The organism is Amycolatopsis oliviviridis (assembly GCF_014654365.1).
In the GTDB taxonomy this organism is placed as follows: Bacteria; Actinomycetota; Actinomycetes; order Mycobacteriales; family Pseudonocardiaceae; genus Amycolatopsis; species Amycolatopsis oliviviridis.
The window spans coordinates 112,651-164,930 of the sequence record NZ_BNAY01000013.1 but is presented as its reverse complement, the minus strand read 5'-3'; the positions used below and the strand labels follow the sequence as shown (position 1 = coordinate 164,930).

The 52,280-nt window shown below is 69.2% G+C and carries 36 protein-coding genes and 2 pseudogenes (1 of these 38 running past the window's edge); 24 read left to right on the top strand and 14 right to left on the bottom strand.

Annotated elements, in window-relative coordinates; translation table 11 throughout:
* The 4 genes and pseudogenes from IE302_RS39455 to IE302_RS39440 all read right to left on the bottom strand — a co-directional run.
* A pseudogene (locus IE302_RS39455) lies at window positions 1-328 on the bottom strand (HNH endonuclease); the annotation flags it as partial.
* 147 nt (window positions 329-475) lie between these two features.
* On the bottom strand, window positions 476-5,362 hold the full coding sequence (locus tag IE302_RS39450; RefSeq protein ID WP_191259561.1) for a DNA repair ATPase: 4,887 nt from the start codon (window positions 5,360-5,362) through the stop codon (window positions 476-478).
* A complete protein-coding gene (locus tag IE302_RS39445) occupies window positions 5,359-7,368 on the bottom strand; it encodes a flotillin family protein (RefSeq protein WP_191259560.1) in 2,010 nt (669 codons plus the stop codon). Before IE302_RS39445 ends, IE302_RS39450 begins: the two co-directional genes overlap by 4 nt.
* A 17-nt stretch (window positions 7,369-7,385) precedes the next feature.
* The gene (locus IE302_RS39440; protein ID WP_191259559.1) at window positions 7,386-7,973 is read right to left on the bottom strand and encodes a hypothetical protein; all 588 of its coding nucleotides are present in this window, start codon (window positions 7,971-7,973) and stop codon (window positions 7,386-7,388) included.
* An 869-nt stretch (window positions 7,974-8,842) separates the two neighbouring features.
* Between IE302_RS39440 and IE302_RS39435 the strand changes: the two genes are divergently transcribed.
* From IE302_RS39435 to IE302_RS39405, 7 genes are all read left to right on the top strand, one after another.
* Complete coding sequence (locus tag IE302_RS39435) at window positions 8,843-10,942, top strand: (Fe-S)-binding protein (protein ID WP_191259558.1); 2,100 nt, start codon at window positions 8,843-8,845, stop codon at window positions 10,940-10,942.
* A gap of 48 nt (window positions 10,943-10,990) precedes the next feature.
* On the top strand, window positions 10,991-11,914 hold the full coding sequence (locus tag IE302_RS39430) for a metal ABC transporter substrate-binding protein (RefSeq protein ID WP_191259557.1): 924 nt from the start codon (window positions 10,991-10,993) through the stop codon (window positions 11,912-11,914).
* The gene (locus IE302_RS39425; protein WP_191259556.1) at window positions 11,911-12,654 is read left to right on the top strand and encodes a metal ABC transporter ATP-binding protein; all 744 of its coding nucleotides are present in this window, start codon (window positions 11,911-11,913) and stop codon (window positions 12,652-12,654) included. The genes IE302_RS39430 and IE302_RS39425 overlap by 4 nt, the downstream gene beginning before the upstream one ends.
* Complete coding sequence (locus tag IE302_RS39420; RefSeq protein WP_191259555.1) at window positions 12,651-13,520, top strand: metal ABC transporter permease; 870 nt, start codon at window positions 12,651-12,653, stop codon at window positions 13,518-13,520. Before IE302_RS39425 ends, IE302_RS39420 begins: the two co-directional genes overlap by 4 nt.
* 72 nt (window positions 13,521-13,592) lie before the next feature.
* Window positions 13,593-14,408, top strand: coding sequence for an ABC transporter ATP-binding protein (locus IE302_RS39415; RefSeq protein ID WP_191259554.1), 816 nt, complete (start codon window positions 13,593-13,595; stop codon window positions 14,406-14,408).
* Between the two features lie 18 nt (window positions 14,409-14,426).
* Complete coding sequence (locus tag IE302_RS39410; RefSeq protein WP_191259553.1) at window positions 14,427-15,404, top strand: ABC transporter substrate-binding protein; 978 nt, start codon at window positions 14,427-14,429, stop codon at window positions 15,402-15,404.
* Complete coding sequence (locus IE302_RS39405) at window positions 15,404-17,482, top strand: iron ABC transporter permease (protein WP_191259552.1); 2,079 nt, start codon at window positions 15,404-15,406, stop codon at window positions 17,480-17,482. Before IE302_RS39410 ends, IE302_RS39405 begins: the two co-directional genes overlap by 1 nt.
* A gap of 107 nt (window positions 17,483-17,589) precedes the next feature.
* Here the strand turns inward: IE302_RS39405 and htpG are convergent, their stop codons facing one another.
* From htpG to IE302_RS39385, 4 genes and pseudogenes are all read right to left on the bottom strand, one after another.
* A complete protein-coding gene (gene htpG, locus IE302_RS39400) occupies window positions 17,590-19,455 on the bottom strand; it encodes a molecular chaperone HtpG (RefSeq protein ID WP_191259551.1) in 1,866 nt (621 codons plus the stop codon).
* Between the two features lie 29 nt (window positions 19,456-19,484).
* Window positions 19,485-21,070, bottom strand: a pseudogene (locus tag IE302_RS39395) (alkaline phosphatase D family protein).
* A 50-nt stretch (window positions 21,071-21,120) separates the two neighbouring features.
* Complete coding sequence (locus IE302_RS39390; protein WP_191259550.1) at window positions 21,121-21,738, bottom strand: hypothetical protein; 618 nt, start codon at window positions 21,736-21,738, stop codon at window positions 21,121-21,123.
* A 9-nt stretch (window positions 21,739-21,747) separates the two neighbouring features.
* Complete coding sequence (locus tag IE302_RS39385; protein ID WP_191259549.1) at window positions 21,748-22,983, bottom strand: YncE family protein; 1,236 nt, start codon at window positions 22,981-22,983, stop codon at window positions 21,748-21,750.
* 144 nt (window positions 22,984-23,127) lie between these two features.
* Between IE302_RS39385 and IE302_RS39380 the strand changes: the two genes are divergently transcribed.
* Both IE302_RS39380 and IE302_RS39375 read left to right on the top strand, forming a co-directional pair.
* Window positions 23,128-24,273, top strand: coding sequence for a PucR family transcriptional regulator (locus tag IE302_RS39380; protein WP_191259548.1), 1,146 nt, complete (start codon window positions 23,128-23,130; stop codon window positions 24,271-24,273).
* Window positions 24,274-24,359: 86 nt separating this feature from the next.
* Window positions 24,360-26,021: a sulfatase-like hydrolase/transferase gene (locus IE302_RS39375; RefSeq protein WP_191259547.1), complete on the top strand. Its 1,662-nt coding sequence runs from the start codon at window positions 24,360-24,362 to the stop codon at window positions 26,019-26,021.
* Window positions 26,022-26,054: 33 nt separating this feature from the next.
* Here IE302_RS39375 and IE302_RS39370 read toward each other — a convergent pair whose 3' ends face one another.
* The gene (locus IE302_RS39370; RefSeq protein WP_191259546.1) at window positions 26,055-27,011 is read right to left on the bottom strand and encodes a helix-turn-helix transcriptional regulator; all 957 of its coding nucleotides are present in this window, start codon (window positions 27,009-27,011) and stop codon (window positions 26,055-26,057) included.
* A gap of 61 nt (window positions 27,012-27,072) precedes the next feature.
* On the opposite strand from IE302_RS39370, the gene IE302_RS39365 reads away from it, so the two are divergent.
* Complete coding sequence (locus tag IE302_RS39365; protein WP_191259545.1) at window positions 27,073-28,230, top strand: epoxide hydrolase family protein; 1,158 nt, start codon at window positions 27,073-27,075, stop codon at window positions 28,228-28,230.
* Between the two features lie 116 nt (window positions 28,231-28,346).
* Here IE302_RS39365 and IE302_RS39360 read toward each other — a convergent pair whose 3' ends face one another.
* The gene (locus tag IE302_RS39360) at window positions 28,347-29,351 is read right to left on the bottom strand and encodes an aldo/keto reductase (protein ID WP_191259544.1); all 1,005 of its coding nucleotides are present in this window, start codon (window positions 29,349-29,351) and stop codon (window positions 28,347-28,349) included.
* A 47-nt stretch (window positions 29,352-29,398) separates the two neighbouring features.
* On the opposite strand from IE302_RS39360, the gene pdxR reads away from it, so the two are divergent.
* Window positions 29,399-30,799 carry a MocR-like pyridoxine biosynthesis transcription factor PdxR gene (gene pdxR, locus IE302_RS39355; RefSeq protein WP_191259543.1) on the top strand — a complete coding sequence of 467 codons (1,401 nt, stop codon included), beginning with the start codon at window positions 29,399-29,401 and terminating at the stop codon, window positions 30,797-30,799.
* 47 nt (window positions 30,800-30,846) lie between these two features.
* Entirely contained in the window at window positions 30,847-33,888 is a 3,042-nt protein-coding gene (locus tag IE302_RS39350) for an AfsR/SARP family transcriptional regulator (RefSeq protein WP_191259542.1), read from the top strand.
* 164 nt (window positions 33,889-34,052) lie between these two features.
* On the opposite strand, the gene IE302_RS39345 is transcribed toward IE302_RS39350, so the two are convergent.
* Complete coding sequence (locus tag IE302_RS39345; protein WP_191259541.1) at window positions 34,053-34,412, bottom strand: arsenate reductase family protein; 360 nt, start codon at window positions 34,410-34,412, stop codon at window positions 34,053-34,055.
* Window positions 34,413-34,501: 89 nt separating this feature from the next.
* Here IE302_RS39345 and IE302_RS39340 point away from each other — a divergent pair, with 89 nt between their 5' ends.
* Complete coding sequence (locus IE302_RS39340) at window positions 34,502-34,864, top strand: YdeI/OmpD-associated family protein (protein ID WP_191259540.1); 363 nt, start codon at window positions 34,502-34,504, stop codon at window positions 34,862-34,864.
* A gap of 1 nt (window position 34,865) precedes the next feature.
* On the opposite strand, the gene IE302_RS39335 is transcribed toward IE302_RS39340, so the two are convergent.
* Together IE302_RS39335 and IE302_RS39330 are read right to left on the bottom strand one after the other, a co-directional pair.
* Window positions 34,866-36,071 carry a PP2C family protein-serine/threonine phosphatase gene (locus tag IE302_RS39335; protein ID WP_191259539.1) on the bottom strand — a complete coding sequence of 402 codons (1,206 nt, stop codon included), beginning with the start codon at window positions 36,069-36,071 and terminating at the stop codon, window positions 34,866-34,868.
* 10 nt (window positions 36,072-36,081) lie between these two features.
* Complete coding sequence (locus IE302_RS39330) at window positions 36,082-36,777, bottom strand: TetR/AcrR family transcriptional regulator (RefSeq protein WP_191259538.1); 696 nt, start codon at window positions 36,775-36,777, stop codon at window positions 36,082-36,084.
* Between the two features lie 58 nt (window positions 36,778-36,835).
* Between IE302_RS39330 and IE302_RS39325 the strand changes: the two genes are divergently transcribed.
* The 11 genes from IE302_RS39325 (at window position 36,836) to IE302_RS39275 (ending at window position 51,769) form a co-directional block, all read left to right on the top strand.
* On the top strand, window positions 36,836-37,633 hold the full coding sequence (locus IE302_RS39325) for a thioesterase family protein (RefSeq protein ID WP_191259537.1): 798 nt from the start codon (window positions 36,836-36,838) through the stop codon (window positions 37,631-37,633).
* A 78-nt stretch (window positions 37,634-37,711) separates the two neighbouring features.
* The gene (locus IE302_RS39320) at window positions 37,712-39,766 is read left to right on the top strand and encodes an ATP-binding protein (protein WP_191259536.1); all 2,055 of its coding nucleotides are present in this window, start codon (window positions 37,712-37,714) and stop codon (window positions 39,764-39,766) included.
* 117 nt (window positions 39,767-39,883) lie between these two features.
* Window positions 39,884-41,080, top strand: coding sequence for a ricin-type beta-trefoil lectin domain protein (locus IE302_RS39315; protein ID WP_191259535.1), 1,197 nt, complete (start codon window positions 39,884-39,886; stop codon window positions 41,078-41,080).
* Window positions 41,081-41,542: 462 nt separating this feature from the next.
* Window positions 41,543-41,965 (top strand): DoxX family protein, encoded by a 423-nt coding sequence (locus tag IE302_RS39310; RefSeq protein ID WP_191259534.1) that lies wholly within the window; start codon window positions 41,543-41,545, stop codon window positions 41,963-41,965.
* A 308-nt stretch (window positions 41,966-42,273) separates the two neighbouring features.
* Window positions 42,274-43,566: an extracellular solute-binding protein gene (locus IE302_RS39305; RefSeq protein WP_191259533.1), complete on the top strand. Its 1,293-nt coding sequence runs from the start codon at window positions 42,274-42,276 to the stop codon at window positions 43,564-43,566.
* The gene (locus tag IE302_RS39300) at window positions 43,563-44,549 is read left to right on the top strand and encodes a carbohydrate ABC transporter permease (protein ID WP_191259532.1); all 987 of its coding nucleotides are present in this window, start codon (window positions 43,563-43,565) and stop codon (window positions 44,547-44,549) included. The genes IE302_RS39305 and IE302_RS39300 overlap by 4 nt, the downstream gene beginning before the upstream one ends.
* Window positions 44,546-45,376 carry a carbohydrate ABC transporter permease gene (locus IE302_RS39295; RefSeq protein ID WP_191259531.1) on the top strand — a complete coding sequence of 277 codons (831 nt, stop codon included), beginning with the start codon at window positions 44,546-44,548 and terminating at the stop codon, window positions 45,374-45,376. The genes IE302_RS39300 and IE302_RS39295 overlap by 4 nt, the downstream gene beginning before the upstream one ends.
* Window positions 45,377-45,379: 3 nt before the next feature.
* A complete protein-coding gene (locus IE302_RS39290) occupies window positions 45,380-46,822 on the top strand; it encodes a glycoside hydrolase family 3 protein (RefSeq protein WP_191259530.1) in 1,443 nt (480 codons plus the stop codon).
* A gap of 216 nt (window positions 46,823-47,038) precedes the next feature.
* Window positions 47,039-48,961: an elongation factor G gene (locus IE302_RS39285; RefSeq protein WP_191259529.1), complete on the top strand. Its 1,923-nt coding sequence runs from the start codon at window positions 47,039-47,041 to the stop codon at window positions 48,959-48,961.
* 15 nt (window positions 48,962-48,976) lie between these two features.
* Window positions 48,977-49,942 carry an LLM class flavin-dependent oxidoreductase gene (locus tag IE302_RS39280; RefSeq protein ID WP_191259528.1) on the top strand — a complete coding sequence of 322 codons (966 nt, stop codon included), beginning with the start codon at window positions 48,977-48,979 and terminating at the stop codon, window positions 49,940-49,942.
* A gap of 156 nt (window positions 49,943-50,098) precedes the next feature.
* Window positions 50,099-51,769, top strand: a complete 1,671-nt coding sequence (locus IE302_RS39275; RefSeq protein WP_191259527.1) for a M14 family zinc carboxypeptidase — start codon at window positions 50,099-50,101, stop codon at window positions 51,767-51,769.
* A gap of 93 nt (window positions 51,770-51,862) precedes the next feature.
* On the opposite strand, the gene IE302_RS39270 is transcribed toward IE302_RS39275, so the two are convergent.
* On the bottom strand, window positions 51,863-52,280 hold the 3' portion of the coding sequence (locus IE302_RS39270; RefSeq protein WP_191259526.1) for a GNAT family protein. Its footprint extends 320 nt past the window's final position; the window shows 418 of its 738 coding nt (coding positions 321-738); its start codon lies beyond the right edge, outside the window; its stop codon occupies window positions 51,863-51,865.

Below are 52,280 nucleotides of genomic sequence, written 5' to 3'. Positions count from 1 at the left end.
CGTCCGACAGCCAGGCGGTGGCCGCGGCGACTTTCATCGCGCTGAACCCGGCCAGCTTTCCCTGGTCCATCAGTCCCAGGGTGCGGGGCAGACGGGTGGTCAACACGTCGGCGGCGGCGACCATCGCACCCGCGTGATTGTCCACAAGAGACAATTCGAGCGCGACCTCCTGTGTCACACTCCGCGCACTGTCGCGGTGCCGGTTCAGCTGAGCGATCGCCCGGAACCGGACCGCCTCCAGCTGCGCGATCCCCGCCGACGCCGCCTGCGCAACAGCAACACAATCGGCGTCGTCCAAAGAGAAGACGGCAGCGTTGACCGGCTCCAGACTTCCGGGTTCAGTGAGTTTTTCGAGTAATGCCACAGGTGTGGCTTCGCGTGTGTCCACCCGAGCAACATACGACCGACCACCGACAGTTTCCGATCACGCAGACACCGCGAGGCGTCGCCGTTTTCCGGCAACGCCTCGCGGCCCCTACATCACATCCCGGACGACCATCCGCTCCGAAGCACGTTCGATGGCCGCTTCCACCGCACCGACCCGGTCCGCCAGCAGCCCCATGGCGCCGACCGCCCGGCTCATCGGGTCCTCGTCGTCCCCGCCGAGCGCCTGCGCACGAAGGTAAGCGGCCTTGACGTCCGCCCACCGCTGCTCCTCCGAGGCGCTCAGCCGTCCGCGCAATTCGGCCAGCTTCAGCAGGTTCGCCTCCGCGCCCGAGGTGAGCGTTTGCGCCTCACCGGCGTAGTGGTCGTCGATCAGCGCTTCCAGTTCGGCGTCGTTCATCGCGGGCACGATCCGGCCGGCGAGCTTGTTCATGTTCCGGTACGAACCCTGCAGCTGGAACGGCGGTTCGACCCGCGACGCGTCCGCCTGCGCGGCAGAAGCGATGTACGCCTGATTGTTCTTCAGGACGATCCGCTGCACCTGGATCAGTTTCCGGAGCACGGCGAGGATCTGCTCCAGTTCGGTCGCCGAGTACGCGTGCTTCAGCTGGTCCGCCCGGACGGCGCCGTCGCCGCGGGCGAGCCGCACGAGAACGTCCACATCGGACCGTTCCCGCGAGACCAGCGGGGCCAGTACGGTGTTCGCGGTGAGCGAGTTCTCGATGTAGCTCAGCGCGAACAGCTCTTCCTTACCGGACAGCACATCGCCGAGGTTCCACACGTCCGCGCGGTTGGCGAGCATGTCCGGGATCCGGAACCGCTTCCCCTGCTCGGTGTACGGGTTACCGGCCATGCAGACGGCGAACCGCTTGCCACGCAGGTCATAGGTCCGCGTCTGGCCTTCCCACACGCCTTCCATCCGCCGTTGCGCGTCGCACAGCGAAATGAACTTCTGCAGCAGTTCCGGCGAGGTGTGCTGGATGTCGTCCAGATACAGCAGCACGTTGTTGCCCTGCTCCAGCGCGAACGAGATCTTCTCGACCTCCTGCCGCGCGGTCGCGTTGGGCGCGTCCGCCGGATCCACCGACGTGACCTCATGCCCGAGCGCCGGCCCGTTCACCTTGACGAACACCAGCCCGAGGCGGCTCGCGACGTACTCCATGAGTGTCGTCTTGCCGTAGCCGGGCGGCGAGATCAACAACAGCAGACCGGACTGGTCGGTGCGCCGGGCGTCGCCGGTCGCGCCGAGCTGCTTGGCGAGGTTGTCGCCGATCAGCGGCAAGTAGACCTCGTCGAGCAGCCTGTTGCGCACGAAGGCACTCATCACCTTCGGCTTGTACTCGGCCAGCCGCAGCCTGTCCCGTTCGGCGGCCACCAGTTCGTTGCGCTGCCGTTGATACGCCCGGAAACCCGGCACCCGGTCACGCCGGAACCGCCGCGTCCTGGCCAGCGTCTCGTCGAGCCGCAGGGTCAGGGACCGGTTGACGATTCGCGGATGCGAGCCGAGCAGACCGTCCACAGTGGCCGAAAGCTCCGCCGACGACTCGTAGCGCGGCAGATCGGTGAGTTCCATCGCGACGGCCTCCGCCAGCTCGTCGCCCGGAATCCCGGCCGAGTCCACAAAGGACGAAAGCCAGGCTTCGGCGAGCTGGTGGCGATCGGCGAGGTCTTCCAGCGCTCGCAGGTCTTCGGCGAAGCTCCGGCGGTCGAGCCGGAACTTGTCGAGCAGCGTCCGCGCGCCACCACTGGTGACGAACCCCGGTGACGCGTCGGCGAGTTCCTCGAACAGGTACTCACCGGCGAATTCGAGGTCCAGCGTCAGCCCGGACGACGCGGTGAACGCGGCCATCGCCTCGGCGAACTCGCCTGCCAACGAGTCGATCGCCGTGGTGTGGCCGAACGCTTCCCGCACCCGCGCGAGCGACGCGGCGCGCGTCGTCCACGCGGACTTCGCCGCTTCTTCGACGCCGAAAGCCCAGAACAACTGAGCGGCGGCCCTCGCCGCGGGCGGGTACCGCAGCAATCCGGCGGCGGACCGCAACCGCAGCAGCGCCGACAGGATCGCCGCCGCGTCGTGGTCGTGCACGCCGCGCGCGTAACCCTCGTCGTAGCGGTCCCCCGCGACGCGCCGGACGACTTCCAGCAGGTCGGCCTCTTGCAGATCCGGCCGTTCGTCGAGGATCGACGTCGCCAGATACTCGGCGCGATAGACCTCGGGCGACTCCGAGACCAGCAGCTGATCCCAGTACGGCCGTGTCGCCTCGAACGACTCGTCGCGGACGGGCGAGCGGTAGTCGGTCCCGGTGATCGCGAACTTCATCCCGCCGTCGTGCGGCACCAGGGTGAGGTCGATGTCCTGGGTGTTGACCGCGAAAGTGTTGCGGCCCAGGCGGATCGTCTCCCCGCCCTCGCCGTAGAGGTCGAGCCTGTCCCGCAGCGCGCGGCCGGCTTCCTGGCGAGCCGCCTTGACTCGGCCTTCGAGCTCTTCGGCGCGCACCTGGTCGCCGAGTTCACGCAGCTCGGTGACGACGCTGCGCAGCTTCGCGACCATCGGGTCGGAGGCGAAGTAGGTGTTGATCTCGTCGACCGAGCCGAGCGTGCCGACGCGCCTGGTCACGCTCGCGAGGATCCGTTCGGCCGAATCGACCAGCCGGTCGGCGCGACGCGCCCGTTCGTCGAGCAGTGCCTGCTTGCGCGAGGAGAACGCCTCGTAGACGTCGGTGCGCTTCTCCCCCAGCGACACCAGGAAGTCGTCGAACTCGCCGAACCGCGATTCGAGGTTTTCCAGCTGCAGCAGCAATCTGCCGAGCTGCTCGTCGCAGCGGTCCGGGGTGTCCGCGACCGCGAGCCCGCCGGTGATGGCCTGCGCGAGCAGCGCGAACTCGGCGGCGAACTCCGCCCGGCCCTCGGTCTCCAGCAGCTCCTTGCGCCGCGCGTCGAGGGTGGCCCGAGCCCGGTTGACCGCGCCGATGACCTCGCCGACGCGTTCGAGGATCTTCGTCCGCACCACGGCGTCCGCGATCTCCAGCCCGCCGACGACGTCGGTCAGCACTTCGAGCCCGCCGGACTGTTCGTCCAGCTGTTCGGCGACCGGAACCGCTTCCGCGACGGTGGAGATCGAGCCCGCGGCCTCGATCAGCCTGTCGACCTTGGCGTGGTAACCCGTGAACGCGTCCTCGCCCTGGAGGAACCGGACGGCCCGCTGCGCGGCCTCGCCGAATTCCGTGTCCAGGTCGGCGATCAGCTTGTCGACGCGCTCGGTGTCGACGTACCGCAGTTCCCGGACGGTGACGAGATGTCCGCGCGCACGGTGCATTTCGGCGAGCCTGCGCACCCAGGCGTCGGCCGCGTTCAGCGCCTCGCCGCGCACCCTCCGCACGAGCGACGCGGTTTCCGCGGCCGCCTCTTCGACGGCCTCGGCCGCCTGCGCGGTGAGCGAGGTGACCGTCTCGAACTCGTCGAGCACCTGCTCCGCGGTGACCCGGACGTCCGAAAGCGGCGACCGCAGATCACCGAGCTCGGCCTCGCCCAGCCAGTGGTAGTGATCGAAAACCCGTGCGCACGCGGCGATCAGGGCTTCGAACACCGCCGCCGACGGCGCCATCTCGCCGACCATCCGGCCGATCGAAAGACAGTCGGAGATCCCGCGGACCAGATCGGCGTTGCCGACCCGCTCCAGCGGCCCCGTCCCGGCCGGCTGCGACGCGGCGTAGGTGTCCGACTGGAACGGCGTCCGCCACACCTGCATCGGGTGCACGCGGCTCGGCTCGTCGGACAGCGCGCGGAACAGCACCATCGTGCCGTCGTCGAACAGCGAGTACCCGTGGCACGGGATCGGGTTCGAGACCTCTTTGCGGATCACGTTGTACGGCAGGAGAAGCGAGCGTCCCTCGGCCCGCGCGTGGAAGACGTAGAGCACGTCCTCCCCGTTGGGCGAGCGGATCACGCGCTCGAATTCGAGCTCGTCCACCGTGGTGTCGAACGTCTTGCTGACACCCGTGTCGAGGTAGTACCCGCCTGGGAAGATGATGCCGTGGTCCTCGGGCAGCCGCTGGCACGCCTGCCCGATCCCGTCGAGGCGCACCACGTCCCGGGTGCGGGTGTTGAACACCAGATACCGGTGCTCGGTCTCCTTGTACGGCAGCATCCGCAGCAGGATCAGCGGCCCGATCCGGGCGTACGACACCTCGGCGTCCGCCAGGCTCTGCAGCGGCTCGTCGACCGGCTCGGAGTAGACACCCTCACCGGTCTCGGTGTTGTTCTCGATCTTGATCGTCAGGTTGCCGCCGACGGTCTCGACGAACACCTCGTCCTCGATCGAGATGTGCGGATGCCGCCCGAGGACGTGTTGTTCGCGGCTGGTCTCGATCCATTCGAAGTCGTGCGACGGCGGGAAGACGTGATCGCGTTCGCCCCGGCTGTCCACATAGGACACGGTGCCGTCGGCGGCGATACCCCAGCGCAGCACGCGGATGTCCTCGGTCCGCGGGCCGATCTGGAAGACCGCGAGCAGTTTGCCCTCGACCCGGCGCAACTGCAGGAGCTTCGCCTGCCGGTAGTACCGGTACAGCTCGGCGAAGTCGCGGACGAACTGCTCGTCGCGCAACAGTCCCGGCAGCTCTTCGGCGGGCACGTCGTCGAAGCGAAAAGCTTCTTCGTCATGACTGAAGCCGTGCAGCGAGAAGACGTCGTCGACCGTCGTCTCGGGTTTGAGCCCGATGAAGACGTTGTAGCCGAACAACATCCGCCCGCCGACCGACACGACGTCGCGGGGCACGCAGTTGTTCGCGGTGCGGATCCGCTCCGTGCCGATCAGCGCGAGCTGCGCGCTGCCGAAGACCCCGAGCCGCGCGGTGTTGAGTTCGTCCGCGCGTTTGGCCAGTTCGGCGGCCTGTGCGGCGAGCCGGGCGCGGAGCACCTCGTAGGTGCCCGCGTCCAGCTGCTGCTCCGCTCCCGCCGCCGGTTCGGTCGCCGTCACTGCTTCGCGGGGGCGAGGGCGGCGACGGACTTGTCGGCGAGGCCGAGCCGCTGCGCCATGGCGAGCAGTTCCTGCACCTTGCCGCTGTCCGGGCCGCCCGCCTGCAGCTGCTTGGCCAGGAAGGCCGACAGCGTCAGGTTCTTCACGTCCTCCGTGCTCACCGAGCCGAGCAGCTTGCCGATGTCGTCGGTGAAGCTGCCCGAACCGTCGAGCCACGACTTCCCGAGCGTCTGGACGACGTCCGAGTGCTCGACGAATCCGTCGACGCTCTTGCCCAGCCCGATCGAGCCGATGACCTTCTCGAAGAACATCGTCTCGCCGCCGACGATGTCGATGTCGGCCTTCTCCAGCCCGATGCCGAGCACCGTGGCCTGCGCCTCGGCGACCTCGCGCTGCACTTTGAGCGCGGCGAGCCGGATCTCCTTCTCCGCCTCCAGGCGCAGGCGGTACTCCTCGTGGTCGCGGCTGGCGCTGTCGAGCGCGGCCATCGCGGCGGCCTTCTCGGTGAGACCTTCGGCCTCGCCCTTGAGCTTGTCGCGCATCGCGTCGGCGAGCACGACCGCCTTCTCGCGTTCGACGATCGCCTCGGCACGGCCGACCTTCTCCAGCGCGTCGGCGTCGCGTTCCTTGACCTGCGCCGCGGCGAGGCCGACGGCGGCCTCCTCGGCCTGGATGCCCTCGGCCAGGCGGATCTTCGCGCGGGTCTCCAGCTCGGCGGCCTGCTGCCGCGCCTCGGCCAGCGTCAGTTCCTCGCGGGCCTTGTGCTTGGCGGCCGCCTCGGCGGCTTCCGCGGCCTTGATGTCCTTGACGAGGTTCTCCTGCGCCTCCGCCTCGGCCCGGATGATCGTGGCCTCGCGCTGACGCTGCGCCTCCTCGACGACGCGGAGCTTCTTGATGTTCTCTTCCTGCTCCGCCACGGTCTTCTCGACCGCGATCCGCTCGCGGATCACCTCGGCGATGGACCGCTTCTCGGTCTCGACTTCCTTGTCCTTGGCGATCCGGGACAGCTCGGTCTCGCGTTCGCGGCCGATGACCTCCAGCAGCCTGTCCTTCTCGATGCGCTCGCTCTCGATGGCGATGACGCGCTCGCGGTTCTTGCCCGCGACCTCGATCTCACGCTGCTGGTTCTGGTGCTGGATGCCGAGCTGCTCGTCGGTGCGCAGTCCGGCGGCCTGCGACTTGAGCCGCTCCTCCGCCTGGACCTTGGCGATCTCGGCCTCTTCGCGCGCCCGCATGGTCTCGACCTCGCGGCGCTGCTTGATCTCGGCATCGGCCTGCCGCCGCTCCAGTTCGAGGATCGCCTCCTTGGCGTCCACGTTCTGGCGGGTGATCTCTTTTTCCTCGCTGCGGCGGAACTCGTTGGTGCGCACGTGCTCGATCGCGGTCAGCTCGGTGATCTTGCGGATACCCTGCGCGTCGAGGATGTTCGCGGAGTCGAGCTGCGCCATCGGCGTCTGCTCGAGGTAGTCGATGGCCGCGTCCTCCAGGCTGTACCCGTTGAGGTCGGTGCCGATGACGCGGATGATCTGGTCGCGGAATTCGTGGCGCTTGGTGTAGAGATCCACGAAGTCGAGCTGCTTCCCGACGGTTTTCAGCGCCTCGGAGAACTTGGCGTTGAACAGCTCCTGCAGCGTCGCCTCGTGGCTGGCGCGTTCGGTGCCGATCGCCTGCGCGACCTTGATGACGTCCTCGACGGTCTTGTTGACCCGGACGAAGAACGAGATCCGGATGTCGGCGCGGATGTTGTCCCGGCAGATCAGGCCCTCACGACCGGTGCGGGTGATCTCCATCGCCTTGACCGACGTGTCCATGATCTCGGCCTTGTGCAGCACCGGCAGGACGATCGCGCCGGTGAACGTCACGTCGACGCGGCGGACCTTCGAAATGATCAGTGCCTTCCCCTGCGGCACCTTTTTGAACAACCTGGTGATCGTGAAGAGCAAGACCAGGAGGATGACAACTACCACGGCGATCAGAACGCCGGCCCCCACGCTGATGGCACCCATAGTGTTCCTTTTCTGCTTCAGATGTCCAAGGACTCGACCCAGAAGAACTCGCCTTCGGAGTCGTAGTCATAGAGAACTACGCGGCTGCCCGCCGTCAGGTTGCCTCGGCCCGCCTGCCGAACGTCCACAATGGCCGTCGACCCGTCGGCGGCGGCGACCTCGGCCTGGCCGAAGTCGTGCGTCACCGACGAAGTGCGGATGACGGCGGCGCGACCGACGAAGTCCCGCCTGCTCGGCTCCTTCGCGGGGCCGAATACCCGGCGCAATGGCACCACGATCACCCTCGTCCCGAGTGTGCCGAGGACGAGCGCGACGGCGAGCACGCCGACCCCGAGCCCGATCCTCGATGGTGTCGAAAGCTCCAGATCATCGAGTAGAACCGTTCCTGCCAGGCTGGCGAACCAGGTGAATGCGATCAGCAAAGAGAGCGAAAGGGACAGTGGGACCCCGCCGAAACCCGCCAGGAGCCCGTCGCCCGGGACGTCGAGGCCGTCCGAGTCGACGGCGCCGAACAGTGCCAGCAGCCAGTAGCCGATCACCACGATCAGCAGGAAGCTGAAGAGCACGGCCGGAAACCCCAGAGCCGCGGTGACGAACCCGCCCATCCCGTCGTTCCCTCCCCCATTACCCCGGGTCAGGACTATAACCAGCGCGTGACGCCCGGCGGGCCGTTTTCGGCTACGAGTGGGTCACGGTGTGCGGAAGCGTGCGGGGTGGTCGCCCACCCTCCGCGTTTCGTCCTCTGAATGCGGACCGGCGAGTCTGGCACCCGCCGCGTTTCGCCCTCTGAATGCGGACCGGCAGGTCGCCTACCCGCCGCGTTTAGTCCTCTGGATGCGGACCGGCGGGCCTGGCACCCGCCGCGTTTAGTCCTCTGGATGCAACCGGTCGCCCAGCGTTACGCCGACCGGCCGCCCGGAAGCCATCCGGTTGGACCTGTCGCACCACCGGAGCGAGCCCTACTCTCCAGTATTGAGAGTGACACAGGACACACCACGGTCTTGGAGGCTCCCTTGGGTTGGCACGTTCGCGAGACGATCGACGGGGATCAGCGCGAACGGCGGATCCGCCACGTCACCCGATGTCTGAGCTGCACGCTCACCTGCGTCCATTGTGGACTTCCAGCCCGATTCTCCGTCCCCTCGGGACATCCCGGGCTCGGCGTTGTCGAGCACCTCCCTGGCTCGACAACGCCCGGTCTCCCCGACCTCGCCCTCCTGCACCGGTTCTGCCGGGACAACCTCGCGACGGAACCCGGTGTCGCGCTCAGGCGCGCCTATCTCGGCCTGGCGACCGAACTCTTCGAAGCGGGACGACGAATCCGCCGTCACCACAGACTCGGCGTGCATCCGCCACGGCCGGGACACCTCGAGGCCTACCGAAAACGGTGGCGAGTGGCCAAAATGCGGTACGCCTGCAAGGCGTGCCGGTACTACACTGGCTCTCACTGAGCCGTTTCTCCCCCGGAGGACTCGTGCTCGTTCGTCTCATCCTCGGTCTCCTCATCACCGTCGCCGGCCTCGCTTTCGCCGCCCGCCGCGCCGCCTGGCTCTACAGACTGATCAAGTCCGGTCAGCCGGACGAGAAACGCTCCGACGTCATGGCCGTCCGCGCGAAAACGCATCTGGCCGAGGTCTTCGGGCAGCGCAAACTGCTCAAGTGGTCCGTCCCCGGGCTCGCGCATCTGTTCACGTTCTGGGGTTTCGTGATCCTCGGCTCGGTCTACGTCGAGGCGTACGGCGCCCTGTTCGACCACGACTTCCACATCCCGCTCATCGGGCATTGGGCGGTCTTGGGTTTCCTTCAGGACTTCATCGCGGTCGCGGTGCTCGTCTCGCTCGCGGTCTTCGCGATCATCCGGATCCGCCAAGCGCCCGAACGAAAAGACCGCGCGTCGCGCTTCTTCGGGTCGCATACCGGCGGCGCCTGGCTGATCCTGTTCATGATCTTCAACGTGATCTGGACGATGTTCCTCTTCCGCGGCGCGTCGGCGGCGGTCGGTGTCTTCCCGTACGAGTCGGGCGCGTGGGTTTCCCTCGGCGTCGGGGAACTCCTGGAGCCGCTGGGTCTTTCGGTCACCGAACCGCTGGAGACCGTCGGGCTGCTGCTGCACATCGGTGTGATGCTGGCGTTCCTGTCGATCGTGCTCTACTCCAAGCACCTCCACATCTTCCTGGCGCCGGTCAACGTCACCGCCAAACGGCTCCCGGACGCGCTCGGCCCGCTGCTGCCGATGGAATCCGGCGGCAAGCCGATCGACTTCGAGGATCCGGGCGAGGACGACACGTTCGGCCGAGGCAAGATCGAGGACTTCACCTGGAAGGGCATGCTCGACTTCGCCACCTGCACCGAATGCGGCCGCTGCCAGTCGCAATGCCCGGCGTGGAACACCGGGAAACCGTTGTCCCCCAAGCTCATGATCATGGATCTGCGGGACCATCTCTTCGAAAGCGCCCCGTACATCCTGGACGGCAAGGAAGCCCCCGAGGAGCGCCCGCTCGTCGGGACCAAGGACGCGGGCGGCGTTATCGATCCCGACGTCCTCTGGTCCTGCACCACCTGCGGCGCCTGCGTCGAGCAGTGCCCGGTCGACATCGAGCACGTCGACCACGTGGTGGACATGCGCCGGTATCAGGTGATGATCGAGTCGGCCTTCCCGAGCGAACTCGGCGTCCTGTTCAAGAACCTCGAAACCAAGGGAAATCCCTGGGGGCAGAACAACTCCGACCGGCTCGCCTGGACGAAGGACCTCGATTTCGAGGTGCCGATCTTCGACGGCGAACTCGCCGACGACGTCGAGTACGTCTACTGGGTCGGCTGCGCGGGCGCGTTCGACGACAACGCCCGCAAGACCGTCCGCGCCACCGCGGAACTCCTGCATCTCGCCGGGGTCAAGTACACGATCCTCGGCACCGACGAGTCCTGCACCGGCGACCCGGCCCGCCGGTCCGGCAACGAGTTCCTCTTCCAGATGCTCGCGCAGCAGACCGTCGAGACGCTGAACGCGGTGTTCGAGGGCCGCGAGCCGGGCACGCGCAAGATCGTCACCACCTGCCCGCACTGCCTGAACACGCTCGGCCGCGAGTACCCGCAGCTGGACGGGAACTACGAGGTCCTGCACCACACGCAACTGCTGAACCGGCTGGTCCGCGCCAAGAAGCTGACGCCGGTCAAACCGGTCGACGCCGGCCCGGTGACCTATCACGACCCGTGCTACCTCGGCCGCCACAACAAGGTCTACGAACCGCCGCGCGAACTCGTCGGCGCGACCGGCGCCACCCTGAGCGAGATGCCCCGGCACGCCGACCGCTCGCTCTGCTGCGGCGCCGGTGGCGCGCGGATGTGGATGGAGGAGCAGATCGGCAAGCGCATCAACCTCGAACGCGTCGACGAGGCGCTCGGCACGGACGCCGAAACCATCGTCACCGGCTGCCCGTTCTGCCGCGTGATGCTGAACGACGGGCTCGTCCAACGACAGAGCGAGCAGCGTGGCGAGAACGTCACCGTGCGCGACGTCTCCCAGCTCCTGCTGGAATCCGTCAAGGAGCGAGACCGGACCGCGACCGAGATTTAAGGCACACGAGAGTTGGAAGTTCGGCGCACCGAACTCTAGACTCACGGGATGGCGAATCTGTTCAAGGCCGTCTGCGGGCTGGCCGTGTCGGCGCTCGTCCTGAGCGCGTGCGGCGCGGGCAACGGAACGAGCGGCGGCGCGGACGACAAGCGGCCCGTGGTGCTGACCACGTTCACGGTCTTGGCGGACGTCGCGGCGAACGTCGCGGGCGACAAGCTCAGGGTCGAGTCGATCACCAAGCCCGGCGCCGAGATCCACGGTTACGAGCCCACCCCGGACGACATCAAGAAGGCGGCGAAGGCCGACCTGATCCTCGACAACGGGCTGAACCTCGAAGCGTGGTTCGCCCGGTTCGTCAAGGAGAGCGACGCACCGCACAAGGTGGTCAGCGAAGGCGTCCAGCCCATCGCCATCGGCGAGGACTCCTACCAGGGCAAGCCGAACCCGCACGCGTGGATGTCGCCGAAGAACGTCGGGATCTACGTGGACAACATGGTCAAGGCGTTCAGCGAGCTCTCCTCCGGTGACGCCGCCGCGTTCAAGGCCAACGGCGACGCCTACAAGGCGAAACTGCAAGCCGTCCAGGACGAGATGACCGGCGCGCTGAGCGGACTGCCGAAGAACGAGCGCGCGCTGGTCACCTGCGAAGGCGCCTTCTCCTACCTCGCGCGCGACACCGGCCTCACCGAGCGGTACATCTGGGCGGTCAACGCCGAACAGCAGGCCACCCCGCAGCAGATCACCCGCGCCATCGAATTCGTCAAGGAGAACAAGGTCCCCGCGGTGTTCTGCGAGTCGACCGTCTCCGACGCGCCGATGCGCCAGGTCGTCTCCGCGACCGGTGCCGCGTTCGGCGGCGTCCTCTACGTCGATTCCCTGTCCGGTCCCGAAGGTCCGGTGCCGACGTACCTCGACCTCATCCGCCACGACGCGAAGACGATCGTGGCCGCGCTCACCGGGGCGAAGCCGTGACCGCCGCGATCCGCGTCGAGGGCGTCACGGTCCATTACGGCGAGGTCCTCGCACTCGACGGTGTCGACGTCACGCTCGAACACGGCCACGTCTGCGGTCTGGTCGGGATGAACGGCTCCGGCAAGTCGACGCTGTTCAAGACGATCATGGGCATGGTCCGCCCGGACACCGGCACGGTCTCGGTCGACGGCGGCGCGCCCGCGCTCGCCCGCAAGACCGGCGCGATCGGTTACGTGCCGCAGAGCGAGGACGTCGACTGGTCGTTCCCGCTGTCGGTGCGGGACGTCGTGATGACCGGCCGCTACGGGCGGCTCGGTTTCACCCGGCGGCCGCGCCGCGCCGACCACGAGGCCGTCGACCACGCGCTGGAGCGGGTCGAACTGACCGAACTCGCCGGACGGCAGATCGGCCAGTTGTCCGGCGGGCAGCGCAAACGCGCGTTCGTCGCGCGCGGGATCGCCCAGGGCGCCCGCGTCCTGCTGCTGGACGAGCCGTTCGCCGGCGTCGACAAGCGGTCCGAAGCCACGATCACCCGGCTGCTCAAGGAACTCGCGGCCGACGGCGCCGCGGTCCTGATCTCCACGCACGACCTGCACGCGCTGCCCGGGCTGGCCGACGAGGCGATCCTGCTGATGCGCAAGGTGCTCGCGCACGGCTCCCCCGGCGAGGTGCTCCGGCCCGAGAACCTCGCGCTGGCCTTCGGACTCGATGTCCTGCAACGGGAAGAGGAACCCGCGTGAGTCTCTACGACCTGTTCCTCGAACCGCTGAGCTACGACTTCATGGTGCGGGCGCTGGCCTCCACGGTGATCGCGTCCGCGGTCTGCGCGGCGCTCTCGTGCTGGCTGGTGCTGATCGGCTGGTCGCTGATGGGCGACGCGGTTTCGCACGCGGTGCTGCCCGGTGTCGTGCTCGCGTATGTCCTCGGCGCGCCCTTCGCGCTGGGCGCCGTCGTCTTCGGTTTCCTCGCCGTGGCCCTGATCGGCGTCGTCCGCGACACCAGCCGGGTCAAGGAGGACGCCGCGATCGGCATCGTGTTCACCACGCTGTTCGCGCTCGGGCTCGTGCTGATCTCGGTGACGCCGAGCCAGACCGACCTGAACCACATCATCTTCGGCAACCTGCTCGGCGTCGACACCTCGGATCTGATCCAGATCGGTGTCCTCGGCGCGATCACGCTCACCGTGCTGGTGCTCAAACGCCGCGACTTCACCTTGTACGCCTTCGATCCCACGCACGCGCACGCCATCGGGCTGAACCCGCGGGTGCTCGGTGCCGCGCTGCTCGGGCTGCTCGCGCTGACCGCGGTGGTGGCGCTGCAGGTGGTCGGCGTGATCCTGGTGGTGGCGATGCTGATCATCCCGGGCGCGACGGCGTATCTGCTGACCGACCGGTTCGGGCGAATGCTCGTGATCGCGCCGACGTTCTCGGTGCTCGCGGCGGTGACCGGGCTGTACCTGAGCTACCACCTCGACACCGCGTCCGGCGGGATGATCGTGCTGGTGCAGGGCGCCGGGTTCACGCTGGTGTACCTGTTCGGGCCGCGGCACGGGATCGTCGGGAAGCGGCTGGCCAAACGGCGGCGGGAGCTGGCCCGGGCCGCGTGACCGGACAGTCACCCCGCGCTCTGTGTCTCTCGCGACATGGGTCTGGGCCCGCCCTTAGGTTAGGCTCCCCTCATGTCTACGGAAGACGCGCTGCTCACCGGCCATGACCTGGTGCTCGCGCACCAAGAGCGGGCCGTGGTGGACGGCGTGTCCCTGTCGTTGCGCGCCGGCACGGTCACCGCGCTGGTCGGGCCGAACGGCTCCGGCAAGTCGACGCTCCTGCGTTCGCTGGCGCGGCTGCACAAGCCGCGCGAAGGCAGCGTCCACCTCGGCGAACGCCCCGTCTGGGGCGGGAACGCGTTGTCCGGCAAGGAGTTCGCCCGCCAGGTCACGCTGCTGACCCAGCACCGGCCCACGCCGAGCGGGGTGTCCGTGCGCGACGTCGTCTCCTACGGCCGGTACCCGTACCGCTCGGGCTGGCGCGGGGTCGACACCGACGGCGCCGCCGCGATCCGCCGCGCGATGGAGCTGACCGGCGTGACGCCGATGGCCGAACGCGGTGTCGACGAACTGTCCGGCGGCGAGCTCCAGCGCGTCTGGCTCGCGTCCTGTCTCGCCCAGCAGACCTCCGTGCTGCTGCTGGACGAGCCCACCAACCATCTCGACCTGCGCTATCAGGTCGAGATCCTCGACGTCGTCCGCGATCTGGCCAACGAAGGCGTCGCGGTCGGCGTGGTGCTGCACGACCTCGACCACGCGGCGATCATCGCCGACGAGGTCGTGCTGCTGTGCGAGGGAACCATCGTGGCCACGGGTGACATCGGGCAGGTGCTCACCACCGAGCACCTCTCCCAGGCCTACGGCGTCACCGTCCACGTCGCGAACGACCCGGTGACGGGCGCGATCCACTGCAGGCCACTCGGGCGGCATTCGCCCAGGCCCGCCTGAGAAACCAGGAAGAACCCCATGCGTTTGCTGATGCCCGCCGCCCTCGTCGCGGCGACGGCCCTGCTGCTGTCCGCCTGCGGCACCACCGAGAACACCGCCGCCGCGCCGGGCGAGTCCGCCGCCGCGAGCGGACCGGTCATGGTGACCGACGCGCGCGGCAAGGCCGTCAACCTCAAGGCCCCCGCGAAGCGTGTCGTCGCACTCGAATGGGGCGAGGCCGAGATGGTCGCTTCGCTCGGTGTCATGCCGGTCGGCGCCGCGGACGTCGCGGGCTACAACGTCTGGGACAAGGCCGTCCCGCTGACCGCGGAGGTCAAGGACGTCGGCAAGCGCAACGAGCCCAGCGTCGACGCGATCGTCGGGCTGAACCCCGACGTCGTCATCATCGCCGACGAGCGTGACTCGACCCTGGTGCCGCAGATCGAGAAGTACGTACCGGTCGTGGTCACCAAGTCCAGCGACGCGGCCAGGAACTTCGACCGGCTGCGCGAGGACTTCAAGCTGATCGCGAAGACGGTCGGCAAGGAGGCCGAGGCGGACAAGCAACTGTCCGAAATGGACGCCAAACTCGCCGAGGGCAAGAAGGCCGTCGAGGGCAAGGGCGCCGCGGGCACCCCGTTCCTGATGGCCGACGGCTACCTCGAAGGCAGCACCGTCAGCATCCGCCCGTTCGGCAAGGGTTCGCTGGTCTCCGACACCGCCGAGGCCGTCGGCCTCAAGAACGTCTGGACCGGCAAGGTCGACCCGCAGTGGGGTCTCGGCCAGACCGACGTCGAGGGCCTGACCGCGATCACCGACCCGAAGACCGTGCTGTTCTACAGCGCGTCCGAAGAGGACGTCTTCACCACCGGGCTCGCGCAGAACGCCGTCTACCAGCGCCTGCCGTTCGTGGTGTCGAAGAAGATCCACAAGCTGGAGTCCGGCACGTGGACCTTCGGCGGGCCGAAGTCGGTCATCAGCACCGCCGACCAGATCGTGAAGGCCATCACCGCCTGATGACCACCAAGGTCCGAGGTACTTCTCCCCGCCGAGGACTCGTCGAAACAGTGCGGTCGCCGCAGACGATCCGCACCGCGGTGGTGTCGGCGGGGCTGGTGGCGCTGATCGCCGTCCTCGCCGGCGTCCACCTGACCCAGGGCACCTCGACGTCCGGCCCGCTCGACGTCGTGAAGGCGATCTTCGGCCACGGGGACGCGCAAACCCTCGCCGTATTGGAGGGTGCGCGCGTCCCCCGGCTGCTCGCCGCGTTGCTGCTCGGGATCTCGCTCGGCGTCGCGGGCGCGGGAATGCAGTCCGTGGCACGGAACCCGCTCGCCTCACCCGACACGCTCGCGGTGAACGCGGGCGCGCACTTCGCCGTGGTCGCCATCTCCGCGTTCGGTCTCTCGCTGCCGCTCGTGCCGGTGGGCGGGGCGGCGTTCGCAGGCGGGCTCGCCGCGGCCGTCGTCGTACTCGGCCTCGCGGGCGGCGGTGCCGCCAGCCCGCGGCTGGTGCTCGTCGGTTCGGCGATGCTGCTGGCTCTCCAGTCGGTGACCGTCCTGCTGTTGCTCCTGTTCGAGGAGGAGACGAGCGGGCTGTTCGCCTGGGGCAGCGGTTCGCTGACCGTGGCCGACCTGCGCGCGACCGGACAGATGACGCCGATCGTGGTGATCGCCGTGGTGGCGCTCATCGCGATGGGCGGCAAACTCGACATCCTCGCCCTCGGCGACGACAACGCGACCGTGCTCGGCCTCCGGGTCCGCCGGACGAGGGTCACCGCGATCGTGCTGACCGTCGCGCTGACCGCGGCGGCGGTGACCGTCGCCGGGCCGGTCGGGTTCGTCGGGCTGAGCGCACCGGTGATCACGAAGCTGCTGCTGCCGATCGCGAAGCATCGCGCGCTGCTGCCGGTGTCCGGGCTGGTCGGCGTGGTGACGGTGCTCGGCGCCGACGTCGTCCTGCGGGCGATCATGGGGTCGGCCGCGGCCGTGCGGGTGCCGACCGGGGTGGTGACGACGATCGTCGGCGCCGTCGTGATGGTGTGGCTGGCGCGACGCGGCCGGGGCAGTGGCTCGCGCCGGCAGGCTCCGGCGGGGCGCGTCGGGGTCGCCGGATCGACCCGGCGGCTCGTGACGATCTCCGTCGTCCTGGTCGCGCTGCTCGCCGTCGTCCCGGTCGTCGGGCTGATGCTGGGCGACCGCGTGGTGCTGCTCGGCGACCTCGCGAACTGGGTCACCGGCAACACCGGGACCGCACTCACTTTCGTGCTGGACCAACGACTTCCGCGGGTGCTGGCCGCGCTGCTCGCCGGTGCCGCGCTGGCGGTGTCCGGCTGCGGCATCCAGTCGGTCAGCCGCAACCCGCTCGCCGAACCGGGGCTGCTCGGCATCACCGCGGGCGCCGGACTCGGCGCGATCACGCTGATCACCATCGTCCCGGCGGTCGGTGCCTGGTCGATCGCCGGTGCCGCCGGTCTCGGCGCGACCGTCGTCTTCCTGCTGGTCTACGGGCTCGCGTGGCGGTCAGGGCTGGATTCGGACCGGCTGGTGATCATCGGCATCGCGGTCTGGTCGGCCGGGATGGCGCTGATCACGCTGCTGATCGTGGTCTCCGACCCGTGGAACTCGGCCAAGGCGCTGACCTGGCTTTCCGGGTCGACCTACGGCCGCACGCTGGAACAGGTCGTGCCGGTGGCGCTGGCGCTCGTCGCACTGACGCCGTTGTTGTGGCTCAAGCATCGGGAACTGGACCTGCACGCCCTCGACGAGGACACCCCGCGGGTGCTGGGGATGCGGATCGAGCGGTCCAGGCTGGTGGTGCTGGGGGCCTCCGGGATCCTGGCCGCCACCGCGGTGTCCGCGATCGGCGTGGTCGTGTTCGTCGGGCTGGTCGCGCCGCATCTGGCGCGGTCGCTGGTCGGCGGACGGCACGGCCGGGTCATCCCGGTGGCCGCGGCGCTCGGGGCGTTGCTGGTGAGCGTCGCGGACACCCTGGGGCGGACGGTCATCGCCCCCGCCCAGATCCCGGCGGGCCTGGTCATCGCCATGGTCGGGACGCCGTACTTCGTGCTGGTGCTCTGGAAGACCCGGCCCTGAACACCGATCACGCGTGTCCGGACCCGGATCTCACGTGATTGAACCCGGAACACGCTGTTCCGGGTTCAATCACGTGAGTTCGGTCTTCAAGCACGCGAGTTCGGTGATTACAGGGTCTTCTGGAGGTGCGTGGCGAGGAGTTTGGTGAAGCGCGAGGGGTCGCCCAGTTCCCCGCCCTCGGCCAGCAAAGCCATGCCGTAGAGCAGTTCCGCGGTCTCGGCGAGTCCCTCGGATTCACCGTTCTCCGTGAACGAGGACCGCAGCCCGGAGACCAGCGGGTGGCCCGGGTTGAGTTCCAGGATCCGCTTGATCTGCGGCATTTCCTGGCCCATCGCGCGGTACATCTTCTCCAGCGTCGGGGTGACGTCGTTCGTGTCGCCGACGATGCAGGCGGGCGACGTCGTCAGCCGCGACGACAGCCGGACCTCCTTGACCTGCTCCGACAGCGTCGTTGTCAGCCAGGTCAGCAGCCCGGAGAACTCTTCCTTCTGCTCGTCGGTGGTGTCGGAGTCGAGTTCGACCTCGCCCTTCGCGACCGACTGGAACTGCTTCTCCTCGTAGCCGGAGACGGCGTCGACCCACATCTCGTCGATCGGGTCGGTGAGCACGAGCACCTCGTATCCCTTGGCCTGGAAGGCTTCCAGATGCGGGGAGTTCTCGATGCTCTGCCGCGACTCACCGGTCAGGTAGTAGATGTGCTCCTGGCCGTCCTTCATCCGCTCGACGTACTCGCGCAGCGAAGTGAGCTTCTCCGGATCGTTCGTCGAGGCGAACGAGCAGATGTCGAGGATCGCGGTGCGGTTCTCGTGGTCGTCCAGCAGGCCTTCCTTGACGGCGCGGCCGAACTCCTTCCAGAACGTCTCGTACTTGTACGGGTTCTCGTCGGCCATCAGGGTCTTGACGGTCGAGAGGACCTTCTTCACCAGGCGACGGCGGATCAGCTGGATCTGCCGGTCCTGCTGCAGGATCTCGCGCGAGACGTTGAGCGAGAGGTCCTGCGCGTCGACGACGCCCTTCACGAAGCGCAGGTACTCCGGCATCAGCGCTTCGCAGTCGTCCATGATGAAGACGCGCTTCACGTACAGCTGGACACCGCGCTTGCGCTCCCGCATGAACAGGTCGAGCGGCGCGTGCCCCGGCAGGAACAGCAGCGCCTGGTACTCGAAGGTGCCCTCGGCCTGGAGCCGGATCGTCTCCAGCGGGTCGTTCCAGTCGTGCGCGACGTGCTTGTAGAACTCGTTGTACTCGTCTTCGGTGACGTCGCTGGAGGAACGGGCCCACAGCGCCTTCATCGAGTTGACCGTGGCGGTCTCTTCGCCTTCGGTCATCCGGATCGGCCAGGTGATGAAATCCGAGTACTTCTTGACGATCTGCTTGATCTTGGCGGCCGAGGTGTAGTCGAAGAGCTGGTCCTCGGCGTCCTCGGGCTTGAGGTGCAGGACGACCGACGTGCCCTGCGGCAGGTCCGGGACCGTCTCGATGGTGTACGTGCCTTCGCCTTCGGATTCCCAGCGGACGCCCTCGTCCGACCCCGCGCGACGCGTCAGCAGCGTGACCTTGTCGGCCACCATGAAGCTGGCGTAGAACCCGATGCCGAATTGGCCGATCAGATCCTGCGAGGCCGCGGAATCCTTCGTTTCCTTCAGCTTCTTCAGGAATTCGGCGGTACCGGATTTCGCGATCGTGCCGATCAACGCGACGACGTCGTCCCGGCTCATCCCGATTCCGTTGTCCCGCACGGTGAGGGTGCGGTTTTCGGGGTCGGTCTCGATCTCGATGTGGAGATCGTCGGTATCCGCCTGGAGTTCCTTGTCGCGGAACGCTTCGAGGCGGAGTTTGTCCAGTGCGTCGGAGGCGTTGGACACCAGTTCGCGGAGGAAGGTGTCCTTGTTCGAGTAGATCGAGTGGATCATCAGCTGCAGGAGCTGACGTGCCTCCGACTGGAACTCGAGTGTTTCGGCAGAGGTGGTCACGCGGCGATATTACCGAGTGCGAAACCGGCTCAAGCCAGCCTCTGCCTGGCACTTCGACCAGACCGTCATCGGTGGCCTGTTCGATGGTCGTGACGCACGCCCGTCCGGTGGCCTCGACCGTCGCGACGACATTGCCGAAATGCGGCCCGGACAGTTTGGACCAGGTGAGCGGATCGGGCCCGACCCCGCCGCGCGTCGCCCAGCGGCGCGCGACCGACGCCACCGCGGCCGACCAGGTGGCGGCGAACGCGAGCCGGAGCGGACGCGGCATGGCGTTGTGGACCGGGGAGCAGGTGAGCTGGAAGACCATCGAGGTCACCGGTTCGGGATAGTGCGCCTCGGCGATGTAGGCGTGGTGAACGTCGCCGGAGAGCACCGCGATGGTGGCCGGTGGTTCGTCCCGCCGTCCTTCGCGGGCGATCATCGCGGACAGCCGCTCGAACGAGGCCCGGAACGCCGCCCAGTGTTCGAGGTCCGCGGCCTGCCGGATCTTCTCCGCGAGCCGCCCTCGCCATCCGGGGCGGTCGCAGGCACGTTCGTTGAGCGACTGCAGGTGGGAGATGACCGGAGGCAGCAGCCACGGCAGCGAGGACCCGATGAGCAGGTGGTCGCACGGGGCGGCGGCGTTCTCCTCGATCCAGCCGAACTCGTCCTCGTCGACCATCGACCGGGTGCCGCCCGCGAGGATCCGGCCGGCCCGGCTGTCGATGACCAGCAGCCGCACCGTGCCGAAGTCGCGGCGATAGCTCCAGCGTGCGCCTTTGGTGCCGTCGCGTTCGTTGTCGGCCTCGTCGGCATACGCGGTGAGCAGGTCCGCGTTGTCACCGCCGGAGGTGATGGCCTTCTGGAAGGTCTCGTCCTCGGCGAGTTCGGCGGGGCCGAGATTCCCGAGGTGCTGATACACCCAGTAGGTCATGATCGCGCCGCGCAGGCGCTCCTTCCACCACGGCTGCGCGCGCATCTGCTTCTGCCAGGTGTAGGAGGTGTTCCAGTCGTCGCGGACGTCGTGGTCGTCGAAGATCATCGACGTCGGCACGGTGGACAGCAGCCAGCGGATCGCCGGCTCGCCCCAGGCCTCGAAATAGAGGTGGGTGTACTCCTCGAAATCCTTGACCTCGGTCCCCGGCGGCTCCGACGTGTCGCGACGGCGGGCGAGCCACTCCTGGGTCTCGTCGGTGGTCTCGTCGGCGTAGACCTGATCGCCGAGCATCAGCAGCGCCTGCGGCCATTCGGTTTCCTCGCCCGCGGCCATCCGGCGGGCGTACGCGGCCAGCGCGTCCGGACCGAAGGAGTCGCCGTCGTGGGGTTTGCGGCAGGAGCCGAACACCAGCCGGACCCGCGACTCCTGTTCGGGCAGCGTCCGGATGCGGCTCGGCGGGAACGCGGAATCCTCCAGCGGCCACACCTTTTCGCCGTCCACACGCACTTCGTATTCAAGGCACGAGCCGGGTTCGAGACCGGTCAGCACCAGCAACGCGTAGTGGTGGCCCCGGATCTCGAACGTGCGGGCGGTCGTCCCGAGGACTTCGACCTCACTCGCGGTGTCGGTCTCGACCCACACCGTCGCCGATGTCGCGTCGACGTGTCTCAGCAGGGGTCCCAGGCGCAGACTCATTCCTGAAACGGTGCCACAGCCGGGCGAAGATCGTGCGCTGAGCGGTTTCGTCAGCCGAGCCTGGCGAAGATCTCCTTGATCTCGGCCAGGTTCTTCCGCCGGTCGGCGTCGTCTTCGTAGTACCCGTCCTCGGCGCGGGCTTCGACGATCGCCTCGGGGGTGAACTCCTCGCCGAACCGATAGTCGCCGAGGCAGTAGCTGAACCCCGACTCGCTCAGCGGGTCCAGGCCGTCCTCCCGGCAGCGGGCGAGAAAGCCTTCGGCCCGCGCCCACCGCTCGCCGTCGAACCAGAACACGCCACCGGCGTAGAGGATGGTCGCCCCCGTCTCCGGATCGACGAGGTTCAGGGACTCGTAGTTCTCGGGACGGTCCCGCACCAGCTTCACGAGGTCTTCGGGGACGCCGCGGTAGAACGCCTCCTGCTCCGCGTAAGTGCCTTCGGCGAACAGGTTCAGGCTCGACTCGTGGTCGAAGGTCAGCAGCAGCGCGCGTCCGTCCGGGGTGAAGTACCAGACGGCCGACTGCCCGCCGCCGTCGTTCCAGGCGAACCGCACCGCGCCGTCCACCTCGATCGGCTCGATCTCGGTGACCGCGTCGATGATCGCGGCGCGCCGCCGTACCTCGTCGAGGGTCGTCGCGCCGAGGGCCGCCCAGATCTCTTCGCTCACCGGCGCAGATTACCGGCCGGCGGGCCCGGTCCAGCCGTCGGGCACGTGGCCGATCCGGATCCGCTGCGGGTGGTCACCGACCGGGACGGACTTCACCTTCGCGCCGGTCGCGAAGTCGATCGCGGTCACCTGGTCCGCTCCGCTTTCCGAGATGACGCAATGGTTTCCGTCGCCGTTCACAGTGGCCCAATACGGCTTCGCGGCGGTGACGAGCCGCGCCTCCCGCAACGTCGCGCGGTCCACGATGGTCGCGTAGTCGTCCATCGTCCCGGCGACGCACAGCTTGTCGCCCGCCGGGCTCATCGACAGCCCGTGGTGCCGCGAGTCGTTGACCCAGGTCGTCCGGTCCTCGCTGGTGTCCGGGTTCTTCGGCAGCGTCTTCGACCGCGTGATCCGGTCGGTGGCGACGTCGTATTCGAGGAGGCCGTTGAAGAAGGACACCTGGAAGTACAGCTTCGACTCGTCGGGGGTGAAGGCCACCGGCCGGACGGCGTCCGAGAGATCGCTCCGCCCGAAAGCGTCCAGGCGCTCGCGCATGTCGATCACCTTCACCTGCTGGAAGGTCTTCGTGTCGACGACGGTGAGCTTCCGGTCACCCTTGGTGAAGTCCTGCCACGGCGCGTCGAGCGCGGTGTTCACCTCGCCGATCGCGCTGTTCCACAGGTAGCGGCCGCCGTCGGTGTAGGTGTTCTCGTGCGGTTTGTCGCCGGTCTTGAACGACCCGAGCTGCTTCCCGGTTTCGATGTCGAGCACGTGGACGGTGTTCGAGGTCGACGCGGACACCGCGATGCTGCGCCCGTCCGGTGAGACGGCCATGTGGTCGGAGCGGAAACCCGACACCGGGAACCGCCAGTTGACGCGACCGCTCGTGAGGTCGATCGACACGACGTCGGCGAAGCTCGGCCGGGAGGCGACGACCGACCGGCCGTCCGGCGTTGTGTAGAGGTCGTCGACGAGCTGGTCGTGTCCCTCCCCGACGCCGTTGCGGATGCCGAGGAAGAACGCGAGCTTGATCGGGTTCAGGTAGATCTCGGCGAGCCGTTCGTCCTTGTCCGGCACCATGTTGACGCGCGCGATCTTCGCGTAGTCGCCCGACGGCGCGATGACGTCCGCGGTCCCCTCCCAGTTGTTGCCGACGAACAGCACCTGCCGCAGGCCCGCGCTCGCTCCCGCGGGCGCGGCGCCCAGCGCCGCGGCGGCGAGGCAGGTCACGAGGACGGTGGTCAGCAACCGGCGTTTCCGCATCACACGTACCTTTCGGCGAGGGCCTGTTACCTTTCGGTAGCTCACAGGAAACCAACCGGCCGGACACCCTCGGTAGGGGCCGGTCGCCAAGAACCGCCGGCTTCGTTGTGCACCGGGCACAATCCGCGCGGGAAGGCGGTGGCGATGGCGCACCCGTCCCTCCACGACGTGCTGCGGGCGATGGCGGCCGACGCCGACGTCGTCGACGACGTGGTCCGGGCCGCCCGGACGGAGGCACCGGAAGTCGCGCGGTTGCCGGTGAGCGAGAACCGGCGGCACGTCGCGATCGTGCTCGCCGCCGGGCTCGCCTCCTTCGAACGGCCGGGCGGGACCGGCGAGCAGGACTACGCCGCGGCGGCCGTCCTCGGCGCCGACCGCGCGGCCCAGGGCGTGCCGATCGCCGCACTCCTGCGCGGGGTGCAGGCGGGCCGCAGCCGCGCGGTCGAGATCGCCGTCGAACGCGGCAAGGCCGCCGGGGTCCCGGACGGGGTCATGCTGGCGGCGCTGGTCGACTTCGACCGGAACACCCGCGCGCTCGAACGGCAGGTCGTCGCGGGCTATCACGAAGCCGAACTCGAACTCTCCGGCACGGTCCACGACAGCCGGGCCCGCGTGCTGCGGCGGTTGCTGGGCGGGGATCCGGCGGTGCCGTCGGCCGAGGAGGTCGCGCACACCGGGCTGAACCCGGACGGGCGCTACCACTGCCTGCTGTCCGACGTCGCCGATCCGTACCAGGCGCGGGTCGTCGAGCGACGGCTCGGCGGCACAGGCGGGGTCTTCGGCCTGGTGGACGGACGGCTGACCGGACTGGCGCCACGGCTTCCCGCCCCGTCGGCGCTCGGGGACGACGTGCTCATGGTGGTCTCGCCCGCCGTCCCGCTCACCGAGGTGCGGGGAACGCACGCGCTGTGCGTGATGGCCCTGCCGACGGCCGCGCGGGAACGACGGCGCGGTACGCACGCGCTGGCCGATCTGGCCGTCGAGACCGCGCTCGACGCCCAGCCCGGTCTCGCCGCGCTGCTCGACGGCACCCTTCTGAACGCGCTGACGCGAGGCGACACCTTCCACGAGCAACTCGTCTCGACCGCGCTGGCCTATCTCGACCACGGGCGGCGGCTCGACCAGACGGCCGCGGCGCTGCACGTCCACGCGAACACCGTCAGGTACCGGCTCGGCAGGCTCGGCGAGATCACCGGAGCCTCGCTCGATCCGTCGGAGGACGAGAACGGGACACAGGTGCGGCACACGGTCGGCTGGTGGTGGGCGCTGCGCACCTGGCGATCGGGATGAACCGCGGCCACCCGCCGTCCGTGTGACCGGATGAGGGTCCGTCCCCCGCGCACCGGGACGGCGTCGGTCACGGAAGGACACCTGCGTTGTCGGTTTTCACGCGCCCCGCCCTGGCTGGCCTGCCGGGCGACCGGACGGCCGCCCGCGAAATCGCGTCCAGCGCGGTGACCACGCTGTCCGCCGTCCTCGTGCTGTTCGCCCTGCTCGCGCCGGACGACCTCGACCGGCTCACCCCGGAAGCCTTCGTGCGGCTGCCGGTCGAGGCGCTGCTCGGGGTGGCGGTCGTGCTGCTGCTACGCGACGGCGCCCAGCGGATCGTGGCCGTGTCCGCCGGGGCGCTCCTCGGGCTCCTGACCGTCGTCAAGGCCATCGACATCGGTTTCGGGCTGGCGCTGAACCGGCGGTTCGACCCGGTTTTCGACTGGGGTGTCCTCGCCAACGGCGTCGACCTGCTCGGCACGTCGATCGGCCGGGCGGGCGCGATCGCGTCGTTCCTCGGGCTGACGCTGCTGGCGGTCGTCGTGATCGTGGCGATGGCGCTGGCGACGCTGCGGCTGAGCCGGGTGGTGGCGGGGCGGCGTACCGCGTCGACCAGGGTGACCGCCGTGCTCAGCGTGGTCTGGATCGGGTGCGCGGTGTCCGGCGCGCAACTCGCCCCGGGGCAGCCGCTCGCGTCGCGCAGCACGGCCGCCTTCGCCTACGAAGACCTCCGCCAGGTGCGGGCCGGGATCCGTGACCGGGAGGCCTTCGGCACGGAAGTCGCCACCGATGCCTTCCGCGACACCCCGGCGTCCGGCCTGCTGAACGCGTTGCGCGGCAAGGACGTCCTGTTCACCTTCATCGAGAGCTACGGGCGGGTGGCCGTCCAGGACTCCGACATCGCGCCCAAGGTCGGCGCGGTCCTCGACGCCGGCACCGCGCGACTGAAGACCGCCGGATACGGCTCGCGCAGCGCGTTCCTGACGTCGCCGACGACGAGCGCGGGAAGCTGGCTGGCGCACTCCACGCTCCAGTCCGGGGTCTGGGTCGACAGCCAGCACCGCTACGACGACTTCGTGAAGACCGACCGGTTCACTCTCGGCGGCGCGTTCAAGCGCGCGGGCTGGCAGACCGTCGGCGTCGTTCCGGCGCATACGGAGGACTGGCCGGAGGGCAAGGTCTACGGCTACGACCGCTACTACGACTCACGCACCATCGGATATCACGGCCCGCCGTTCTCGTACGCCACGATGCCGGACCAGTTCACGCTTTCGGCTTTCCAGCGCGCCGAACGCTCGAAGCCTGATCACCCGCCGCTGATGGCGGAGATCGACCTCGTCACCAGTCACTGGCCGTGGACGCCGCTCCCCCGCATGGTCGACTGGACCGCCGTCGGCGACGGTTCGGTCTACAACCCCATGCCGTCGCAAGGGAAAACGCCCGACGAGGTCTTCACCGACCCCGCGAAGGTGCGCGCCGCGTACGGCGACTCGATCGCCTACTCGCTGAATTCACTCATCTCGTACGTCGAGACCTATGGGGACGACGACCTCGTGCTCGTCTTCCTGGGCGACCACCAGCCGAACCCGATCGTCGCCGGGGCGGGCGCGGATCGTGACGTGCCGATCAGCGTCGTCACGCGGGACAAGGCCGTGCTCGACAAGATCGCCGGCTGGAACTGGCAGGACGGCCTGCACCCGGACCGGAACGCGCCGGTGTCGCGAATGGACACGTTCCGGGACCGGTTCCTGACCACCTTCGCGCACTGATCCCTCGCATTCAGAGGACCGAACGCGGCGGGGCTACCCGGTGGCGTCGCGATACCGGTCGGCCAGTGTGCGCAGGTAGTCGACTAACTGCGGGGGTTCGGTGACCCGGAAAGGGTGGTTGAGCAGTCCTAAATGGACGGCCAGTGTCTCGATGCTGTCGGCGCCGGTGTGCAGCACGCAGCTGCTCGCGTCGATGGCCTCCACGGTGCCGACGGCCGGGTTGATCCGCGCGGACACCTCCTCGGCCGGCGCGTGCACGACGACGTCGGCCCGGTACCGCCAAGCCGCCGACGACACCCCGCGCCGCACCCGGTCCGTGACGTCCTCGGGCAGGTCGCGCGGGGTGAACCGGGGTCCGATCGGGACGCGCGGGTTCAGCCTGTCGACGCGGTACGTGCGCCAGTCGCCGCGGTCGAGGTCCCACGCGACCAGGTACCAGCGGCGTCCCCAGTTGACCAGGCGGTACGGCTCGACCTTGCGGACGCTCTCCGAACCGTCGTGGCTCCGGTAGCCGAACCTCAGCACCTCGTGATCCCGGCAGCAGGCCGTCAGCACGGTGAGCGTCTTCGCGTCGACGCGCGGGCCTGGTTCGTCCCTGGGCACCGGGACCGTGTACGCCTGCAGCGCGTTGACGCGGCGCCTCAGCCTCGACGGCAGCACCTGCTCCAGTTTCGCGAGCGCGCGCAGCGACGTCTCCTCGACACCGGCGATGGTGCCGCCGGCCGCGGTGCGGAGTCCTATCGCGACGGCGACGGCCTCCTCGTCGTCCAGCAGCAGCGGCGGCAGGTCTGCGCCCGCGCCGAGACGGTAGCCGCCGACGGACCCGCGGGTCGCGTTCACCGGGTACCCGAGCGCGCGCAGGCGCTCGACGTCGTTGCGGACCGTCCGGGAGCTCACTTCGAGGCGTTCTGCCAGTTCAGTGCCGGTCCAGTCACGGGGAGTCTGCAAAAGGGAGAGCAGACGGAGCAGCCTTGCCGAAGTTTCCAACATTTTTTCAGACTGCCTCTCCATTAGGAACGAGATGTTCCTAATGGAAGCTTACCTTGGTCTCATGAACGAGAACACAGAGATCAGACCCTTCCGCGCCGACATCCCCCAGTCCGAATTGGACGATCTGGCCGACCGTCTCGCCAAGGTCCGCTGGGCGAACGAACTGCCCGCCGACCAGGTGACCGACGGGGTGCAGCGTGGACCGGTCACGCCGGGCTGGGAGTACGGCGTGCCCTTGGACTACGTGCAGCGCCTGGTCGCCTACTGGCGCGAGGGCTACGACTGGCGGAAGTGGGAGGCGAAGCTCAACCAGTACCCGCAGTTCACCACCGAGATCGACGGGCAGAACGTCCACTTCCTGCACGTCCGCTCGCCCGAGCCGGACGCGACGCCGCTGATCCTCACGCACGGCTGGCCGAACTCGGTCTTCGAGTATCTCGACCTCGTCGACCAGCTGACCGACCCGCGTTCCCACGGCGGCGACGCGGCCGACGCGTTCCACGTGGTGATCCCGTCACTGCCCGGGTTCGGTTTCTCGGGCGCCACCCGCGAGAAGGGCTGGAACCGGTACCGCACCGCGAAGGCGTGGGCCGAGCTGATGCGGCGGCTGGGCTACGAGCGGTACGGCACGCACGGGAACGACGCCGGTTCGTTCGTCGCCCCCGAGATGGGCCGCGCCGACGCCGAGCACGTCATCGGCGTGCACGTCACGCAGCTGTTCTCGTTCCCCAGCGGCGACCCGGCCGAGTTCGAGGGCATGACCGAGAAGGAACTGGAGTACATGCAGTTCCTCCAGACCTTCAACGACGACATGTCCGGTTACGCGAAGCTCCAGGAGAGCGCGCCGCAGAACCTCGCGCACGCCCTGGCCGACTCGCCGACCGGGCAGCTGGCGTGGAGCGCGCAGCTGCTGTCGGGCACGAGCGACGACCACGTGCTCACCAACGCCACGCTGTACTGGCTGACGAACACGGCGGCGTCGGCGGCGCGGTTCTACTACGAGGACAAGCACACCGAGCACCCGGCGGAGCCGACGACCGCGCCGACCGGGCTGGCGAGCTTCGCCTACGACTTCCGCCCGCTGCGCCGGTTCGCCGAGCGGGACCACACGAACATCGTGTCGTGGCAGGAATTCGACCGCGGCAGCCACTGGGCGACGCAGGACGCGCCGGACCTGCTGCTGGGTGACCTCCGGGACTTCTTCCGCAAGCTGGCCTGACCCCAGAAACTGCAATGAAGGGGCCTTTCATAGCGAAATTTGCCATGAAAGGCCCCTTCATTGCACGCTGTGACGACTCCACGACCGCATTCAGAGGACTAAACGCGACAAGGGGATCACGCGCCGGCGCCGTCCAGGGCCGCCAGCTGCGACGCGTCCAGTTCCAGCGTGAAAGCCGGCCGGATCGCCTCGTAGTGTTCCCACGTCCGCGGCCCGATGAGCGGCAGCACCCGCGGCGACGTCTGCCGCAGCAGCCACGTCAGCGCGACCTGGTTCCCGGTCGCCCCCGCTTCCCGCGCCACGGCGTCGATCGCGGCCATCCGCGCCTCGCCGTCCGGTCCGGCGTAGGTCTGCCAGACGGGGTGCGCGAGCCGCCGCGCGGAGTCGTCGTAGATCCCGCGCAGGATCGACGAGTACGCGGCGAGCGCGATGTCTTCGTTGCCCCGCAGGAAATCGAGCATGTCCCCGGTGGCCAGCGACGCCGAATCGGCCACCGGCCGCAGGTACGAGTGCTGCAGCTGGACGGCCACCGGCGACGCCCATCCGTTCCGTTCCGCGAGCGCGCGGATCCGCTCCAGCCGCCACGAGCGGACGTTGCTCCAGCCGATGTGGCGGACCTTCCCCGCGCGGACGATCCCGTCGAGCGCGGACAGCGTCTCCTCCAGCGGGGTCGCCCGGTCGTCGACGTGGACGTAGTACAGGTCGATGTGGTCGGTCCCGAGCCGCCGCAGGCTTTCGTCGACGGCGCGCCGGATCACGTCGCCACCGGCGCCCTCGAAATGCCGTCCGATGTAGTCCCAGTCCGCGCTGCCGTCCTCGTGGTACCCCTTGCGCGCGCTGTCGGCGTCGGCGACCGCGGCCGACCCCTTCGTCGCGAGGAAGACCTTGTCCCGCCTGCCTTTCAGCAGTTTCCCGAGCAGCTCTTCGCTCTCCCCGCCCGCCGCGCCGGGTACCCACCACGAGTAGCAGTTCGCGGTGTCGAGGAAGTCGCCGCCGTCGTCGAGGTAGGCGTCCAGGATCCGCGCCGAGGTCCGCTCGTCGGTGGCGGTGCCCATCGTCATGCACCCGAGCGAGACCTGGCTGACTTTCCGGCCGGTCCGGCCGAGCTCCACCTTTTCCATGGTCTAGACCTTATGTCGAGATCGGTCCGGTACTACAGTCCATTCGCATGATGAATTCCCAGACCAATCTGGCTTGGGACGTGCTCCTCGACCTCTCCGGGCCGGGTCCCCGGCACGAGCGGCTCACCAGGGCGCTCCGCACGGTGATCCGCGAAGGTACGCTCGGCTCCGGCGCCGCGCTGCCGCCCAGCCGCACCCTCGCCGCTGATCTGGGCTTCTCCCGCTGGGTGATCACGCAGGCGTACGAGCAGCTGATCGCGGAGGGCTATCTCGCCGCGCGCACCGGCTCGGGCACCGTCGTGCGCTGGTCGGCGTCGGGCGGCGAGCCCGCGAAGCCCGTCCCGGGCAAAGCCGCCCCACCGGAGATCGACCTCGCGCCCGGCCTGCCCGACCTGCGGCACTTCCCCCGGCGACGCTGGGCGGAGGCGGTCCGCGAGATCCTCGCGAACGCGCCCCACGGCGAGTTCGGCTACCCCGTCCCCGGCGGACATCCGCGGCTGCGCGCCGTGCTCGCCGACCACCTCCGCCGCTGCCGGGGAGCCGTCGTCGACGACGTGCGGATCTCGTCCGGCGTCACCGACGGGTTCGGCCGCGTCTGCCGCGCGCTGCTCGCGGCCGGGATCACCCGCGTCGCGGCCGAGGAACCCGGCTGGCAGACCTTGCGGCGCGTCGCGACGCGCGCCGGACTCGACGTGGTCGGCGTCCCGGTCGACGAAGACGGCCTGCGCGTCGACGAGATCCCGTCCGGCACCCGCGCCGTCCTCGTGACCCCGGCGCACCAGTTCCCCACCGGCACCGTCCTCTCCCCCACCCGCCGCGCCGGGCTGCTGAGCTGGGCGCGCGACGTCGACGGCCTGATCATCGAGGACGACTACGACGCCGAGTTCCGCTACGACCGGCGTCCGGTCGGGACCGTGCAGGGCATGGAACCGGCGCGGGTCGCGCTGCTCGGTTCGGTCAGCAAGACACTCAGTCCCGCGCTCGGCCTCGGCTGGTACGCCCTGCCTCCACAGTGGACCGAGCTGGTCGACCCCTCGCCGACCCCGCCCGCGCTGGAGCAGCTGGCGTTCGCGGCCTTCCTCGAACGCGGCTCCTACGACCGGCATCTGCGCGCGGCCCGGCGGCGTTACCGGGCCCGGCGCGACGCGCTGGTGGACGCGCTCGGCCCGCTGCCGGTGTCCGGCGTCGCGGCCGGTCTGCACCTCGTGCTGGACCTGCCGGGCGGCTCGGCGGCCGAGGTGGTGCGGCGGGCGGCGGTCAAGGGATTACGCGTGGCCGATCTCGACGACTACCGGGCAACCCCCAGAGCGCCCGGGCTCGTCCTCGGTTACGGCAACCTCTCCGACAGCTCGGTCGGCACCGCCGCCCGCCTGCTGATCGAGGCCATCGGGGAGGCCTCGCGGACGAGATCGTGGCAGGCGCCGGTTTCAACCGGGCAACAGCGGTAATCTGACGCTTCGGGAGGTGAACGCGTATCCCCTGCTTCGGTTTCGGTGTGCTCGGCCCGCTCGAGGTGACGCGTGACGGGGAGCCGGTGCCGATCGCCGGGCCCAAACTGCGGGTCCTGCTCGCGGCGTTGCTGGTGAGGGCCAACTCGACGGTTTCGCTGGACCGGCTCGCGGACCGGCTCTGGGGCGAGGACCAGCCGTCCACGGCCCGCAAGAGCACCCAGGTCTACGCGCTGCGGCTGCGCAAGATGCTGGGCGACGGGCTGATCGAAACCCGCCCGGACGGCTACCGGATCCGGCTCGGACCGGAGCAGCTGGACCTCCTCCGCTACCGGCGGCTGGCCGACGCGGGCCGGGAAGCGGGCAAGGCGGGCGACTCCGCCCAGGAGCTCGCGCTGCTGGCCGAAGCACTGGAGTGCTGGCGCGGCGCCGCACTGAGCGACGTCCCGTCGGAATCCCTCCAGCGTGACGAAGCCGCGCAACTCGACGAAGACCGCCTCCGCACGCTGGAGCGCTGGATCGACGCCGGGCTCGAAGCGGGCGGGCACCGCGAGCTGGTCGCCGAGCTGAGCACGCTCACCAAGGAACATCCGTGGCAGGAGACGTTCTGGGCGCAGCTCATCACCGCGCTCGACCGGTCCGGCCGCCGAGCCGACGCGCTGGAGACCTACCGCTCGGTGCGCCGGATGTTCGCCGACGAGCTGGGGATCGAACCCGGCCCGCGACTGCGGGGCGTCCACGCCGCGATCCTCGACGAGGGCGCCGCTCCCCCGCGGGAGAAGATCAGCCAGCTGCCGCCCGACGTCCATCGGTTCGTCGGCCGCGCGGATCCGATCGCCGAACTCGCCGGGCTGCGGCTGACCTCGACCGGACGCAACGTCGTGATCTCCGGACCGCCGGGGGTCGGGAAGACCGCGTTCGCGGTGCACGTCGCGCACCGGTTCCGGCCGCATTTCCCGGACGGCCAGCTGTACGTGAATCTCCAGGGCTACGCCGCCGGTCCGCCGCTCGACCCGTCGGCCGCGCTGACCAGGTTCCTCGGCGCGCTCGGCGTGCACCGGGACCGGATCCCGGCCGAACCCGCCGAACAGGCGGCCCTGTTCCGCAGTGTGCTGGCGGACAAGAAGATGTTGCTGCTGCTGGACAACGCGGTGCACGTCGACCAGGTCCGGCCGCTGCTGCCGGGACGACCCGGCTGCGCCGTGCTGATCACCAGCCGCAACGACCTGCGCGGGCTCGCGGTCAATCCGGGCGCCGTGCACCTGCCACTCGGCGTGCTCGCCGAGGACGAATCGCGCGCGGTGCTCGCGGAACTGCTCGGGCCCGCGCGCACGGCCGCCGAACCCGACGCGGTCGGCGCCCTCGCCGCGGCCTGCGCGCATCTGCCGCTGGCCCTGCGGATCGCCGGAGCGAACCTCGCCGCCGACGCCGGCCGCGGCGTCGCGGAGTACGCCGCGGAGCTGACACGGTCGGGGCGGCTGGAGGAGCTGGCCATCGACGGCGACTCGTCCTCGGCCGTGCGGGTCGCCTTCGACCAGTCCTATCTCCGGCTGTCCGAACCGGACCGGCTGTTGTTCCGGATGCTCGGCCGCGCACCGGGTCCGGACTTCGGCGCGCCCGCGGCGGCCGCGGTCGCCGGGGCCTCGCGGACGGAGACCGGCCGCGCGCTCGACCGGCTGGCCGCGGCGAACCTGCTGCAGCGGACCGCGCCCGGCCGCTACCAGTTCCACGACCTCATCCGCGAGTACGCCGCCGAACGCGGGCACGCCGAAGATCCGCAGGAAGCCGCGCTGACGGCGTTGTCCCGGCTGATCGAGTCGTATGTGGAGACCGCGGCCGCGGCCACCCGCGTGCTGTACGCCGGAGCCGCCTCGCCGGTCTTCGACGAGCACACCGCGCTGCGCTGGCTGGACACCGAACGGGACAACCTGGTCGACACGATCGCTTGCGCCACCACTGATCCCGCGTTCCAGCCCGCCGCGTGGCGGCTGATCGACGTCCTGCGCGGCTACCTCCAGGCGAGCGGGCACGCGCGTGAGGCGGTCGCGACCTGCACCGCCGCGCTGCGCTCGGCCACCGAGACGGGCAACGTCCGGGCCCGGCTGTCCCTGCTCGACGTCCTCGGGCAGATGTCGCACAATCTCAGCGATTACGGCCCGGCCATCGACCACTTCCAGCAGGCGCTCGCGGCCGCGCGGGAACTGGGGGACCTCGACGCGGAGACCGACGCGCTGCGCAACCTCGGCCGCGCGTCCAGTCAGCAGGGCAAGGCCAGGCAGGCGCTGCACTTCCACGGCCAGGCGCTCGCGGTCAGCCGCCGGGCGGGCAACACCGGGGCGGAGACGCTGGCGCTGAACTGCATCGGCGTCATCCACACCTTCTCCGGCAGGCCGAGGACGGCGGTCGGCTGGCACGACCGGTCACTGCGGCTGGCCAAGGAAACCGATCAACGGGAAGCCGCGTTCCACGCGCTCAACGGGCGCGGGATCGCGCTGTGGGCGCTGGGCAGGTTCGACGAGGCCATCGCGGACCACGAACAGGTGCTCGTCTACACCCGCGAGGCCGGGCTCGGCTTCGGGGAGACCGCGACCCTGAACTGCCTCGCCGAAACCCACTGCGACGCGGGCCGCCTCGACCTCGCGATGACGCTGGCGACCGAATGCCACGCCCGGTCCCGGCAGATCGGCGACCGGCGCGGCGAAGCGGCGGCGGTCGAGATCATCGCGACGGTGCGGAACCGGCGAGGCGAGCACACGGAAGCGATCGCGGGCCTGCACGAGGCGTTGCGGGTGTTCACGGAGATCGGGCTCGGCTACGGCCAAGGGTCCGCCCGGATCGGCCTCGCCTTCGCGCACCGGGGTCTCGGCGACGCCGCGAGAGCGCTGGAGTACGCGGAGGAGGCGTTGGCCACGCTCCGCGACAACGGTCAGCTCTTACTGGAGGCGGACGCCCTCACCGAGATCGCCCATGCCCGGCTGGACCTCGGCGACCCGGAAGCGGCGAAGGCCTTGGCCGGCCAGGCGGTGCGGCTCGCGTCGAAACGAGGACGGCGGCTGCCCGAAGAACGGGCGCGGGCGCTGCTCACGTGAGGGGCAAGGACGGTTAGGCCCGGAACTCGCGTGACCAGAGACGGAACTCGCGTGACCAGACGCCGCACACTCGAGTTCGGCCTCCCATCACGCGAGTTCGCCGTCTGATCACGCGAGTCACGTCCCTGATCACGCGAGTCACGCCCTCGAACTCAGGCGGGCACCTATGAGGGCAGCACCGACTGAACGGCCTCCGGGGTCCGCCCGACGACGGTCGTGCCGTCGTCGGCGGTGATGATCGGCCGCTGGATCAGCTTCGGGTGCGCGGCCAGTGCGTCGATCCACCGGTCACGGTCGGCAGGCGTGCGCCCCCAGGTCTTCAGTTCGAGTTCCTTCGCGATCGGCTCGGCGGTGCGGGTGATGTCCCACGGTTCGAGTCCGAGCCGCTTGAGGACGGCCTTCAGTTCCTTCGCGGTCGGCGGCTCTTCGAGGTACTTCCGCACGGTGTACTCGGCTCCCGCCTCGTCCAGCATCGACACCGCGGACCGGCATTTCGCGCACGCCGGGTTCACCCAGATCTCCATCTGTGGCCACCTCCTTCGAAAAGTGCTCAGTCGGTGAGCACTTTGCTTCCGATGATGGTCACAGACGTTACGACGGAAGGAATCCGGTCATGGACGAGCCCACCTTCACCGCCGCCACTCCCGCCGAGTGGCGTGCCTGGCTGGCCGAGCACGCAGGCTCCGCTAAGGAGGTCTGGCTGGTCATCCGGCACAAGAACAGCGGGATCCCCAGCGTGCGCATCCACGAGGCGATGGAACAGGCTCTGTGCTTCGGCTGGATCGACGGGCTGCACCGCAAGAACGACTCCACCAGCTCCCGCCTGCGGTTCACCCCACGCCGTCCCCGGAGTTCGTGGAGCAGGCTCAACCGCGAGCGGGCCACCCGCCTGATCGCCGAGGGGCTGATGACCGAACTCGGTCAGGCGGCGATAGACCGGGCGAAGGAGAAGGGGCGCTGGGATCCGGCCCGGTGACTCAGGCCGGTTCCCGCCGCGCCACGAGGAGCGCGATGTCGTCCTGCGCCGGGGTCGCGCCGACGAGCGCGGCCATCACCCGCGCGCACACCACGCCGGGCTGATCGGGGGTGACCACGTCGGTGAGCCGCCGCAATCCGACGTCGATCAGCTGATCCCGGCGCTCCACCAGACCGTCGGTGTAGAAGGCGAGCGCGGCGCCGGGCGGCAGTCCGACGACCGTCGTTCGCCGCCGCGGCCCGGTGACCCCGATGGGCGGATCCACCGGGACCTCGACGAACGCCGAGGGCAGGCCGGGCGCCGCGAGCACCGGCGGCAGGTGGCCCGCCAGGGAGATCGCCACTCTGTCCCGCGAAGCGGGCACCAACCCGTACACGACGGTGGCCAGCGCCCCCGGTTCGAAGTGCTGAACCTTGCGGTCCAGTTTGGACAGTACTTCCGCCGGGTCGTCCGCTTCGAGCGCGTAGGCGCGCAGGGCGCTGCGCAGCCGTCCCATGATCACGGCGGCGTTGAGGCCATGCCCGGCGACGTCGCCCATCACGATGCCCAGCCGATCACCCGGCAGGGGGAACAGGTCGTACCAGTCACCGCCGACCCCGGGTTCGGTGCCCGGCACGTACCGCGCGGAGAACTCCATCCCGGCGACGGCGGGCAGCCGTCCCGGCAGCAGGCTCCGTTGCAACGCCGACGCGGCCGCGCGATCGGTGGTGGCGTTGTCGATCTGCAACGCCAGCGCGAGCCGGGCGGCCACCAGCCGCAGCAGTTCGACGTCGGCCTCGGGGAATTCGCGCGGTGTCACGGATCCGACGTGCAGCACGCCGATCAGTTCGTCGCCCGCCACCATCGGGACGCCGAGGAGGGTGCGGAGCCCGCGTTCCCGCAGCAGCGCGTTGACCACGGTGGTCTCGTCCACGTGGTCGAGGAGCACCGGACGCCGGTCCGCGGCCACCCGGCCGGCGAAACCCGCGCCGACGGCGATCCGGACGTCCTGATAGACCTCCTCCTCGATCCCGGAAGCGGCGATGGCCTGCAGCTGCCGCGCGTCCGGGTCGTGCCGCAGCACGGTGGCCGTGTCGACCCCGAGCACTTCGCGCACTTTGGCGAGGATCCTCGCCATCACCATATCCTGGCCGAGGTGGCCCAGCGCGGTGTCGGTGATGGCTTCGAGCACCTGGAGCCGTTCGTCGGCCGTCGATGTCCCGGACATGCGCGAAAGCCTAGCCAGTCCGCTCGCGTGACGTCGCCCAGCCCGCCGTCACTTCGTCGAGGTCGGCCGCCAATTCAGCGCTCGGCGGGATCGCGTCCCTCGGGACCCGGCAGGCGAGCGCGGTACCGAGCCCGGCCATCCGGATGACGCCGTCGATCAGCGCCTCCGGCTCCTCGGGCCAGTCGAACCCCGGCTGGGCGATCAGCAGGCTCACGCAGCCGTGCATCGCCGACCAGAGCCCCATCGCGAGCACTTCCGGTTCGCCGCGCAGGATCCCCGCCCGCACGCACGCGGCGGTCGCGTCGGCGAGATGCCGGAAACAGGCGACCGCGCCGGGCGACGAACCACCGGACGGGCGCATCAGCAGGACCCGGTACTGCACCGGATGGTCGAGGGCGAACCACGCGTACACCCGCGCGCAGCGGCTGAGCGCGCGCATCGGATCGGCGACCTCGGCGGCGTGCTCGCGCATCCGGTGCGCGAGCTCGTCCCACACCCGCAGGCAGACCGCCTCCAGCAAGGCGTCCCGGCTCGGGAAGTGCGCGTAGACCGACGGCGTGGACACCCCTGTCCGCCGCGCGACCGCGCGCAAGGTCAGCGCCTCGTCGGTCCCCGCCTCGCCGAGCAGGGCGTCGGCGGCGCACAGGATCTCGCCCCGCAGCTTCTCCCCCTCGCCCGGCCGCGCTTTCGTCCGCTTCGCGCCCATGCCGTGATGCTGCCAGCATTGACTTGACACCGTCAACTTGACGATGTCAGCTTGAAGCATGGCGCACTTCCAGACCGCGACCGCCCTGGTCCGCCGGGGCGACGGCCCGGTATTCGACACCGAGCTCGATCCACAGTGGACGATCGGGCCGAAGCTGCACGGCGGTTACCTGCTCGCCGTGCTCGCCAAGGCCGCCGCCGAGGTCTCCTCGCATCCGCATCTGACCGCGATCAGCGGTTCGTTCTCGGTGGCGCCGGAGCCCGGTCCCGCGGTCGTCGAGGTCGAGGTGCTGCGCGAAGGCCGCGGCCTCACGCAGTTGCGCGCGCGGCTGAGCCAGAACGGCGCGCCCTGCACCGAAGCGCTGATCACCCAGGGCGTCCTGACCGACGGCGACGCGTGGTGGTCCGGTGTGGACCCGGTCGACATCCCGGCGGAGCAGGACTGCCTGCCCGTGCCCGCCGACGGCGGTGGCAGCTTCCGGATCGGCCTGATGGACGTCGTCGAGCAGCGCATCGACCCGGCCGCGGCGGGCTTCGCGGTGGGACAGCCGTCCCGGAAAGGCGTCATCTCGTCCTGGCTGCGGCTCGCCGACGGCACCGACTGGGACCCGGTGAGCCTGCTCGTGGCGCTCGACCCGGTACCGCCGATCTCCTACGACCTCGGCATCGCGGGCTGGGCGCCGACCGTCCAGTTCACCGCGTACCTGCGCGGGATCCCGGCGCCGGGTCCGGTGCGGGTGCGGATGCGCGCGGGCGAGATCGGCGGCGACCGGATGGACGAGGTCGCGGAGCTTTGGGACGAAAAGAACAGATTGATCGGGCAAGCCACCCAGATCGCGGCGGTCCGCGTGCCCTGATCCGGCCGAAAGCGGGGCGATGACGGAACTCCGGGAGTTAAGATCCGGCGTCGACGTCATTGTTCTGGGGGCAGGACCATGGAAGTGGAACCACGCCGCGCGGGCGCGGAAGGCTCCGACGGGGACGGGACCGAGGTCACCCGGCTCTGCCGGACCCTGGTGCCGCTGGCGGCCGCGGGCAAGTACGCCGAGGCCGCGTCGATCTATCGGTGGGCGGCCAGGGCCTCCACCGGGGACCCGCTCCGGTACGGCGACCACGCCTTGCGGCTGGAGTTCTGCGCGCTCACCGGCAACGAGCACGCCGGTCTCGATCTTCTGTCGCTTTTGGACGGTGTCGGCGACCACGCGGACGCCGTCGACAGGCTGGAGTTCTTCGCGTCCGCGGCGCTGCTCACCCGGCGGTTGTCGGAAACCGGATACGGCGAGATCCGGTTCGTTCTCGACGGCCCGTACGACGGCCTCACCCTGAGCCTGCTGCACCGGCGGATGCGAGCGGCGGCGTTCGTCGAAGCCGAGGAACTCGACGAGGGCGATCCCAGCGGTTACTTCACCGCGCACGCCGAACGGAAGATGGCCGCGAAACCGGTCGCGGAATTCGTCCCGCTCCTGCCTTCCGCGCTTCCGCGGGTCCCGATCCTGCCGCCGCCGGGCCTTTCCGCGGAGGAACTCGTCACCCGGGCCGAAATCCACAATCACCGGTGCGAACCGGAGGAGGCGCGGGCCTGTCTCGCCGCGATCGGCACCGTCTCGGACGACATCGCCCCGCGGCTGGCCGAACTGCGCGCGATCTTCTTCCAGGGCGGCGACACCGAGGAGCGCTTGCGCCGCGCGGCCGCCGGGTTCCGGCGCCAGGGTGACGAAACCCGTTTCCTGCTCAACCAATGCTGGCTCGGTTTGTGGCTCGTTTTCGACGATCAGGCCGAGACCGGGGTCGCGCTGACGACGGTGGCCGCGGCGCGGCTGCGCGCCGGGACCGACGATCGCGCCGCCTGCTGGGGCGAATACTGGCTGGCGCACGTGCTTTCCGGACAGGGCCGCACGCCCGAGGCGTACGAGGCCCTGCGGCGCGGGGCGGACCGGGCTCGGGAAGCGGGTGATCCCTTGCTGCACGGCACTCTTCTGTGCCTGGAGGCGTCGTTGCGGAACGGCGACGGCGAGGATCCGGTGACCACACTGGAACTCGCGCAGGCCGCGACGGACGCTTTCATCGTCGGGAACGTCGGCGAGAAAGCCGTCGAAGCCGTCGAACAGGTCCGGATCGCCTACGAGCGCACAGGATCGCTCGACGAACTGGACGTCTTCGTGGAGCACCTGCTGGCGACGCTGCCCGTGGGCGGCCCGGAACGGTTGCGCGGGCATCTCCGTCAGCTGCGGGCGCTGTCCTTGATCGGCACCGGGCGGTTCGCCGAAGCCGTCGACGACGCCTACGCGTCCCTCGGGGTCGCCGCGTCGAAAGGCAAGGACAACGCGGAACACTGGTACGTCCTCGTCACCGCGCTGCACGGCGCCGGCCGCTACGACGAGGTGCTCGACGTCGCGCCCCGCGCCATCGAACTGCTCGCCGGATTACCGGACTGGGGCCACCGCTGCCGGTGGATGTACGCCGACACCTACCGCGCGCTCGGCGAATCTTCGCGCGCCTTCAACGAATACGCCGTGCTCGCCGAAATCCTCCAGGCGTCGGGCGACACCGGGCACTCCTACATTTCGGTGAGCATGGCCGCCGCCGAACAACTGGATCTGCTCGGCTACGGCGCGAACGCCGCCGATTTCTACGTTCGGGCCGCCGACGCGGCCGTGGCGATCGGCGGCGGCTACGTGGCCGCCACCTGCCGCAACGCCGCGACGCTTTCCCGCCTGCGGTCCGGCGATCTCGACGCGGCGCTGACCGCGCTCGACGCCGCGGAATCCGCCGTGCACGCGGTGGAAACCGAAACCGCGCCCGTCAGGGAACATCTCGTCGCGCAACTCGACCACGTCGCCGCTCACGTGCTCAGCGCCGCGGGCCGGGTCCGGGAAGCCGCGCGACGCGCGCTCAGCGCCGCGGAAACCTTCCACCGGATAGGCGAAGCCGAGTCCGCCCGCGATGTCGACCTGTTGCTCGAAAGGATACTCCTCGGCGACCAAAAGTGACGTATGTCCTGTTCTGTCAGTGACATGCCCACCTTGTGCTGCTTATGATTCCTGCCGGTCTAGACCTCTTTGCTGCATCCGGATGCCTCATCCCCCGCGATGAAAAGGCGGTTCGGCATGACCAGAAGATTCCTCAGACTCGTGGCGGGCGCCGCGCTGGCGCTCGGCGTCATCTCCCTGCCCGCCCCCGTGGCGACCGCGGCCCCGGCCTCGACGGTCTGCGACGGTGACGGTGTCAGCGGAAAACGCGTCCAAGCGCTTTACGTCCGCGGAAACACGCAAGCGGACAGGTACGGGCAGCTCGTCGGCCAGTTCCAGACCTTCGCGAGCCAGATCGACGACATCTTCGTCGAGGCCGCGTCCCGGCTCGGCGGCGGCGTCCGGCACGTCCGGTACGTGCACGACGCGAGCTGCAAGGCGACCATCTCGAACGTCGTCATCGCCCAGTCCGCGATGGCCGACGTGGACACGATCACCAACGCCATCAAGGCACAGGGCTACAACCGCGGCGACCGCAAGTACCTCGTCTGGTACGACGCCGGCGGCTGCGGGCTCGCGTTCGGCAACGGCGGCGACGACAGTCCCGGCGCGAGCAACCCGTACAACGGCGGCCCGCACTACGCGACCGTCGGCACGGGCTGCTGGAGCTGGCAGGCCAGCGGGCACGAGCTCCTGCACAACCTCGGCGCCGTCAACGGCAGCGCACCGAACGCGACGCCGTTCGGTCACTGCTGGGACGACGAGGACATCATGTGTTACGACGACGGCGGCCTCCCGCCCGGCGGCCTGAAGAAGGTGTGCCCCGGCGCGCCGGAGAACCAGATCGACTGCCTCGGCAACGACTACTTCCACACCAACCCCGCGCCGGGCAGCTACCTCGCCACGCACTGGAACGTGGCCAACAGTCAGTACCTGATCCGCGGCGGCACGCCGTATCCGGCCGGGCGGATCACCGGCGTGGCGGGCAGATGCGTCGACGTCGACAACTCGCAGATCGCGAACGGCACGGCGGTCCGGCTGTGGGACTGCAACGGCACCGGCGCGCAGACCTGGGCCGTGCAGAACGGGACCCTGCGCGCGCTCGGGAAATGCCTGGACGTCGACAACAGCGGGACGGCGGACGGGACGAAGACGCAGCTGTGGGACTGCAACCAGACCGGGGCACAGACCTGGCGGCGGACCGGCCAGACCCTGGTCAACCCGCAGTCCGGCAAATGCCTCGACGTCCAAGGCGGCGGCACCGGCCTGGGGACGCGACTGGTGATCTCGACCTGCAACGGCTCGGCCGGCCAGTCCTGGCAGATCCCGGCCTAGACGCGTTTAGTCCGCTGAATGCGGTTGGGTAGCGCATGAAGGTGGCGGCCCCAGCTCGGTCCAGGTGGTCGTGAGTGTTTTGTGCCGTTCTAACGACACTTACCACTCACGACCACCCCGCGGGCACGCATTTAGTCCTCTGGATGCGGCCTTGCCCACCCTGAAGGTAGTGAAGGAGGCCTTCACGGACTCGGTGATCGCCACGTTCGCACCGTATGCACCAGCAGCCACAGCAGCTACAGCGACCGCGCGTGAAGGCCCCCTTCCCTCGGCTCAGCCGAGGGAAGGGGGCCTTCACGCGCTTCAGGTAGGTGAGTATGGCAGCCCCAGCTCGGTCCAGGTGGTCGTGAGTGTTTTGTGCCGTTCTAACGACACTTACCACTCACGACCACCCGCGGGCACGCATTTAGTCCTCTGGATGCGGCCTTGCCAGCCACAGCGCACCGGAGAAGGATTCCCGGCATGTCCGGAGGAGCCAGCGGAATCCGAAGCCTGCCCATCGGCTCGATCGTGCTGTGGATCGTGCGCGTCGCGCTCGCCGCCGAGTTCCTCTACAGCGCGTACCTGCTGTTCGCGGGCGGCCACACCGAACAGACCTTCGCCGAGATCGGCCTCGGGCAGTGGCTGCGGTACGTCACCGGTGTCCTGGAGGCCGTCGGCGCGATCGGCCTGCTCGTCCCCCGCCTCGGCGGGCCGTCGGCGCTGCTGCTGGCGGGCGTCATGGTGGGCGCGAGCGTCACCGAGCTGTTCATCCTCGCCAACGGCGGCCCGGTCCTCCCGCTCGTCCTGCTGATCATCACCGCGACGCTGGCGTGGTTCCTCCAAGATCAGACCCGCGCGCTCCTCGGCATCGAGCCTCCCGAAGACGACGAGGACTACCGCTGAGGCCTAGCTGGCGAACGCGAGATCCCGCTCCGCCGAACGGCCCAACGCCGACCGTCCGAATGCACCGATCAGCGGAACAGTCAACGAGAAACCGCATGTCAGCGCGCCTCGCGACAACCTGACGGCGACGCCGAAATCCGATCATCAGTGTGATCATGCGCTCACACAAGGTGAAAGATTGCGGCGCGTTTACAACGAACCGGCCACCCGCTTGACAGTCGGAGTGGTACGTACCACGCTGCCGACATTGGTCTACACCATTTTGTGGGAGCCCGGCATGGTGGCCGGGCATCGAAAGGACGGCACGAGTGAAGCGCTGGCTCAAGATGGCTGCGGGCGCCGCCGCCATCACCCTCGCGACGGCGGGCTGCGCCGGTTCCGGTAGTGGCGACAGCACGAATTCGAGCGCTCCGGCCTCGAACGGCTCGCTCACGGTCTGGCTCATGACCGGGACCGCCCCGGAATCGCTGACGAACTCGCTCCACAAGGAATTCGAAGACGCACACCCCGGCGTCAAGGTCAAGTACGAGATCCAGCAGTGGAACGGCATCCAGCAGAAGCTGACCACCGCGCTGGCCAGTGACAACCCGCCGGACGTGATCGAGCTGGGCAACACCCAGACCCCCGCGTTCGCGAACCAGGGCGTGCTCGCCGACCTCACCTCCAGCGTGGGCGACTTCAACGGCGCGCAGTGGCTGCAAGGCCTCAAGGCCTCGGGCGAGTTCGACGGCAAGACCTACGGCGTCCCGTTCTACGCGGCCAACCGTGAGGTCATCTACCGCAAGGACATGTTCGAGCAGGCGGGCATCACCGCGACGCCGAAGACGCGCGCGGAGTGGCTCGACGCGATCACCAAGCTCAAGGCCAAGTTCGGCAGCGACCCCGAGTTCCAGGCCCTCTACCACCCCGGCCAGAACTGGTACGAGCTGCTGTCCTACATCTGGGACGAGGGCGGCGACATCGCGCAGGCCAACGGGAAGGCCTTCAAGTCGACCCTGGACTCCGCACAGGCGAAGGCCGGGCTCGAGTTCTACAAGCAGCTCACCGAGGCTTCGGGCACCAAGGCCCCGAAGGACGCCGACGAGGCCACCCCGCAGCAGGCCGGCATCTACGGCGCGGGCAAGGTCGCGATGATGATCGGTGTCCCGGGTGAGGCCGACACCGCGGCGAAGACCGACCCGTCGATCAAGGAGAAGTCGGGCGCCTTCCCGATCCCGGGCAAGACCGCCGACAAGTCGGCCCCGGTCTTCCTCGGCGGCTCGAACCTGGTCATCCCGGCCAACAGCAAGAACGCGGCCGCGGCCAAGGACTACGTCAAGCTGTTCTCCACCCCGAAGTACCAGACCGAGCTGGCCAAGGCCGGTTACGTCCCCGGTACCTCGACCGACGTGTCCGCGCTCGACGCGAACCCGCTCACCAAGGTCATGGCCGAGGCTTCCAAGAACGGCCGTGCCGTCCCGACCAGCCCCAAGTGGGGTGACGTCGAGTCCGGTCAGAACCCGATCAAGGACATGCTGACCGCTTACCTGACCGGAACGAAGACGCTCGACCAGGCGACCGCCGACGCCAACGCAGCGCTCGACAAGCTCATCGGCGGATGACCACGACGAAAGATGTGACGATGCCGGCGGGGGCCACCCCGCCGGCATCGCCGCGCATCAAACCCCCGAAGTCCAACCGGCGTCTCCGTCTCGGCGAACGGACGGCGCCGTACCTGCTGATCCTTCCCGCACTGGTCGCGATCCTGGTCCTGCTGGGCTGGCCGACGATGCAGCTGATCGGGATCAGTCTCCGGAAGCTCGACCTCCGCGAGCTGGTCTCCGGGGAGATGGTCTGGGTCGGGTTCGAGAACTTCTCCGAGATCCTGAACGATTCGGAATTCTGGGAGATCACGGTCCGCACGCTGGTGTTCACCGCGTCGGTCGTCATCATCACCCTGCTGCTCGCGCTGTTCATGGCGCTGCTGATGCGGCATCTCAACCCGGTGGTCCGGGTGATCCTGCAGGTCGCGCTGATCCTCGCGTGGGCGACCCCGGTGGTCGCGACCACCACGGTCTTCCAGTGGATCTTCGACCAGCAGTACGGGATCCTGAACAAGACGCTCGCGAAACTCGGTTTCGAGAGCTTCATCGGGCATTCCTGGTTCTCCACCGGCGCGAGCACCCTGACCGTGATCGGCCTGCTGGTCGTCTGGCAGGCCGTGCCGTTCGTGGCGTTCACGCTGTACGCCGGGCTGCTCGGCGTCCCGAAGGAGCAGTACGAGGCCGCGGGCATCGACGGCGCCAACGGCTGGCAGGCGTTCTGGGCGGTCAGCTGGCCGGCGATCCGGCCGATCCTGACCATGGTCACGTTCCTCTCGGTCCTGTGGGACTTCAAGCTGTTCGCCCAGGTCTGGGCGATCCGTCAAGGCGGACCGGACGGCGCCAGCACGACGCTGCCGGTCTACATGTACCTCAAGGGCCTCGCGGGCAACCACTTCGGCCTCGCAGCGACCGCCGCCCTGCTGATGATGCTCGTGCTGATCCTGCTCACCGCCCGGTACGTCCAGCTGCTGGTGCGCACGAAGGAGGCCGACCTGTCATGAGGAAATCCCTGTCCCAGCGGATCGGCCTCGGCGCGCTCGGCGTGGTCGTGGCCCTCCTGTTCGTCTTCCCGACGTACTGGATGTTCACCTCCTCGCTGAAGACGCCGGGCCAGGTCCTGTCCCCGGACTACGACCTGATCCCGCTCTCGGCGACCCTCGACAACTTCGTGTCGGCGCTGACGAAGCCCGGGTTCACCACGTACCTCATGAACAGCCTGATCGTCACGCTCGGCGCGGTGCTGTGCTCGCTCGTCGCGGGGGTGCTGGCGGCGGTTCCCCTGTCCCGTATGCGGTTCCGCGGGCGCAAGGGCTTCCTGCTGCTGGTGCTGGTCGCCCAGCTCGCCCCGTTCGAGGCGCTGCTGATCCCGATGTACCTGCTCATGCGTGACGCCGGGCTGCTCAACCAGCTGCCTTCGCTGCTGCTGGTGTACTTCGCGGCGACGCTGCCCTTCACGTGCTGGATGCTCTACGGCTTCGTCAACGGCATCCCGTACGACCTCGAAGAGGCCGCGATGATCGACGGCTGCAGCCGGGCGGGCGCCTTCCGCCGGGTGACGCTGCCGCTGCTCGCGCCGGGTCTGGTGACCACCTCGGTGTTCAGCTTCATCACCGCGTGGAACGAGTTCCTGTTCGCGTTCGTGTTCATGCGCGACCAGAACAAACAGACCCTGCCGGTGTGGCTTTCCTCGTTCCGGACGGCGTTCTCCGTGGACTGGGGCGGGATCATGGCGGCGTCGGTCATCTACGCCGTGCCCGCACTGGTGTTCTTCATTCTCGTTCAGCGCAAGCTCGTGTCCAACCTGACCGCAGGCGCAGTGAAGGGGTAATCCTTGTCTTCACCGGAAAAGCTCGCCGCATCCGTTCTCGTTTCGGGCTTCGACGGCACCACCGCACCGGATTGGCTGCGCCGCAAGGTGGCCGACGGTCTCGGTGGCGTGATCCTGTTCGGCCGCAACGTGGTCGACGACGAGCAGGTGGCCGCACTCAGCGCCCAGCTGCGGGCGGAACGGCCGGACGTGCTCGTCGGCATCGACGAAGAGGGCGGTGACGTCACCCGGCTCGACGTCGCCACCGGCTCGTTCATCCCGGGGCCACTCGCACTCGGCGCCGCGGACGACGTCGAGCTGACGGCGTCGGTCGCCGCGGCGCTCGGCGAACGGCTGGCCGCCTGCGGGGTGACGATCAACTTCGCCCCGTGCGCGGATCTGACCCTGGCGGCGGAGGATCCCTCCATCGGGGTCCGGGCGTTCGGTTCGGATCCGGTGAAGGCGTCGCCGCATGTCGCGGCGTACATCACCGGTATGCAGAAGTACGGCGTGGCCGCGTCGGCCAAGCACTTCCCCGGGCACGGGGCGGCCACCGACGATTCGCACCACGCGTTGCCCGTGCTTCCCCGGACCGAAGCGGAACTGCACGAGATCGAACTCGTCCCGTTCAAGGCGGCGATCGCGGCGGGCGTGCGCGCGGTGATGACCGGGCACCTCGTCGTGCCCGCGTGGGGTGACCTGCCCGCCACGCTCAACCCGAAGGCGCTCACCGACGTCCTGCGCGGCGAGCTCGGCTTCACCGGCGCGGTGATCACCGACGCGCTCGACATGGGCGCCGTCGCGGGCGAACTCGGCAAGACCGAGGGTGTCGGCCGGGCTTCGGTGCGGGCGCTGATCGCCGGTGCGGACGCGCTCTGCCTGGGCGGGGTGTCGTTCGACGACGACGATCTGAACCGGATCGCGGCGGTCATCGCGGCCGCCGTCGAATCCGGCGAACTTCCGCTGGAGCGGCTGGTCGAGGCGTCCGGACGGGTCGCCGCGCTCGGCGCTCCCCCGGTGTCGACGCCGATTTCGCCGGTCGACCACCGGCTCGGCCTGGAAGCGGCGCGCAAGGCGCTGCGGATCCAGGGCTCGCCGAAGTTGGAGGGCCCGCCGCTGGTGATCGACATCGAGACCGAGCCGATCATCGCGGCCGGTCCGATGCCGTGGGGGCTCGGCTCGCATCTGACCGAGCTCGTGCCCGGCACCCGCGCGGTCAAGGTCGGCGCGGACGGGATCGCGACCGCGATCGAGGCCGTCCACGGCGCTCGTGACCTCGTCGTCGTGACGCGCGAGGCGCACCGGCACCCCGAGGTCCGCGAGTTCCTGAGCTGGCTCCGGGAGTCCTCCGTGGACTACGTCCGGGTCGAGACCGGCGCGCCGGGACCGGACACCGAGGGGCCGCGGATCGACACGTTCAGCGGGTCCTACGTCAGTCTCCGCGCCGCCGCCGAGTACCTGGCCTGACCGACCCTTTCGCATTTCGTCCTCTGGATGCGGTACTTGCACACGCAACTACCGCGTTCAGAGGACGAAATGCGTTCGGGGGTAATTCGGTTGCGGCGCCGGGACGGGGGTGCTGTAGTCGGGAAGATCGGTTCCCGGCCTAGGAGATGATCGGCTTGCGAGTGTCTACGTCCTTCCCACAGGTAATTTCCGCCTACCTCAAGGACAAGACACCTCGTGAAGACCCTCAATCTGGGGATTCTGGCGCATGTTGACGCCGGGAAGACGAGCCTGACCGAGCGGCTGTTGCACACCGCCGGCGTCATCGGCGAGCTGGGCAGCGTCGACGACGGCAGCACGCAGACCGACACGCTGGCGCTGGAACGCGCCCGCGGGATCACCATCAAGGCGGCCGTGGTGTCGTTCGCCGTCGGCGACGTCACCGTCAACCTGATCGACACCCCCGGCCACCCCGATTTCATCGCCGAGGTCGAACGCGCGCTCGGCGTGCTCGACGGCGCCGTCCTGGTGCTGTCGGCGGTCGAAGGCGTCCAGGCGCAGACCCGCGTCCTGATGCGGACGTTGCGACGGCTGGGCATCCCCACCCTGCTGTTCGTGAACAAACTGGACCGTCGCGGCGCGGACCCGGACCGCGTGTTCCGGGAGATCGCCGCGAAACTGACGCCGTCGGTCGTCGCGATGACCCCTTGGGAACCCGACAGGGTGATCGACGTGCTGGCGGCACTCGACGAGGACTTCCTGACCGGGTATCTCACCGAACCGGACGAGTTCACGCCGTCGCGGCTCCATGCCGAACTCACCGCGAAAGTGGCAGGCGGGCAAGCGTATCCGGTCTACTTCGGCTCGGCGATCACCGGCGCCGGTGTCGACGCCCTCCGCGACGGCATCGAGAACCTGTTGCCCGCCAAGGAAAACGACGTCGACGGACCGCTGTCCGGCACGGTGTTCAAGGTCGACCGCGCTCCAGGCGGCGAGAAGATCGCCTATGTGCGGCTGTTCTCCGGCCGCGTCGCCGTCCGCGACAAGGTCCCGCTCGGTGACCGCGAAGGCAAGGTCACCGCGATCAGCGTCTTCGACAACGGCTCGGCCGTGGCGTCGGGGTCGGCCGAGGCCGGGCGGATCGCGAAGCTGTCCGGGCTCGACGTCCGGATCGGTGACGTGCTCGGGGTTCCGCGAGCGCGCGCGACGCGAGCCCTGTTCTCGCCGCCGACGCTGGAGACCGTCGTCTCCCCGGTGCGCCCGGCCGATCGCGGGCGGCTGCACCAGGCGCTCACCTGGCTGACCGAACAGGATCCGCTGATCGGCCTGCGGCACGACGAGGTCCGGCAGGAGACTTCCCTTTCGCTGTACGGAGAAGTGCAGAAGGAGGTCATACAGGCGACACTCGCGGAAGAGCACGGCATCGACGTCACGTTCAGCGAGACGACCACGATCTGCGTCGAACGCGTCTCCGGCACCGGGTCGGCGGCCGAACTCATCGGCAAGGAACCCAATCCCTTCCTGGCGACGGTCGGGTTGCGGGTCGAGCCCGGTCCGCCGGGGAGCGGGATCTCGTTCCGGCTGGAGGTCGAACTCGGCTCCATGCCGTACTCCTTCGTCAAAGCCGTGGAGGACACGGTGAAGGAGACACTGCGCGAGGGCGTCCACGGCTGGGAGGTGCTGGACTGCGTGGTGACGATGACGCGTTCCGGGTACTACGCCAGGCAAAGCCATGCCCACGGCACCTTCGACAAGAGCATGTCGAGCACCGCGGGCGACTTCCGCAACCTGACGCCGCTGGTGCTGATGGCGGCGTTGCGCGAGGCCGGGACGACCGTGCACGAACCGATGCACCGGTTCACCCTCCAGGCCCCCGCCGACACCCTCGGTCCGGTCAACGCGCTCCTGGCGCAGGCTCGCGCCGTCCCGGGCACCACGGTCACGAAAGGCGGGACCGCGGAGCTCCACGGCGAGATCCCGGCGGCGAAAACCCATGAGGTGCACCAGCTCCTGCCTTCGGCGACCCGGGGAGAAGGGGCGATGGAGACCGCCTTCCACGGCTACCGGCCCGTCCGGGGAGCGGTGCCGTCACGATCGAGGACCGACAACAACCCGGTGGAACGCAAGGAATATCTGTTACGCGTGCTGCGGCGCGTTTGAAGAACGGAGAGCGTCATGGTTTCACGGCTCGGAGTCAGGATCCCGCGCGAACTGCCGGCCGCGCGGCTGAAGGATTTGGCCCGGCGCGCGGAACAGGAGGGCCTGGACGAGGTCTGGATCGTCGAGGACTGCTTCTACGCGGGCGGGATCGCCACGGCGGCGACGGTGCTGGCGGCGACCGAGAAGATCACCCTCGGCATCGGCATCATGCCCGCCGTGGCGAGGAATCCGGCCATCGTGGCGATGGAGATCGCGGCGCTGGCGGAGCTGTACCCGGGCAGGCTGATCGCCGGGTTCGGGCACGGGGTGCCGAGCTGGATGCGGCAGATCGACGCGTGGCCGAAGTCCGCGCTGGCCGCGTTCGAGGAGACGCTGACGGTCGTCCGGCGGCTGCTGGCGGGTGAGCGGGTTTCCTTCGAGGGCAAGCACGTCCGGCTCGACGAGGTCGAACTGGAGTTCCCGCCCGCGGTGCCGCCGAAGCTGATCGCCGGTGTCCGCGGCCCGAAGTCCCTCGCGGCGGCGGGCCGGGTGGCCGACGGGACGCTCCTGGCGGAACCGGCGACGCCGGAGTACGTCCGCGCGACGCGCGGCGTCATCGGCGTCGAGAGCCACACGATCGCCGCCTACAACTGGCTGGCGCTCGACGAGGACCCCGAACGGGCCCGCGAGCGGGCGCGATCCGACGTCGCGTCCGCCATCGGGCCGAACTCCGGCCCGGCCTTGGAGCCGCTGGACTTCGGCGCCGAACTGCTGGCCGAGGTCGCCGCCGCGGGTGACGACCGAGCCGAGCTGGCGCGGCGCCTGCGTCCGGAGTGGATCGACAGGCTGAGCGTCAGCGGCCCGCTCGACCGCTGCGTCGAACAGATCCGCGCGCTGTACGCGGCCGGGACCGAATCCGTCATCCTGCTCCCGTTGCTCGGGGAACCGGAGGAGGAGTCCTTCGCGGCGGCGGGCCGGATCGCCGCGGAATTGCGCGGCTGACCTACCGCATTCAGAGGACGAAATGCGTGTGTTCACAACGCGTTTCGTCCTCTGAATGCCCCTCCGGCCACCCGAAAGCCGGTCCGTTCCGCCCCTGTCGCGGCAGGTGGTGATCCCTAACGTCGTCGGGGTACCGATCACAGAGGGGATCACCACATGCCCGATTCCGACCCCGCCCGGCATTTCGTCACCGTCTCCGTCGCCGATCCCGCGGCCCTGCGCCTGCTCGCCCGTCGCGGGCTCGACCTGTTCCCTTCGACGGCGAGGGAAACCGGCGGCGGCGCCGCGATCGACGGTTACCTCGCCGACGCGGAGATCACCGGACTCACCGGCGACGGGCACGACGTCCACGTCCATCCCGACGTCGAGGCCGCGCCGCTGGAGCTCGCGCCGGAACCCGCCGCGCGGAGCCTCGCGGCCGGACCGGAAACCGCCGTGCCGCCCGGATACCGGGATTCCGTACAGTTCGAACGCCTGATCCGCGACATGGCCCAGTCCCTGCCGGACACGTTGTCCTGGGTCCGGTTGCCCGAACGGTCCGTCCAGGGAAAGCCCATGTCCGCGCTGAGGATGCGCGGCGGCGACCGGGCCGACCGGCCGGGCGTGATCCTGATGGCCGGGGCGCACGCGCGCGAACTGATGAACCCCGAGCTGCTGTACAACTGGATCTTCCGGATGGCCTACGCCCTCTCGTCGCAGACGTCGGTGTACTACCCCGGCAGCGACTACGGGCACAGCCTGGTCAGGCTGATCGTCGACAGCCTGGACATCTTCGTGGTCCCGATGGTCAACCCGGACGGCCGCGACATCGTCCTGTCCGCGGAGCATCTGCGGATGTGGCGCGGGAACAGCCGCGGCGTCGACCTCAACCGCAACTACGACTTCCTCTTCGAAAGCGGGATCGGCACCAGCGCCGACCCGGCGAGCGAGATCTATCGCGGCCCGCAGGCGTTCTCCGAGCCGGAAACCCGCGACATCCGCTGGCTGCTGGACACGTTCCCGCACATCACGGCCGTGCTGGACCTGCATTCCTACAGCGAGTTGATCCTCTATCCGTGGGGCGACGACGACAACCAGACCACCGATCCCGCGCAGAACTTCCGGGTGCCGAACCCGGATCGCGGCGTGCCGAACGACGGGCGCTACCGCGAATACATCCCGCAGGGCGATCTGGACTGGTTCCTCCGCGCCGGGAGCCGGATGCGCGACGTCATCCCGAAGGCGCACGGCCGGACGTACACGCTGCAACAGAGCGTCGGGTTGTATCCGACGACGGCGACCATCGACGACTACACCTTCGCCCGCCATTTCGTGAATCCCGGGCTGAAGAAGGTGCGGACGTTCTGCATCGAGACCGGCAGACCGCCGGTCGGCGGCGACGTGCTCGGCGCTTTCCAGCCGCCGTACGAAGAAGCCCGTAAGGTGATCGAAGAGGTCGGCCCGGCGATCATGGAGTTCCTGCTGGAGCTCACTTGCCCGACCGGTCCCGACAGCCTTCTGCTCCAAGAGGCCGAAGAGGTTTTCGCCCGGCACGTGGGCTCCTCGCGGGAACTGTACGACGACCTCGTCGGGCACGGGCCGAGCATCCTGCGGGCACTCGGCGACGATCCGCGGGCGCGGGTGAAGGCGACTATCGCCTTGAAGCGGCTCATCGAGACCGCCCAGCTGGAGCACGATCCGGTGCTGGACAGCGATGTCGCCGGGAAGCTGGCCGAAGCCGCGACGGCGATCAGCGAGGCGGTGCCGGAGGCGCGGGCGCTGCTGAAGGAGTTCGTGGCGCGGGCGGAGCGGGCCGGCGGGCAGCGGCTGAGCACGGTGCTGGGGTAACGCGCCCTTCCCGGCTCCCCACAGATGTCATGAAAGGGCCGTTCAGGACATATTTCGTCCTGAACGGCCCTTTCATGACATCCGGGACCGCGCTCAGAACGGATGCTCCATCCACACGTTCGCCTCCACGTAGACCCCGCAGTCCCGCTCGACGTTCGCGTGCACCGGCGCGATCCCGCCGGGGATCACGTTGTCGCCGTCGACGAGGTTGACCCCGCTCCATTCCTTCCAGTCCGCGATCGAGCCCGAAATGGTCACGGCGAACGGGCAGATCTTGATCATCCGCGCGCCCAGCCGTTCGTGCGTGCGCAGCCAGCGGTCGGCGAGCAGCCCGTCTTCGCGACGCCGCACCGCGTACTCCTCCATAGGGACATCCGGTTCGTCCTCCTTGCCGATCGGGCGCACCGAAACGATCAGCCGCTTCAGCCCCGCCTCGGCCGCCCGCGCCTTGAGCGCCTTCAGCATCGGCGTCGACAGCCCGGTCCCCCGCATTTTCGGCGCCACGACGACT

Bases quoted from the DNA above. Each gene is read 5' to 3' on its own strand.
- IE302_RS39445 (WP_191259560.1), bottom strand. From the start codon at position 7,368: ATGGGTGCCATCAGCGTGGGGGCCGGCGTTCTGATCGCCGTGGTAGTT.
- IE302_RS39440 (WP_191259559.1), bottom strand. From the start codon at position 7,973: ATGGGCGGGTTCGTCACCGCGGCTCTGGGGTTTCCGGCCGTGCTCTTC.
- IE302_RS39430 (WP_191259557.1), top strand. From the start codon at position 10,991: ATGGCGAATCTGTTCAAGGCCGTCTGCGGGCTGGCCGTGTCGGCGCTC.
- IE302_RS39415 (WP_191259554.1), top strand. From the start codon at position 13,593: ATGTCTACGGAAGACGCGCTGCTCACCGGCCATGACCTGGTGCTCGCG.
- IE302_RS39410 (WP_191259553.1), top strand. From the start codon at position 14,427: ATGCGTTTGCTGATGCCCGCCGCCCTCGTCGCGGCGACGGCCCTGCTG.
- IE302_RS39405 (WP_191259552.1), top strand. From the start codon at position 15,404: ATGACCACCAAGGTCCGAGGTACTTCTCCCCGCCGAGGACTCGTCGAA.
- IE302_RS39385 (WP_191259549.1), bottom strand. From the start codon at position 22,983: ATGCGGAAACGCCGGTTGCTGACCACCGTCCTCGTGACCTGCCTCGCC.
- IE302_RS39380 (WP_191259548.1), top strand. From the start codon at position 23,128: ATGGCGCACCCGTCCCTCCACGACGTGCTGCGGGCGATGGCGGCCGAC.
- IE302_RS39370 (WP_191259546.1), bottom strand. From the start codon at position 27,011: ATGTTGGAAACTTCGGCAAGGCTGCTCCGTCTGCTCTCCCTTTTGCAG.
- IE302_RS39365 (WP_191259545.1), top strand. From the start codon at position 27,073: ATGAACGAGAACACAGAGATCAGACCCTTCCGCGCCGACATCCCCCAG.
- IE302_RS39360 (WP_191259544.1), bottom strand. From the start codon at position 29,351: ATGGAAAAGGTGGAGCTCGGCCGGACCGGCCGGAAAGTCAGCCAGGTC.
- pdxR (WP_191259543.1), top strand. From the start codon at position 29,399: ATGATGAATTCCCAGACCAATCTGGCTTGGGACGTGCTCCTCGACCTC.
- IE302_RS39345 (WP_191259541.1), bottom strand. From the start codon at position 34,412: ATGGAGATCTGGGTGAACCCGGCGTGCGCGAAATGCCGGTCCGCGGTG.
- IE302_RS39340 (WP_191259540.1), top strand. From the start codon at position 34,502: ATGGACGAGCCCACCTTCACCGCCGCCACTCCCGCCGAGTGGCGTGCC.
- IE302_RS39335 (WP_191259539.1), bottom strand. From the start codon at position 36,071: ATGTCCGGGACATCGACGGCCGACGAACGGCTCCAGGTGCTCGAAGCC.
- IE302_RS39330 (WP_191259538.1), bottom strand. From the start codon at position 36,777: ATGGGCGCGAAGCGGACGAAAGCGCGGCCGGGCGAGGGGGAGAAGCTG.
- IE302_RS39325 (WP_191259537.1), top strand. From the start codon at position 36,836: ATGGCGCACTTCCAGACCGCGACCGCCCTGGTCCGCCGGGGCGACGGC.
- IE302_RS39320 (WP_191259536.1), top strand. From the start codon at position 37,712: ATGGAAGTGGAACCACGCCGCGCGGGCGCGGAAGGCTCCGACGGGGAC.
- IE302_RS39315 (WP_191259535.1), top strand. From the start codon at position 39,884: ATGACCAGAAGATTCCTCAGACTCGTGGCGGGCGCCGCGCTGGCGCTC.
- IE302_RS39310 (WP_191259534.1), top strand. From the start codon at position 41,543: ATGTCCGGAGGAGCCAGCGGAATCCGAAGCCTGCCCATCGGCTCGATC.
- IE302_RS39300 (WP_191259532.1), top strand. From the start codon at position 43,563: ATGACCACGACGAAAGATGTGACGATGCCGGCGGGGGCCACCCCGCCG.
- IE302_RS39295 (WP_191259531.1), top strand. From the start codon at position 44,546: ATGAGGAAATCCCTGTCCCAGCGGATCGGCCTCGGCGCGCTCGGCGTG.
- IE302_RS39280 (WP_191259528.1), top strand. From the start codon at position 48,977: ATGGTTTCACGGCTCGGAGTCAGGATCCCGCGCGAACTGCCGGCCGCG.
- IE302_RS39275 (WP_191259527.1), top strand. From the start codon at position 50,099: ATGCCCGATTCCGACCCCGCCCGGCATTTCGTCACCGTCTCCGTCGCC.